Source organism: Gordonia sputi NBRC 100414, from assembly GCF_000248055.1.
In the GTDB taxonomy this organism is placed as follows: domain Bacteria; phylum Actinomycetota; class Actinomycetes; order Mycobacteriales; family Mycobacteriaceae; genus Gordonia; species Gordonia sputi.
The window spans coordinates 1-42513 of the sequence record NZ_BAFC01000139.1; the positions used below are offsets into that span (position 1 = coordinate 1).

Annotated in this window: 35 protein-coding genes and 2 pseudogenes; 20 read left to right on the plus strand and 17 right to left on the minus strand. The window is 65.1% G+C overall.

The genetic code is table 11. The annotated features are described in order from the left end of the window. Positions 1 to 125 precede the first annotated feature (125 nt). The 3 genes from GOSPT_RS22015 to GOSPT_RS22025 are packed head-to-tail and all read right to left on the minus strand — an operon-like array spanning position 126 to position 2838. On the minus strand, positions 126 to 1202 hold the full coding sequence (locus tag GOSPT_RS22015; RefSeq protein WP_005209283.1) for an oxygenase MpaB family protein: 1077 nt from the start codon (positions 1200 to 1202) through the stop codon (positions 126 to 128). Between the two features lie 53 nt (positions 1203 to 1255). After that, complete coding sequence (locus GOSPT_RS22020) at positions 1256 to 2128, minus strand: 5-oxoprolinase subunit C family protein (protein WP_005209284.1); 873 nt, start codon at positions 2126 to 2128, stop codon at positions 1256 to 1258. After that, entirely contained in the window at positions 2125 to 2838 is a 714-nt protein-coding gene (locus GOSPT_RS22025) for a 5-oxoprolinase subunit B family protein (protein ID WP_005209287.1), read from the minus strand. Before GOSPT_RS22025 ends, GOSPT_RS22020 begins: the two co-directional genes overlap by 4 nt. A 73-nt stretch (positions 2839 to 2911) precedes the next feature. Between GOSPT_RS22025 and GOSPT_RS22030 the strand changes: the two genes are divergently transcribed. The 4 genes from GOSPT_RS22030 (at position 2912) to GOSPT_RS22045 (ending at position 7100) form a co-directional block, all read left to right on the plus strand. Then, the gene (locus GOSPT_RS22030) at positions 2912 to 3856 is read left to right on the plus strand and encodes a carbohydrate kinase family protein (protein WP_005209289.1); all 945 of its coding nucleotides are present in this window, start codon (positions 2912 to 2914) and stop codon (positions 3854 to 3856) included. A 162-nt stretch (positions 3857 to 4018) separates the two neighbouring features. Further along, a complete protein-coding gene (locus GOSPT_RS22035) occupies positions 4019 to 5341 on the plus strand; it encodes a citrate synthase (protein ID WP_005209290.1) in 1323 nt (440 codons plus the stop codon). Between the two features lie 46 nt (positions 5342 to 5387). Then, the gene (locus tag GOSPT_RS22040; protein ID WP_005209292.1) at positions 5388 to 5756 is read left to right on the plus strand and encodes an FKBP-type peptidyl-prolyl cis-trans isomerase; all 369 of its coding nucleotides are present in this window, start codon (positions 5388 to 5390) and stop codon (positions 5754 to 5756) included. Between the two features lie 60 nt (positions 5757 to 5816). Beyond that, positions 5817 to 7100, plus strand: a complete 1284-nt coding sequence (locus GOSPT_RS22045) for a cryptochrome/photolyase family protein (protein WP_039857048.1) — start codon at positions 5817 to 5819, stop codon at positions 7098 to 7100. Here the strand turns inward: GOSPT_RS22045 and GOSPT_RS22050 are convergent. Continuing rightward, positions 7052 to 8134 carry an Lrp/AsnC family transcriptional regulator gene (locus GOSPT_RS22050; protein WP_039857049.1) on the minus strand — a complete coding sequence of 361 codons (1083 nt, stop codon included), beginning with the start codon at positions 8132 to 8134 and terminating at the stop codon, positions 7052 to 7054. The genes GOSPT_RS22045 and GOSPT_RS22050 overlap by 49 nt on opposite strands. Positions 8135 to 8262: 128 nt before the next feature. On the opposite strand from GOSPT_RS22050, the gene GOSPT_RS22055 reads away from it, so the two are divergent. Then, complete coding sequence (locus GOSPT_RS22055) at positions 8263 to 9723, plus strand: MFS transporter (protein ID WP_005209295.1); 1461 nt, start codon at positions 8263 to 8265, stop codon at positions 9721 to 9723. A gap of 410 nt (positions 9724 to 10133) precedes the next feature. Here GOSPT_RS22055 and GOSPT_RS22060 read toward each other — a convergent pair whose 3' ends face one another. The 5 genes from GOSPT_RS22060 to GOSPT_RS22080 are packed head-to-tail and all read right to left on the minus strand — an operon-like array spanning position 10134 to position 14456. Then, complete coding sequence (locus GOSPT_RS22060) at positions 10134 to 11363, minus strand: ABC transporter permease (RefSeq protein ID WP_005209296.1); 1230 nt, start codon at positions 11361 to 11363, stop codon at positions 10134 to 10136. Continuing rightward, positions 11360 to 12262, minus strand: a complete 903-nt coding sequence (locus GOSPT_RS22065; protein ID WP_005209297.1) for an ABC transporter ATP-binding protein — start codon at positions 12260 to 12262, stop codon at positions 11360 to 11362. Before GOSPT_RS22065 ends, GOSPT_RS22060 begins: the two co-directional genes overlap by 4 nt. After that, positions 12259 to 12906, minus strand: coding sequence for a hypothetical protein (locus tag GOSPT_RS22070; RefSeq protein ID WP_005209299.1), 648 nt, complete (start codon positions 12904 to 12906; stop codon positions 12259 to 12261). The genes GOSPT_RS22065 and GOSPT_RS22070 overlap by 4 nt, the downstream gene beginning before the upstream one ends. A gap of 3 nt (positions 12907 to 12909) precedes the next feature. Next, positions 12910 to 13254 carry a helix-turn-helix transcriptional regulator gene (locus GOSPT_RS22075; protein ID WP_005209301.1) on the minus strand — a complete coding sequence of 115 codons (345 nt, stop codon included), beginning with the start codon at positions 13252 to 13254 and terminating at the stop codon, positions 12910 to 12912. 32 nt (positions 13255 to 13286) lie between these two features. Beyond that, positions 13287 to 14456, minus strand: a complete 1170-nt coding sequence (locus tag GOSPT_RS22080) for an NAD(P)-binding domain-containing protein (protein ID WP_085941966.1) — start codon at positions 14454 to 14456, stop codon at positions 13287 to 13289. A gap of 92 nt (positions 14457 to 14548) precedes the next feature. On the opposite strand from GOSPT_RS22080, the gene GOSPT_RS22085 reads away from it, so the two are divergent. Then, on the plus strand, positions 14549 to 15280 hold the full coding sequence (locus GOSPT_RS22085) for an enoyl-CoA hydratase (RefSeq protein ID WP_039857043.1): 732 nt from the start codon (positions 14549 to 14551) through the stop codon (positions 15278 to 15280). Between the two features lie 164 nt (positions 15281 to 15444). Beyond that, positions 15445 to 17268 (plus strand): purine-cytosine permease family protein, encoded by a 1824-nt coding sequence (locus GOSPT_RS22090; protein ID WP_005209308.1) that lies wholly within the window; start codon positions 15445 to 15447, stop codon positions 17266 to 17268. 34 nt (positions 17269 to 17302) lie between these two features. Here the strand turns inward: GOSPT_RS22090 and GOSPT_RS22095 are convergent, their stop codons facing one another. Together GOSPT_RS22095 and GOSPT_RS22100 are read right to left on the minus strand one after the other, a co-directional pair. Continuing rightward, entirely contained in the window at positions 17303 to 18385 is a 1083-nt protein-coding gene (locus GOSPT_RS22095) for an XdhC family protein (RefSeq protein ID WP_005209309.1), read from the minus strand. Between the two features lie 50 nt (positions 18386 to 18435). After that, positions 18436 to 19047, minus strand: coding sequence for a TetR/AcrR family transcriptional regulator (locus GOSPT_RS22100; protein WP_039857044.1), 612 nt, complete (start codon positions 19045 to 19047; stop codon positions 18436 to 18438). Between the two features lie 207 nt (positions 19048 to 19254). On the opposite strand from GOSPT_RS22100, the gene GOSPT_RS22105 reads away from it, so the two are divergent. From GOSPT_RS22105 to GOSPT_RS22115, 3 genes are all read left to right on the plus strand, one after another. After that, positions 19255 to 20391: an MBL fold metallo-hydrolase gene (locus GOSPT_RS22105; RefSeq protein WP_005209313.1), complete on the plus strand. Its 1137-nt coding sequence runs from the start codon at positions 19255 to 19257 to the stop codon at positions 20389 to 20391. Further along, positions 20370 to 22940, plus strand: coding sequence for an HAD-IC family P-type ATPase (locus GOSPT_RS22110; RefSeq protein WP_210734387.1), 2571 nt, complete (start codon positions 20370 to 20372; stop codon positions 22938 to 22940). Before GOSPT_RS22105 ends, GOSPT_RS22110 begins: the two co-directional genes overlap by 22 nt. 118 nt (positions 22941 to 23058) lie before the next feature. Then, positions 23059 to 23307: an antitoxin gene (locus GOSPT_RS22115; RefSeq protein WP_005209317.1), complete on the plus strand. Its 249-nt coding sequence runs from the start codon at positions 23059 to 23061 to the stop codon at positions 23305 to 23307. A gap of 70 nt (positions 23308 to 23377) precedes the next feature. Here GOSPT_RS22115 and GOSPT_RS22120 read toward each other — a convergent pair whose 3' ends face one another. Further along, positions 23378 to 24019, minus strand: a complete 642-nt coding sequence (locus tag GOSPT_RS22120; protein WP_005209319.1) for a DNA-3-methyladenine glycosylase — start codon at positions 24017 to 24019, stop codon at positions 23378 to 23380. Here GOSPT_RS22120 and GOSPT_RS22125 point away from each other — a divergent pair. Continuing rightward, positions 23997 to 24434, plus strand: coding sequence for a type II toxin-antitoxin system Rv0910 family toxin (locus GOSPT_RS22125; RefSeq protein WP_005209321.1), 438 nt, complete (start codon positions 23997 to 23999; stop codon positions 24432 to 24434). The two genes, GOSPT_RS22120 and GOSPT_RS22125, sit on opposite strands and share 23 nt — an antisense overlap. A 732-nt stretch (positions 24435 to 25166) precedes the next feature. Next, on the plus strand, positions 25167 to 26849 hold the full coding sequence (locus tag GOSPT_RS22130; protein ID WP_373278585.1) for a VWA domain-containing protein: 1683 nt from the start codon (positions 25167 to 25169) through the stop codon (positions 26847 to 26849). Positions 26850 to 26855: 6 nt separating this feature from the next. Here GOSPT_RS22130 and GOSPT_RS22135 read toward each other — a convergent pair whose 3' ends face one another. Then, a complete protein-coding gene (locus GOSPT_RS22135) occupies positions 26856 to 27761 on the minus strand; it encodes a LysR substrate-binding domain-containing protein (protein ID WP_005209325.1) in 906 nt (301 codons plus the stop codon). Between the two features lie 92 nt (positions 27762 to 27853). On the opposite strand from GOSPT_RS22135, the gene GOSPT_RS22140 reads away from it, so the two are divergent. From GOSPT_RS22140 to GOSPT_RS22155, 4 genes are read left to right on the plus strand one after another with little or no spacing between them, the layout of a single operon-like run. Further along, positions 27854 to 29077, plus strand: coding sequence for an acetyl-CoA C-acetyltransferase (locus tag GOSPT_RS22140; protein WP_005209327.1), 1224 nt, complete (start codon positions 27854 to 27856; stop codon positions 29075 to 29077). Next, positions 29074 to 29850, plus strand: coding sequence for a 3-oxoadipate enol-lactonase (gene pcaD, locus GOSPT_RS22145; protein WP_005209328.1), 777 nt, complete (start codon positions 29074 to 29076; stop codon positions 29848 to 29850). Before GOSPT_RS22140 ends, pcaD begins: the two co-directional genes overlap by 4 nt. Next, a complete protein-coding gene (locus GOSPT_RS22150; protein WP_005209330.1) occupies positions 29847 to 30665 on the plus strand; it encodes a CoA transferase subunit A in 819 nt (272 codons plus the stop codon). Before pcaD ends, GOSPT_RS22150 begins: the two co-directional genes overlap by 4 nt. Further along, a complete protein-coding gene (locus GOSPT_RS22155) occupies positions 30662 to 31303 on the plus strand; it encodes a 3-oxoacid CoA-transferase subunit B (protein WP_005209332.1) in 642 nt (213 codons plus the stop codon). The genes GOSPT_RS22150 and GOSPT_RS22155 overlap by 4 nt, the downstream gene beginning before the upstream one ends. Before the next feature lie 263 nt (positions 31304 to 31566). Here the strand turns inward: GOSPT_RS22155 and GOSPT_RS22160 are convergent, their stop codons facing one another. Genes GOSPT_RS22160 through benA form a run of 4 tightly spaced genes read right to left on the minus strand, consistent with a single transcriptional unit; the run spans position 31567 to position 38860 of the window. Continuing rightward, on the minus strand, positions 31567 to 34080 hold the full coding sequence (locus tag GOSPT_RS22160) for a LuxR C-terminal-related transcriptional regulator (protein WP_005209334.1): 2514 nt from the start codon (positions 34078 to 34080) through the stop codon (positions 31567 to 31569). 50 nt (positions 34081 to 34130) lie between these two features. Continuing rightward, on the minus strand, positions 34131 to 36923 hold the full coding sequence (gene benC / locus GOSPT_RS22165; RefSeq protein ID WP_005209336.1) for a benzoate 1,2-dioxygenase electron transfer component BenC: 2793 nt from the start codon (positions 36921 to 36923) through the stop codon (positions 34131 to 34133). A 10-nt stretch (positions 36924 to 36933) separates the two neighbouring features. Then, positions 36934 to 37476: a benzoate 1,2-dioxygenase small subunit gene (gene benB / locus GOSPT_RS22170; protein WP_005209338.1), complete on the minus strand. Its 543-nt coding sequence runs from the start codon at positions 37474 to 37476 to the stop codon at positions 36934 to 36936. A gap of 1 nt (position 37477) precedes the next feature. After that, positions 37478 to 38860, minus strand: a complete 1383-nt coding sequence (gene benA, locus GOSPT_RS22175) for a benzoate 1,2-dioxygenase large subunit (protein ID WP_005209340.1) — start codon at positions 38858 to 38860, stop codon at positions 37478 to 37480. 264 nt (positions 38861 to 39124) lie between these two features. Between benA and GOSPT_RS22180 the strand changes: the two are divergent. From GOSPT_RS22180 to GOSPT_RS22195, 4 genes and pseudogenes are all read left to right on the plus strand, one after another. After that, positions 39125 to 39770: pseudogene (locus GOSPT_RS22180) on the plus strand (LysR family transcriptional regulator); the annotation flags it as partial. Then, positions 39769 to 40110 (plus strand): annotated as a pseudogene (locus tag GOSPT_RS22185) (dioxygenase family protein); the annotation flags it as partial. The pseudogenes GOSPT_RS22180 and GOSPT_RS22185, both read left to right, overlap by 2 nt. Positions 40111 to 40175: 65 nt before the next feature. Next, positions 40176 to 41771 (plus strand): AAA family ATPase, encoded by a 1596-nt coding sequence (locus GOSPT_RS22190; RefSeq protein ID WP_005209345.1) that lies wholly within the window; start codon positions 40176 to 40178, stop codon positions 41769 to 41771. A 31-nt stretch (positions 41772 to 41802) separates the two neighbouring features. Beyond that, entirely contained in the window at positions 41803 to 42354 is a 552-nt protein-coding gene (locus GOSPT_RS22195; RefSeq protein ID WP_005209347.1) for a hypothetical protein, read from the plus strand. Positions 42355 to 42513 lie beyond the last annotated feature (159 nt).

The window sequence follows — 42513 nt, forward strand, 5'->3', positions numbered from 1 at the left end:
CTCGATCAGCGGGGTTGGGGCTCCGACCAGCGGGCCGGGCCCGACTGCGAAACGGCAGCCCCCGCTGGTCGAGCGGGCGCGAGCGCAGCGAGCACCCGAGTCGAGACCACTGCGCGTCGCAAACGTTAGTCGGCGGGGGTGACCCTGCCCGGATAGGTTGCGGTGCGTGCCGCGTGGACGGGGCAATAGTGCATCGACTTGCCGCGTTCGGATTCTGGCGGCAGGTTGCGCGACGGCGTCTCGACGAGCGGTGCGTCGGCGGCAACGCGCCCGTTCACGCGGTCCCACGCATCGCGTGCGCGGGGGTGTCGCCACGGCCGCCGGGGCAGCAACCGATGGAACACGAGGTTGTAGGTCTTGCCGAGGAGACGGAACAGCCTCTCGTCCCGGTCGGTCCAGGGGAGTGCCATCATCTCGCGGATCGGTTCGTCGTAGAACCCCGTGGTGAGCCAGATGAAGTTGCGGGCGACCGCAGGGGCGATGACGCGACGCCAGAGCGCTGTCGGGAGGAACGAGAGGTACGGAGGTGGGGGAAGCGTCGAAATGTCGAGGACCGTGCGTACCGACTCGTGGTCGCGAAGCACGTTGCGGCACATGTGATCCCAGTATTCGAGGAAGTCTTCGTAGGTGTCGGGTACCGGGCGCATGCTCACGCCGTACATGGCGTACCAGTTCTTCGATTCTTCGAAGAGTTGCCGCTTCTGGTCTTCGCTCAACCACGGACCGAACCTCTCGCAGAGGCGCACGTTGCCGTACCAGAAGGTGGCGTGTGCCCAGTAGAAGACGTCGGGGTCGAGGGCGTGATAGCGCGAGCCGTCGGGCATGGTGCCCTTGATCTCGCGGTGATAGTCACGCACCTCTGTGCCGGTCTCGAAGCCCCAGTACTCGTCGAAGACGACTCCGCCGATCGGATACAGCGACCGCATGAGGCGTTGCCAGCGTTCGCCGAAGAAGTCGGAGTGATCCCAGACGGCTTGCCCGAGCTTGGGGTGCATGTTCTGAATCGACCCGGCCCACAGGCCCTGGATCATCCCGGTCCAGGTTCCCCACACCTGCCACGTCAGGGAGTCGGGGCCCAGCGGCGGGTACTCGACATGCGGGTACTCGGAACGGCGTGGGGTGTCGGTCGACGCAGCCTCGCGCTCGACGGCGTCGGACGTTTCGGTTGACGAGCTCGACGGGTTGGCTGTGACGTGCGTCATGAGACGAAACCCTAGGTGCGTCTCACGACGCTGTCAACGCCGGGCGGCGGTGATCAGCTCGGCCGAAAGCGGACGAGCGTGCCGGCGACGAGTTGCGCGGCGGCCGAGACCGACGTCGCCGACAGGACGCCGACGACCGGATATCCGCCTGTCACGGGGTGATCGGCGAGGAAGATCACCGGTTCGCCGGCAGGCGGAACCTGCACCGAGCCGTGGGCCACGCCCTCGGAGGGCATCTCGGGAAGGTTTGTGCGGTGTGTCAGGGTCGGCGCGGTGTCGTCGTCGCGACGTCGCAGGCGTACCCCGACCCGATTGCTCGCGGGCGTGACCTCCCATGTGCCCGCGAAGAGGTGGCCCGGCTCGGTGAGGCGATCAGCGCGTGGGCCGGGAAACGTGGTGAGTTCGACGACGCCGGCCCGTCGAGTGTCTGCCGGAGCATGCAGAGTTGCGGGCCACGTCTGGTGTGCGTCGCCGACGATCAGCTCGTCGCCCTGCGCCAGGGGAGCGGGTCCGGTTCCGGAGAGTGTGTCGGTCGACCGCGATCCGAGCGACGGCTCGACGTCGAATCCGCCTCGCGCGGCAACGTAGTTGCGGCATCCCCAGTGCGGCGTGCCGACCTCGACATTCGCCCCGGCGCGGGCCACGACGGCCGAATTGATCCCGACGGCAACACCGTTGACCGAGACCGAAGTGTCGGCTCCCGTGACGGCCACGAGTGTGTCTGTGTCACAACGGAACACGAGGCCACCGAGTGTGGTTTCGATCGTTGCGGCATCCTCGGAGTTGCCGACGAGGCGGTTGGCAAGTGTCATCGCGACTCGATCTGCGGCACCCGATCTCGGCACTCCGAGGTGTTGGTAGCCGGGCCGTCCGAGATCCTGGATCGTCGCCAACGGCCCGGTGGCGATCACCGCGACGCGAGTCACCGGTTCTCCGTGTCGTCGTCAGGTCGGGCGGCAAGGTCTCGGGGGACGCCGGCGTCGACGAATCGGACGCGGGTACCGGGTGCGAGCATGGCCGGCGGGTCGTCGTGTTCGTTCCAGAGGCTGATTCTGGTGCGCCCCAGCAGGTTCCAGCCTCCGGGGCTGTCACGTGGATACACCGCGCTGTATCCGGCGGCGATCGCCACCGACCCGGTCGGCACTCGGGTACGGGCGTGTGGCCGTCGGGGGAGGTTCAGCAGTCCGGCGAGGTCGGTGTCGGCGGCGTCGAAAGCGGGTACCAGATAGCCGAAACCCGGTGCGAAACCCATGAACTGGACGATCCACTCAGTGCCCCGATGCGCCGCGATCACCGCGTCGACACTCATGCCGAGTGCGCTGGCGACGTCGTCGAGGTCGTCGCCGTCGTAGTGAACCGGTATCTCCACGGGTTGCTGCGTCGACTCCGCAACGTCGATTCCGGCGGTCCCGAACCGCAGCGCGCGATGAATGCCGAGGACATCCGCACCGCCACCTGTCTTGCCCTGCACCAGAATTGACGACGCACTCGGCACCACGTCCTCGGTGGCCACGAGACGACCGTCGGCAATCGCGGCCCGCAATGCGGTCGCCGATGTGAGCACCGCGTGTGCCGGGTCGTCGGAGTCGGCGAAGTCGAGAAGCACCGCATCGGGGCCGGCGGGTAACTCCTGCATACCGATCGAATCTACCGTCGACGGCCTCGTCCGGATGGCACACTGGGCGCGTGACACGCATGGGAGCGGATCGGTGAGAGAGATCGTCGTCTGCGGTGAGGCGCTCGTCGACGTGGTGTCCACGACGGCTCCTGGCCCCGATCCGTCGCACCTGCCACCGTTGCAGCCGGCACTCGGCGGCGGACCGTTCAACGTCGCGATCACCCTCGGCAGGCTCGGTAGTGCCGTCTCGTTCTGCTCCGCGGTCTCCACTGACACCTACGGCGACGCCATCGTGGCTGCTCTGAGTGCCGGGGGTGTCGGCACCACGCTGGTCCAACGTCGCTCCGAACCCACGTCGCTCGCACTGGCCACGATCGGCTCCGACGGCGCAGCGCACTACTCCTTCTATGTGGAGGGCACCGCCGACCGCCTGGTCTCCGAGCCCGGCGACTTCGCCGCGACCGTCTCCGCGGCGTGCTTCGGAACGTTGTCCATGGTCCTCGAGCCGGGTGCGAGCGTCTACGAGCTGGTGATGCGTCGAGCTCACGACGCCGGGCGTCTCGTCGCGCTCGACCCGAACATCCGACCCTCCGTGATCGACGAACCCGACGTCTACCGCCGACGATTCCTGGACTGGGTACCCATGATCGACGTCCTCAAACTGTCCGACGAAGACGTCGACTGGCTCGGCGACGGAGCCGACGGCTCGTCGGTCGACGACTGGCTTCGCGAGGGCGCGGGGGCCGTCGTGATCACCCATGGAGCCGACGGAATCTCCGTTCGCACAAGCGAATTCACTGTGCTGGCGCAGGCTCCGGAGACCACCGTCGTCGACACGATCGGGGCGGGCGACAGTGTGCTCGGAGGGTTACTCCACTTCTTCGACGAGTCGGGTGATTTGTCCGCATCCGCAGTGCGGTCGCGCGACGCCGACTACTGGCTACGAGCCGCGGACTATGCGGCACGAGTCGCCGCGGTGACCGTTTCGCGTCCCGGAGCCGACCCTCCGTGGGCGAGCGAGCTCGATGCCCCGTGATCAAGGCGCAGGTCAGGCGGTATTCGGCTACGGTTGACCAACGTCAATGCACCCTCCGTGGGCGCGCATGTCGATAACCGACTACGTTTAGTAACGGAGAGTCCGACTCACAGTGCGTCACATGTACCTGTGGGTCTCATACCTGAGTAAAGGGGTTTTGGAGTGTCCGCTGAAACAGCTCCCGCCGACTCGGCATCGGATACCGCCTCGTCGACGTTCATCTACCCCGGTGGGCAGCTCGAGCTTCCCATTCTCAAGGCCACCGCGGGCAGTGATTCGGTTGCGCTGGGCAAGTTCCTCGCAGAAACGAATCTCACGACGTTCGACGGCGGCTTTGTCAACACCGCAGCCTGCAAATCCGCGATCACCTACATCGACGGAGAAGCAGGCATTCTGCGCTACCGGGGTATCCCGATCGACCAACTGGCAGAGAAGTCGACCTTCATCGAGGTCAGCTACCTGCTGATCTACGGCGAGTTGCCGACTCCGAGCCAGCTCGAAGAGTTCAACAACAAGATCCAGCGGCACACCCTGCTGCACGAGGATCTCAAGCGATTCTTCGACGGCTTCCCGCGCAACGCACACCCGATGCCGGTGCTGTCGAGCGCAGTCAACGCACTGAGTGCCTACTACCAGGACTCGCTCGATCCCAAGGACCCCGAGCAGGTCGAACTGTCGACGATCCGTCTGCTCGCCAAGCTGCCGACGATCGCGGCCTACGCCTACAAGAAGTCGGCGGGTCAGCCGTTCCTCTACCCCGACAACTCGCTGTCGCTGGTCGAGAACTTCCTGCGCATGACCTTCGGCTTCCCGGCCGAGCCTTACGTGGTCAACCCCGAGGTCGCCAAGGCCCTCGACATGCTGTTCATCCTGCACGCCGACCACGAGCAGAACTGCTCGACGTCGACCGTGCGTTTGGTCGGTTCATCGCAGGCCAACCTCTTCACGTCCATCTCGGGCGGCATCAACGCACTCTGGGGCCCGCTGCACGGTGGCGCCAACCAGGCCGTGCTCGAGATGCTCGAAGACATCAAGGCTTCCGGTGGCGACACCAAGGCGTTCATGACCAAGGTCAAGAACAAGGAAGACGGTGTGAAGCTCATGGGCTTCGGACACCGCGTCTACAAGAACTACGATCCGCGCGCAGCGATCGTGAAGAAGACCGCCGACACGATCCTCGAATCGCTCGGCGTCCAGGACGATCTGCTCGATATCGCCAAGGGACTCGAAGAAGTCGCCCTCAACGACGACTACTTCATCTCGCGCAAGCTCTACCCGAACGTCGACTTCTACACCGGCGTCATCTACCGGGCCATGGGCTTCCCGACCCGCATGTTCACGGTGCTCTTCGCACTCGGACGTCTGCCGGGTTGGATCGCGCACTGGCGTGAGATGAACACAGATCCCGCGACCAAGATCGGCCGACCGCGTCAGCTCTACACCGGTTACCCAGAGCGTGACTACGTCACGATGGGCGACCGCTGAGTTCGACGCTTCGACCTGACCACCAGCCGACTCAAAGGAGAGTCCCGTGACCAGTACCGAGAAGCCAGAAGTCGAGTTCCAAGAGGGTCCCGCTCCCAGTGAGCTGGTGATCGCAGACATCATCGTCGGCGACGGCGATGAGGCAAAGCCGAGCGACGTCGTCGACGTGCATTACGTCGGCGTCGACTTCGAGTCGGGTGAAGAGTTCGACTCGTCGTGGGACCGTGGTCAGTCGGCCAACTTCCCGCTCGATCGGCTGATCCCCGGCTGGCAGCAGGGAATCCCGGGCATGAAGGTCGGCGGTCGTCGTCGCCTCACCGTGCCACCCGCGCTGGCCTACGGGCCGGAGGGTGCGGGCCACCGGTTGTCCGGACGGACACTGGTCTTCGTCATCGACCTGCTGGGTGTGGGCTAGATCGCCTCGCAACGCAACAACGCCGGTGCATCGGATGTCGATGCACCGGCGTTGTGCTGGCTGCGGCGTGATCTGCGACTAGGGGATCTCCCGGCACTGGGCGAAGCGATCGGCGACGGCAATCGCGAGGTTCTCGTCTGCTTCGTGCTCGACCCACGTCTCGAATCCTCTTCAGGCGAGCGACGACTCGCCTTTCTCTACGACTCGCTACGCGAACTCGACGCCAAGCTCGACGGCAAACTCCTCGTCGTGCGTGGACGCCCCGACGAGGAGATCCCACGACTGGTCGACGCCGTCGGAGCGGGTTCGGTGCATGTGAGCGAGGACTTCTCGCCGTTCGGGCGACGTCGAGACGATGCCGTCGTCACTGCACTCGAAGAATCCGGCGCGACGTGGCAACCCGTCGGCTCGCCCTACCTTGTCTCGCCGGGGAGGGTGACGAAGTCCGACGGCACACCGTACAAGGTCTTCACGCCGTTCTTCCGAGCATGGCGCGACCACGGTTGGCGTGCGCCGGCAAAGACCGAAGCGCCGTCGAACATCCTGAATCCCAGCGACATTCACCCCTCCGGTCGTATCAGGATTCCGGCGGCACCCACGACGCTGGACCTGCCTGCCGGTGAAGACGCGGCACTCGAGCGGTGGCGCACCTTTGTCGACGACGACCTGTCGGGCTACGAGTCCGACAGGGACAGGCCAGATCTCGACGTGTCGAGCAGGATGTCGGCGTATCTGAAGTTCGGCAACATCCACCCGCGCACGATGGCCGCCGACCTCGGTAGGTCGCAGTCGGCGCAGGCATATTTGCGGGAGCTGGCATTCCGCGACTTCTACGCCGATGTGCTCTACAACTGGCCAAAGAGTCTGTGGCACAACTGGAATGACCAGTTCGACGACATCGCACTCGATACCGGAAAGTCCGCCGAGAAGCACTTCGACGCTTGGCGTGAGGGACGAACCGGCTTCCCGCTCGTCGACGCGGGGATGCGCCAACTGAGCGAGACGGGATTCATGCACAACCGGGTGCGCATGATCGCCGCGTCGTTTCTGGTGAAAGATCTGCACCTGCCGTGGTGGTGGGGTGCGAAGTGGTTCCTCGACCAACTCACCGACGGCGATATGGCGTCGAATCAGCACGGGTGGCAGTGGGCCGCGGGCACGGGAACCGATGCGGCACCGTACTTTCGGGTGTTCAACCCGGAGACGCAGGCCAAGAAGTTCGATCCCGACGGCGACTACATTCGACGCTGGATTCCCGAATTCGACACCGACGACTACCCGGAACCGATCGTCGATCACAAAGCCGAACGCGAAGAGGCACTTCGACGCTTTGGCGAGCTCTGAGACGCCGAAACCCTCGATGGCGCAAGGCGATCCCCGCTCACGAGCGAACCCGCGTTCTTGACGCGCGAGAGTAGCGGGAGCAATTCGTACGAGGTGATCCCGTCGAGGCGCCCGAGGACATCGGTGACAAACGAGTACAGCTCGTCGGTGTCGTGCACCATGACGCTGGCCGACAGGTTGGCCGGACCGGTGACGGCGACCGCGAACGGAACGTCGGGGTGTGACGCCAATGCCTCGCCCACCGAAGCCAGATGTCCGGGCTGAACCGTCAGCCAGATCGCGACGGCGTCCCGTCCCATCGCGGCAGCGGCAAGATCGACGTCGAAATAGGCGATACCCGACCAGACGAGTTGTTCGACGCGTCGGGTGACCTTGCCGGGCGTCGAACCCACTGCTCGCGCGAGGTCGGTGTACGACGTGCGGCCGTCGCGGGTCAGTATGTCGATAATCGCGCGATCGGTGCGATCGATGGTCGTCGACGACGCCCCGCCCGCGGGTCCGCGTGGAATCCTCGTCGCGGCAAGCGCATCCGCTTCCGATCGTGAGAGTGCATCGTGCCAGCCCTCCCAATCCGTTGGTGCACCACCGACATACGTGTGCAGCACAGCAGCGGGTCGCACATCGAGGACGGGTGCGGCCTTGGGAAGTGTGCGGGTTAGTAGTTCCGTTCCGCCGTACGGTTGCGCAGCGCGCAGGTTGAAGACGATCTCCCAGCCCGCTTCGTAGATCGACACCCACGAGACGTCGTCCCGTGCCGCGAGTGCTGCGGCGATGGCGTCGGCTCCTTCCGGGCGACACCGTACCCGCACGAGCCACGTCGAATTGCCCAGCGCGCGTGGATCGGTCGCCATGGTGACCCGCAACAGACCGTCGCGGCGTAGGCGCCGGTAGCGTCGGGCGATCGTCTGTTCGGCCACACCCAGGACATCGGCGATCTCGCGGAACGACGCCCGCGGCGACAGTTGGATCGCGCGAGCGATTCTCGTGTCGAGGCTGTCCAGAATGGAGGATTCCGGCGATGTCGTCGCTCCCATGTCCATGATTTTACGTAGTTGGGGTTTCCTGGCGACTGGCCGGCGATGCGAGATCACACTTGTGTCATGCGGCCTGACGTGCGCTGATGCACGGATTTCGGGCGAACTTCTCGAAAGGGACTCAACTCATGGAACGTAAATGGTGGACGCTTGTCGTCGTCTGCGCAGCGACTTTCATGTTGCTGCTCGACGTGACGATCGTCGTCGTCGCTCTCCCTGACATCAAGACGGCACTCGGCGCGAGTTTCAGTCAGTTGCAGTGGGTCACCGACGCGTATGCGCTCGCTCTGGCGTCCTTGCTGCTGACGTCGGGGTCGATCGCCGACAGGTTCGGTAGACGGCGGATCTTCTCGATCGGACTGGTGATCTTCACAGTCGGCTCGCTGCTCTGCGGCGTCGCCCAGGATCCGGTCATGCTGATCATCTCCCGCGCACTGCAGGGCATCGGTGGTGCGGCACTGTTCTCGACGTCGCTCGCGCTGCTGGCGTCGACCTTCCACGGTCGCGAGCGCGGCGTCGCGTTCGGTGCGTGGGGAGCGGTCACGGGTGTGTCGACGGCTCTCGGCCCCATCCTCGGCGGCGTGCTGACCACCGGCGTCAGTTGGCGGGCCATCTTCCTGGTCAACCTGCCCATCGGTATCGTCGCGCTGCTCATCACCTGGAAGATGGTCGACGAGTCGCGCTCGCCCCATGCACGTCGGATCGACTGGCCCGGTGTCATCGCGTTCACCGCGGGACTCGTCGCGCTGGTGTACGGCTTCACCGAAGCGGGGCAGCGTTCGTGGGGCGACGGCGTCGTGGTCGGCTCGTTCATCGCCGCCGTGGTGCTGTTGGTGGTATTCGTCGTCATCGAGTTGCGGGTCGACGAGCCGATGTTCGACCTCTCGCTGCTGCGTATCCCGACCTTCACCGGCGGACTGATCGCCGCATTCGCCATGAACGGCTCACTGTTCGCGATGCTGCTGTACGTGGTGCTCTACCTGCAGGACGGACTCGAGTACTCCGCACTGCAGACCGGTCTGCGTCTGCTCGTGATGTCCGGCTGCACGATGGTGAGCGCCACGATCGCCGGTCGACTGTCGGAGAAGGTGCCGGTGCGTTGGCTGATCGGGCCCGGCCTGATCATCGTCGGCGTCGGACTGTTCGTGATGGCCGGACTCGACCAGAACTCGTCGTGGACGCATCTGATCCCGGGACTGATCGTCGCCGGTATCGGCAGCGGACTGGTCAACCCACCGCTCGCCGCGACCGCCGTCGGCGTTGTCGATGTGCACCGCTCCGGTATGGCGTCGGGCATCAACACCACGTTCCGCCAGATCGGCATCGCCGTCGGCATCGCGGTCTACGGCACCGCCTTCAGCTCGAAGCTGAGCTCGTCGTTTCGCGAGAACCCCGCCGGCGGCAAGCACGCCGCCTACGCCGACGCCCTCAACACGTTGTTCTGGATCAGCGGCGCTGTCGCCGTTGTTGGCGGCCTTGCCGCGCTGGTGCTGATCCGCAGCCGCGACTTCGTGCCGCACGGCCCTGCCCCGACTACCGAGGGCGGCGACACGTCGAGCGAGGGCGCCGAGGTGTCGGCCCCGGCCTGAGGTCGCACGAGGTGGGGCGGCGTGCGCGGCCTCACCCGGCCGGCAGAAACCCGGGGAAGAGATCTTTCCCGGGTTTCGTGCCTTTGCTCGTGTTGTTTCTCGAGGAGAGGTCGGTTTCTCGGGGAAGAGTTTCTTCCCCTACTTTTTGCGCGGCCAGGGGGGCTGTGAGGCTCGGGGTGGACGACTCTGCGGCGTCCTTCCCCGACTTTCGGCGCGGCCGGGGCTCGGGTGCTGGTTCGCGGCCTCACCCGGCCGGCAGAAACCCGGGGAAGAGATCTTTCCCCGGGTTTCGTGCCTTTGCTCGTGTTGTTTCTCGAGGAGAGGTCGGTTTCTCGGGGAAGGGTTTCTTCCCCTACTTTCTGCGCGTCCCCGGCTCCGGACCCGATGCGTTCAGCCCGAGGCCCCGGCCCCTAGCGCGCCATCGAGAGCACTTCGGACCACTTGACGCGGCTGCCGGTGCGCAGGATCGAGCGCTGGTAGATGCGCGCGGCGAACCAGGTCGCGGCGGCGCAGGCCAGAATCATCAGGATCAGCGTGACCACGATCTGCATGGCGTTGGTGTCGCCGGTGGCGATCCGGATCGGCATCAGTACGGCCGAGAACGGCGGAATCCACGTCAACACTTCGATGAACGTCGACTGCAGCGACTGCACGCCGAAGATCCCCGCGTACATCACGGCCATCGACAGCACGGTGAGCGGCATGATCGTCGAACCAAGTTCTTCCTGGCGCGAAACCAGTGCTCCCGCAGCGGCATACAGCGTCGCGAAGAACAGGTATCCGAGTAGGAACCACACCAGCACCGCGAGGAACATCCAGATCGCGGTACCGGCGATCGTCAACATCCCGGTGGCGATCCCCGCGATCAGAGCGGTCAGGCCGAGTATCACCACCTGCCCGAGTGCGACAGCACCGATCCCCAGGATCTTGCCCCACATCAGGTGCAGCGGCTTGACCGTCGCCAACAGCAGCTCGACGATCCGCGACGTCTTCTCTTCCACAACACCCACGGCAATCATGTTGCCGCCCAACATGATCGCTGTGATGAGTAGAATCGCACCGACGAGCGCGATCACGATCCGCTGCGCCTTGTCAGGCTTGTCCGGGGTGGTTTGGACGGTGGTGATCGTCGGTGCAGGCAGCGCTGCCGCGTCGACACCGCGGGCAGCGAGACCCTGTGCCAACTCGTGCTGCTGGATCGAGCCGCGCAACACGCCCGACAGCGAGTCCGACAACCCCGTCTTGCTGACGATCGCATACGACTCACCGGAACCCCGCACCACCGCAGCATCGAGATCACCAGATTCGACGCTGCTGCGCGCCTGCGATAACGCATCCGGACCAGAAGCGATTGATACGACGGTGATCGGCGTGCCGCTGGCCTCGCCCACCTGGCCGATCGTCGTCGACAGCGAACTGTCGCCCGCGATGCCGACACGCTCCGGGTCGGTTCCGCCACCGGAGATCGCCTTCCAGACGATCAGCCCGCCGACGATTACGAGCATCAACACGACGGTGCTGATGATGAAGGATCGCGTCTTGGCACGCGTGGCGATTTCGCGCTGTGCCACAAGGCGAATCGACTGCAGCGCACTCGCGCCGGTGGACGTTGTGTTACCAGTGGAATTGTGGGAGGTCATGCCGTCACCACCTCTCGGAAGAGTTCGGTCAGGTCGGGTGTTGTCCGCGCGAAGCGGTGTACCGGCCCGTGTGTCAATGCGCGATTGAGTACTGCCTGGTCGTCGAGCGTCGTCGGGTCGACGCGCAGCCGCGCACCGCCCGGCTGGTATTCGGCTTCCAGCACTCCCGGGCAGTCGTCGGCCCAGCGGGTCGTCGACTCAGGACCGTCGACCTCGAGGATCACGCCAGCACGCGTCCGGAGATCGTCGACGGCGCCGAGCGCACGCATTCTGCCCTTGACGACGATGCCGACCCGATCACACAATCGCTGCACCAGATCGAGCTGATGCGACGAGAAGATCACCGGAATGCCTTCGGCCGCTTTCTCTTTCAGAACATCACTCATCACGTCGACGGCCACCGGGTCGAGGCCCGAGAACGGCTCGTCGAGGACGAGTACGTCCGGATCGTGGACCAGCGCCGCGGCGAGCTGTACGCGTTGCTGGTTGCCGAGCGAGAGGTCGGCGACGTTGTCGTCGTATCGTTCGTCGACGCCGAGTCGCTGGGTCCAGCGCCGTGCACTCTCGGTGGCCTGGTCGGCACTCATTCCGTGAAGACGCGCGAGGAACACCAGCTGCTCGCCGACCTTCATCTTGGGATAGAGCCCACGCTCCTCCGGCATGTACCCGATTCGACGCCGCGTGCTGAGATCGATCGGCGCTTCACCGAGTGTCACCCGACCCGAATCCGGTTCGAGCACACCGAGAATGATGCGCATCGTCGTCGACTTGCCTGCGCCATTACTGCCGACGAAGCCGAAGATCTCTCCGGGTGCGACGGTGAATGTCATGTCATCAAGGGCGACCACGTCGCCATATCGTTTGGACAGTCCGTCTACGGTGAGCGCTCCTGCGTTCATGACGGGTTCCTTCCCGTGTTGGCCTTCGAGTTGGTGATGTTCTTGGGATCAGTGACGGTCTCGGGACTGGCGTACGAGACTTCGAGATCCTCGGGGTCGGCGTCGCCCATCCACCACGCGGTCAGCATCGACGGGATGAACGCGGCGACGAGGACGAGAGCGATCAGCAGCATGCCGGTGCCGTAGACGTACTGGCCTTTCACCTCGTCGAACCCGCCGAGGACGACGAGGAGCACGTAGGGAATGAACATCAGCATGAACAGCGTGAAGTACGCAATCGATCGAGCCGAATTGCGCTGCGCCAGTTGAATTTCATCGAGTGCGGAGACCGGTGCATCCCCGATGGAACCGGTGACGATCCGCACCAGGCGTTGGCAGATGAGCGCACCGACGATGCCTGCCGCGAGGGGTATGACGAACCACTGTCGTGACACGAAGGCCACGAGCGCACCGACAACGACAAGCAGCACACACAGGCCTTGCGCGACCACGAGACGTCGGTAGACCTTTCTCCTGCGCCAACCGATCAGCCGATGCGCGTGACGCTCGTTGAACCGTCGATGTCGCTCGCCGCGCCACTCGTCGTAGCGCAGCCATACCGCGGGTTTGGCCTCGTCGGGGATTGCCGAGTTGGGATCGTGCATCGGTCACACCTCCGTGGACGTGTGTGGAGTGGACGTGGATGGAGTTGCAGTGGATGTATCTGCCGAACTTTCCTGCGCGCGACCCGCGGGCCTGCCATAGAGCTCGGCCGACATCGCCGAGAACTCGGTGCGACTGAACACCGCTTCTACGGGGAGGTCAAAGACGTCGCAGATGCGAAACGCGAGGTCGAGGCTCGGGTAGTTGTCGCCGCGCTCGAGCGCACCGACGGATTGGACGTTGATGCCGACGAGTGCTGCCAGGTCGGCACGCGACATCCGCCGCTCGGCGCGTAGAACTCCGATGCGGTTGTAGATGGGGAGCTTTTCTCCCCGCCGTACTGGACTCACACTACATAGTGTTGGGAAAACACAACAACTTGTCAAGGTTGGGCGTCGAGAATCTCCACAACGTTGCGCGCTGCCTCACGACCCGCGCGGTTGGCGCCGATCGTCGACGCCGATGGTCCGTAGCCGAGCAATTGGATGCGTGGGTCGTCTGCAACGGTGGTGGCGAGGCGTCCGGTCATGACGATTCCGCCTCCCGGTCCGCGCAGATGGAGAGGTGACAGATGATCGAGCGCACTTCGGAATCCGGTGTTCCAGAAGATGACGTCGACGTCGAGCTGTTCGCCCGCAGCCACCGGGCTGCCGCCATTCGCGCGATCGCCGTCGGCCCCGCCAGTACAGTCCCAGCACACGCCGGTCTCGGTGATGCGGGTGAACATCGGTCGCCAGTTGTCGAGGATTCCGTCTCGCTGCGCCGCTTCGATGGTCGGTGTCAGTGCGAGTCCGGTCACCGAGACCACCGACGTCGGCGGTAGTCCCGCGCGAACCCGACGTTCGACGCGCGCCACGGCTTGGCGACCGAGTTCGGGTGAGAAGGGATTCGAATCGAAGCGCGGTTCGGTGCGCGAGCACCAGAATGTCTGGACGCCGGGGGCGCGTCGAGCGATCTCGATCAGAAGCTGAACCGCCGAGATGCCCGCGCCGACGACCAGTACGCGCTGACCGGCGAACTCCTCGGGGCCGGTGTAGTCGTGCGTGTGCAGTTGCCTGCCGCGAAAGTCTGCAGCTCCGGGTATGTGGGGGATGAACGGCCTTTCCCACGTTCCGGTGGCATTGATGAGTGTGCGCGCGGCGATCTCTCGTCCGCGGAGTCGACCACCGAGCGTCACCCGGAACCCTTCGCCGTCACGTTCGACGGAACGTACGTCGACGGGTCGACGCACCCGTAGCCCGAACCTGTTCTCGTACTTCGCGAAATACTCGGGAACCACAGACGACGCAGGGAACTCGCCGCGGTCGATACCCACCGCTTCAGCAAGCCCGTATCCGGGTAGGTCGTGCACACGGTTGGTGCCCGACAGCGTCAGCGTCGGCCATCGGAACTGCCACGCACCGCCGGGGCGCGGGGAATGGTCGAGCAATTGGTAGCGGTCGCCGAGGCCGAAGCGTTGCAGAAAGTAGGCCGCCGACAGTCCCGCCTGGCCGCCACCGATGACGAGGACATCGCTGAACGCGTCGGGTTCCTGCGCGACGGACTCATGCACATCGGGGATTGCGGACTCGGAGGACAGCGACGGACTCGACACCTCTCCAGTGTGCCCGCCGGAAAACGGCAGGGCTGGGTAGTCTCTCCTGCATGATCCACTCGCATGCAGAAGGTTCGGTGACGACGATTGAGCTCGATCGCCAGGACAAGCGCAACGCACTCAACGAGGACATGGTCGACGGTCTCGCGAAGGCTTTCGCCGACGCCGTCGACGCGGGCAGCAGGGCAATCGTGGTCACCGGCCGCGGCAGTGTATTCAGCGCGGGTGCCGACCTGTCCGGCCCCGTCTACGACCCCGCGTTCCTCGAGAAGCTCATCGCCAAGCTGCGCGAGATCGAGTCGGTGCCCGTGCCCGTGATCGCTGCACTCAACGGTTCGGCACTCGGCGCGGGACTGCAATTGGCAATGGCGGCCGACCTTCGGGTGATGGCTCCCGACGCACTTGCGGGTATCCCGGCAGCGAAACTCGGTGTTGCCGTTGACGAGTGGACAATTCGACGCCTCGTCTCGCTTGTGGGCGCCGGTCAGGCACGCGGCATGTTGATCGGCTGCGATCCGTTGTCGGCCGACCGCGCGCACGCGCTCGGCTTCGCCAATCGCATCGGCGACCTCACCGACGCCCAGCACTGGGCGGCGACCATCGCCGATCTCGCACCCTTGACTCTGCAGCACTACAAGTTGGTACTCAACGGCGACGGCGCGCGCAACGACGCCCCCGCCGACCGTCAGGCCGCGATGCGTCGCGCGTGGGAAAGCGAAGACCTGCTCGAGGGGCGCGCCGCCCGCTCCGAGAAGAGAAAGCCGGAGTTCACGGGAAAGTAGATCGGACAACACTTTTCGTCGTCGACGGTGCGTCTGCGGGCGCATCGTCGAACGGTCGTGGCTGGGATGTCTAGTTTTCCTGTGTGAAACATTCCGAGTAACTCGCTGAAACATGGCCTCCGTACGTTTGGCCGGTCTGTAACTCGGATCACGCAGGAGGGCCGATGGCCACCGATAAGCATCACGAACCCATCGGCGAGGTCGCCGACGAGGTCGGCGAGATAGAGAACGCCGAACACAGCATCATCGCCACAGGTGCGCAGGCCGCGGCCATGCGTGAAACCCTGGAGGACTACACACTTCGTTTCGCCCCCCGCAGCTACCGCAAATGGGGTCCTGGCGTCGTCGCCATCTCGGCGCTCGGCGGTATCGCCTACCTCGCCGACTTCGCGATCGGCGCAAACATCGGCATCGCCAACGGAACCGGAAATGCCTTGTGGGGCATCCTGTTCTTCGCTGTTGTCATCGTGATCACCGGTTACCCGCTTGCCTTCTATGCCGCGCGGTACAACATCGATCTCGACCTCATCACGCGCGGAAGCGGTTTCGGCTACTACGGCTCGGTGCTGACGAACGTCATCTTCGCGTCGTTCACCTTTATCTTCTTCGCCCTCGAGGGCTCGATCATGGCGCAGGGCCTCAAACTCGGTCTGCACATACCGCTGTGGCTCGGCTATCTTCTCTCGTCGCTGTTGGTCATCCCGTTGGTCATCTACGGCATGAACACACTCGCCAAACTGCAGGTGTGGACCACACCGCTGTGGCTCGTCATGATGGTGTTGCCATTCATCTACCTGGTGATCAAGCATCCGTCGGCCATCGGTGACTTCTTCGCGTTCAGTGGTATCGACGGCGACGGCAACCCGGCAGGGAAGGGCGTCAGCTTCGCGGGAACCATGCTCGCAGCCGGTGTCTGTTTGTCCCTGATCGCACAGATCGCCGAGCAGGTCGACTACCTGCGCTTCATGCCGCCCCGCACCCCCGACAACAAGCGAAAGTGGTGGTCCGCAACGCTTATCGCCGGACCGGGGTGGGTGTTCTTCGGTGCCATCAAGCAGATCGTCGGTCTGTTCCTCGCCGTGTACCTGATCGGAATCAGTGTCGACAACGCCGGCATCGCGAACCAGCCCGTCCATCAGTTCGTCGAGATCTACCAGGACTTCCTGCCGCACTGGCTGGCTCTGACCCTCGCCGTGATCCTCGTGGTGATCAGCCAGGTGAAGATCAACGTCACCAATGCCTACTCGGGTTCGCTGGCCTGGACCAACGCATTCACGCGCGTCACCAAGACCTACCCCGGACGCCTGGTGTTCTTGTTCTTCAACGTGGCGATCGCGATCGTGCTGATGGAAGCCAACATGTTCAGCTTCCTCAACAACCTGCTGAACTTCTACGCGAACTGCGGTATCGCCTGGATCGCCGTCGTCGCGTCGGACATCGTGATCAACAAGTACATCCTGGGTATCTCGCCGAAGCAGCCGGAGTTCCGTCGCGGCATGATCCACAGCGTCAACCCGGTCGGATTCGGCTCACTCCTGATCTCGGCAGGTGCGTCAATCCTGGTGTACTTCCACGTCTTTGGTGATGCCATCCAGCCGTACTCGCCGCTGGTGGCACTTGTGCTCGCCATCGTCCTGCCGCCGATCTTCGCGATCGCCACCAAGGGCAAGTACTACCTGCGTCGCGTCGACGACGGCATCGACATCCCGATGTACGACGAGCACGGCAACCCCACCGACGAGAAGTTGTTGTGCTGCGTCACCAACATCGAGTTCGAGCGACCCGACATGATCGCTTCGGCGGTGCCCGGTCCGAACGGCGAGAAGCAGTACATCAGCTCGCTCGCGCTGTCGTGCGACAAGACCGGTGAGCACGTCCTGCCCGCCCAGGACGTGATGTCGATGACTTCCGACATCCCCGCTGCGACAACCGAAGAGGCGACGGCGACACCGAGCTCGTCCTCGGATGCGTCGAAGAAGGACGCATAGCGCCACGGGCAGAATTGACGACGTCGGGTTCGCTTCAGAGATGGAGCGGACCCGACGTCGTGTGTAGTGGGGCAGCCGATGCGGCGTGTCGATCCGCGATCAGCTGCGCGGCAATCGACACGGCGACCTCGGCGGGCGTGTGTCCCCCGAGGTGGAGTCCGACTGGCGATCGCAGGCGACTCAAATGCGCTGCCGTGACGCCGGATTCGACGAGGCGCTCGTTGCGATCGGCTACCGTCCGCCGGGAGCCGAGTGCTCCGACAAACCCAGCGGCGGAATCGGTCAGAGCCAGGCGAAGCGTCGGGACGTCGAACTTGGGGTCGTGCGTCATCACGCAGATCGAGGTGGTGGCATCGACTGCGCCGGAACGTATCTCGGACTCGAGGTAGCGATGCGGCCAGTCGACGATCACCTCATCGGCGTCGGGGAATCGAGCGCGTGTGGCGAAGACCGGGCGCGCGTCGACGACGGTCACCCGATAGCCGAGTGAGCGCCCGATGCTGCTCGTGGCACGCACGAAGTCGTTGGCGCCCACCAGGATCAGCCGTGCGTTAGGGGCAAAGGTCTGTACGAACGTGCGCGGTCGGTCGCCGCCCGACTCCGCGGGCTCGTCGCAGTCGTCGACGCCGATGATGCCGCTACGTCCCGACGTAAGGAGATCGGCGACGTCGCGGCCGAGCCGACGCCACGGTTCGCGTGTCGACGTCGTGATGTACCACTCGGGGGAGTCGCTCAGCGTGGTTGCCCAGGCGACTCGACGGTCCGCCGCGAGATGTCCGGCGAGGTCGTCCAACGCGCGTCGATGACCGGAGTCGATGCGCTCGACGAAGACCTCCAGAGATCCACCGCAGGTCAGGCCGACTTCGATGCCATCTGGATCGGCAATACCGAAATGCTCGACGACCGCACAAGCGTCGTCGAGCACGGTCATGCAGGTGTGGACGAGCGCTGATTCGACGCAGCCACCCGAGACCGACCCGATGACCTCGCCGTCGGCCGTGACAGCCATCGCAGCGCCGACACCGCGCGGGGTCGGGCCACTCGTGCCGATGATGCGAGCGATGGCGACCGGCCCACGGCTGAGACGATCGATCACCACCGGCAACACATCACGCATTGATCCAGTGTCGGTGCCGCGGCGCGGTTGCGCCACTCGGCGTCACCGTCTCAGCGTGGCGCCACGTGCGTCATGACGTCACGGACCAGAGACTCCGTGATGGCACCGAGCGCGCTGTCGTCGGCTGTCGAGAGGTAGACCAGGGTGATCGCGATGATGTTCGCGATGAACACCGGAGCAATACGCGCAACCGGTGTGAGCCATTTGATCTGCGCCTCGTCGCCCGCTGCCGCCAACCCTTGTGCGGCAAGGCCATAGAGGTGCTCGTACATCTGCTTGCCCGCAGGTTGCAGTTCGGGATGATTGTGCGCGTAGATGCCGAGTGAGATGGTCGCCTGGAGCCGCCCGGGGTCGGCTTTGAGCATCATGTAGAACGCGTCGAGTTGCTCGAACATCTTGGTACGCATCGCCTCGACGCCGACCGCCGACGATCCGCCCACCGGCAGCAGCGATTCGAGCATCAGCGAAACGTCCTCGGGCACAGCCTTTTCCATCACTGCCCAGAGCAGCGCGGTGCGACTTTCGAACGCGTAGTGGAAACTTGCCAGTGGCATCCCGGCATGCGCGCAGATGCGTCGCGTCGTTGCGCCTTCGACGCCGTGATCGGCGATCACACGATATGCGGATTCGACGAGCGCTGTGCGCCTGTCGTCGACGGACATCCGAGCCAACGGACCGCTCACTCCCCAGTTGAAACGGATAGGTGACGGAAGCCTATCAGGGTCGATATCGGTCAGTGAACAATTGTGCGCTGAAGTGGTCTTCACGCGCGTCCGATTGATCCGGGGCCGAAGGCGATAGTCTGGCGGAATGGTCGCAAGGAGTTCTCGCCGGACACCGAATTCCCTACGAGGCAGGGATCCCCGCTCATGATCAGTCGTCTCGCCGACGTCGGGGTACGGGTGGCCGATTCGGCGACCGGCGCATTGTCGGCAGCTGGACTGCCCGCGGCCCGCGCGCTGGGCGCCGACCGCGACGCGATCCGACCGTACGTCGAGTCGTCGGAGTATCTCGTCGACGGCGCCTTCGTCAATCCCGAACCGTCGTCATTCGGTGTGGCAGCCGATCTCCAGGTCGCCCTCGACATGGCTCGTGGCCCCGGCAAGCCGAGCCGACCGGTCCTCGTCACCGTGCCCCGATTCGACGACGAACCGGGCAAACTCACCGTCACCTGGCTCGGGCACGCGTCGGCACTCGTCGAACTCGACGGCACCCGCATCCTCACCGATCCGGTGTTCAGCGAACGGTGTTCCCCCTGGCAGCAGGTGGGACCGGCCCGTCTGCATCCGGCGCCCGTCACGGTTGCCGACCTCCCGCAGATCGACGTCGTATTGCTCAGTCACGATCACTACGACCACCTCGACATGGACACCGTTGTCGCCGTGGCCGACTCATCGCCAGACGCGGTGTTCGTCGCACCTGTCGGTGTCGCAGCGCACCTCGTGAGCTGGGGAATCCCCGGTGACCGCATCCGGCAGGCCGACGTCTGGCAGAGAGTCTCGGTCACCTGCGGAGCAACCACACTCGAGTTCTTCTGCGGGCCGGCTAGGCATTTCTCCGGGCGCGGACTCACCCGCAACCTCACCCAGTGGGCGAGCTGGGCCGTCGTGGGACCCGAGCACCGGTTCTTCTTCTCCGGAGACACGGGCTACAGCGAGCGGTTCGAAGAACTCGGCGCACGGCACGGACCGTTCGACCTGACGCTCATCGCCGTCGGCGCTTACGACGCGTCGTGGCCGGACGTACACGTCGACCCGGAGGAAGCCGTCGCGATCCATCGGATGGTGTCGGGCGAATCGGGCTCCGACTCCGTGTTCCTACCCATCCACTGGGGAACGTTCAGTCTCGCGCGACACTCGTGGGCCGATCCCATCACGCGCCTGCTGCCCGCGGCCGAGCGACACAACACGTCCGTCGTCGTGCCGCAGCCCGGCGGCACCATCGACATCACCGCGCGCGCCGGGACCGGACTGCGCATACCCACATGGTGGGAGACCTCGGCGTGAGCGAGCAGAGCACAGCGGCCCCCGAGCGGGGCCTCACCGCCGATGAGGTCGCCCAGCGCGTCGCCGACGGCAAGGTCAACGACATGCCCGACCGCTCGGGGCGCTCGGTCGGCGACATCATCAAGGCCAACGTCTTCACGCGGATCAACGCCATCCTCGGGGTGCTGTTCGCGATCGTCGTCTTCACCGGCTCACTCATCAACGGACTGTTCGGTCTGCTGATCATCGCCAACGGCGGCATCGGCATCATCCAGGAGGTCCGCGCCAAGAAGACCCTCGACAAACTCGCCATCGTCGGACAGGCCAAACCGCGGGTGCGACGCGACGGCGAGGTCACCGAGATCCCACCGAACGAGGTGGTGCTCGACGACATCATCGAGATCGGTGCGGGCGATCAGATCGTGGTCGACGGCGAGATCGTCGAGTCATATGTCCTCGACGTCGACGAGTCGCTGCTGACCGGTGAGGCCGATCCCATCGACAAATCCGTCGGCGACAAGGTGCTGTCCGGCAGCTTCGCGGTGTCCGGGGCAGGTGCCTACCGTGCGACGAAGGTGGGCGCCGACGCGTATGCCGCGAAGTTGGCGTCCGAGGCGTCGAAGTTCACGCTCGTGTCGTCGGAATTGCGGTCGGGCATCAATCAGATCCTGCGGGTCATCACCTGGCTGCTGATTCCCGCGGGGCTGCTGACCATCGTCAACCAGTTGTTCATCAGCAACAACGGTCTGCGTGCATCGCTGCTCGGTATGGTCGCCGCACTCGTGCCGATGGTTCCCGAAGGCCTCGTGTTGATGATGTCGATCGCGTTCGCGGTCGGGGTCATCCGTCTCGGACAGCGGCAGTGTCTTGTCAACGAACTGCCCGCGATCGAAGGACTGGCCCGCGTCAACATCGTGTGTGCCGACAAGACCGGAACACTCACCGAGAACGGCATGCGCGTCTCGGAGCTGCGGATCATCGGCGACGACGGGAAGGTCGAGGACAGCGGCGGGGGAGCAGCGTCGTCGGATCGTCGCACGGAGGCCGAGCAGGCACTCGCCGCGCTGGCCAAGAACGATCGCAGTCCCAACGCGAGCATGCAGGCCATCGGCGAGGTCTACGACGACGCGCCCGACTGGACGACATCAGCCGTCGAACCGTTCACCTCTGCCAAGAAGTGGAGCGGCATGTCGTTCGTCGACGCCGACGGCAACGACGCGGGCAACTGGGTCCTCGGAGCCCCCGACGTGCTGCTCGACGACGACTCCGAACCGGCGCGCGTCGCAAGCGATCTGGGTGCACAGGGCCTACGCATCCTGCTCCTGGCGCGACTCGACGTCGCCGTCGACACCGAACCCGACGCGGGAGCTGCGACGCCCGGGCGCCTGACTCCGGTCGCACTCGTCGTGCTCGAGCAGCGGGTACGTTCCGACGCTCGTCCCACGCTCGACTACTTCGAGCAGCAGGACGTTGCCGTCAAGATCATCTCCGGCGACAACGCCCGATCGGTGGGCGCGGTCGCGGAGTCGCTCGGCCTCGGCTCACCCGACACCTCCGTCGACGCGCGCGAGCTGCCGACCGAACCGAACCAGCTCGCGCACGCCGTCGAAGAAGGTGTGACGTTCGGGCGAGTGCGGCCCGACCAGAAGCGGGCGATGGTGCGCGCGTTGCAGTCCGACGGCAACAACGTCGCGATGACCGGCGACGGCGTCAACGACGTGCTCGCCCTCAAGGACGCAGACATCGGCGTCGCGATGGGATCGGGGAGTTCCGCCGCTCGATCGGTGGCCCAGATCGTGTTGTTGGACAACAAGTTCGCGACGCTGCCCTATGTCGTCGGTGAGGGTCGTCGGGTCATCGGCAACATCGAGCGTGTCTCCAACCTGTTCCTCACCAAGACCGTCTACGCGGTGCTGTTGGCGCTGTTCGTGGGTATCGCGGGACTCGGCGCGAAGCTGTTCGGCACGCCGTCGATCAGCTACCCGTTCCAGCCGATCCACGTGACGATTGCGGCGTGGTTCACCATCGGGATTCCGGCGTTCATCCTGTCGCTCGCACCCAACAACGAGCGGGCCCGTCCCGGATTCGTGCGGCGCGTGCTGACTCAGGCGGTGCCGAACGGAATCATCGTCGGACTCTGCGCATTCGTCACCTATCTGATCGTCAATCCGGGCGGGTCGGGTAACTCGCTCGGCGGTGATTCGGTGGAACTGTCGCCGCACCAGACACAGGCTGCGACAGCAACGCTGATCACGTTGATCGCCATCGCGGTGTACGTCCTGGCCGTTGTCGCGCGGCCGTACACGTGGTGGAAGGTGCTGTTGATCGCGGTGTCCGCCGGCGCATACGTGCTGATCTTCTCGTGGCCGTTCACCCAGCACATGTTCAAACTCGACTCGTCGAACTGGCAGATGAACTCGGTTGCATTTATTTCAGCGGCCGTCGGCATCGTGGCCGTCGAGATCATGTCGCGGATCGGGCCGCGCATCATCGCTCGTCACGAGCGTGAACGTGACGACGCCGAGCAGACGGCCTTGCGAGCGGCGAAGACGCAGTCGGCTCAGTCCTGATTTCTGGTCCATTGGTCCGTGGTTCCGGCCCTCCGATGGACATAGACTCAACTGCACGCGACGCGGCTCCCGCGGCGTCGACGTAGACCCAATCATCGAGTGCGACCAGGAGCAGACCATGGATCTCAAAGGACTCGTCGACAAGGCGAAGGAAGCACTCCGGGGCAACCCGAGTCTGATCGACAAGGGTGGCGACGCCATCGACAAGGCGACCGGCGGCAAGTACGCCGACCAGGTCGACAAGGCTCAGGACGCCGCACGCAAGGCTGTTGGCGCGGAAGACGCGCCCGCCGAGCAGAAGCCGGCCGAACAGAAGCCTGCTGAGCAAAAGCCCGCCGGGGATCAGCAGCCTCCGGCCAACGGCTGAGCGAGTTGGAACCGAGTTGCGGTTGCTGTGGGCTGCGGAATCCGCGCCTCGCGGCAACCGCAACTGTTGTCTAGTCGGCCCGCGGGTGGCGACGGTACGCCGACACCGTCGGATCGTCGGTGATCCAGTAGCGCCACGCGACGTCGGCGTTGCGTCGAACCCCAACGCGCGGCCCAGAGCTGATCGGTACAGAACTGATCGGTACAGGGTTGTGCGGTACAGGGTTGGCGGTCTGGCCGTCGACCTCATCCGGCGTGACGAATCGGACCCCGCGCGAGCGTGGTGCGTCGAGGTCGACGCCGAGATCGTCCATCGTGATCCCGAGCGCTTTGGCCAGATTCCCGGGTCCGCGAGCCAGTCGCGCCGGGGCGATGTGTTCCCCGCGCCTGCGAAGCGCAACGTCGAGGCCGTCGACCACCTCGCCCGCACGCAGCAGCACCGCCGACGCCTCGCCGTCGGGTCCGGTGACGACGTTGGCGCAGAAGTGACCGTGGATGCGGTACACATACAGCCTCGACGGCGGTCCGTACATGATCTCCGAACGGGGCGTCCGCGTGTACGCGTGCGAGGCCGGATCGAGCGGGCCGGCGTACGCCTCGACCTCGGTGATCCGAATGGTCACACCGTGCCCGCGCAGAAATCGGCCCAGCATCGAACGTGCGGCGGTGGTAACGCTAGGCTGACGAACCATGGCTAAGACGAGCAGCTCCATCGAGGTCGATCTTTCCCCGGAAGATACCTGGTCAGCAGCGTCGGATCTGAGTCGGTACTCGGAGTGGCTGCTTCTGCACGACGGTTGGCGTTCACCGATACCCGGTCCCGGCGAACTCGCAAAGGGTACGAAGGTCGCGTCCGTCGTCAAGGTCAAAGGCACGCGCATCCGGTTCGACTGGGTCGTCGAGACGTACGACCCGACCAGCCAGGTTCGTCTCAAGGGCAACGGCAAGGGTGGGATCAAGGCGAAACTGGATCTCGCCATATCGCCCACGGAGACCGGCTCGTCAGTAGTCTTCACTGTTGATCTGGGTGGTCTACCGCTGATCGGGCCCGCAGGGAAGGCAGCCGCGATGGCTGTCTCGGGCGACCTGACCAAGTCGCTGGACACCTTCCGCGAGGTCTTTGCGTAGAGCTCTCGAAGTCGACCGCAGACATACTTCTCGGCGCGCGCAGCGCCGATGACACCAGGGGGACGCACGACGATGGGGCGGCACTATTCCGACTCCGATTCCGACGGTCAGGGATTCGAGAGCCAGGAGTCCGACGGTCGGGGTTCCGACAGTCAGGGGTTCGGCGGTCAGGGATTCGGCGGCGACCGGGATGATCGGCGTCGCGAACCAGGCGCACCCGATCGTGGCACCGGCGGTTTCCCGGACAATCCGACCCGCGCCGGTGCGCGACCAACGCCGCCGCGACAGACACCGCCTCCGCGCCAATCGCCGGCTCCGCGCCAATCGCCGGCTCCGCGACAGACACCGCCTCCGCAGGGGCCCCGACAACAAGTTCCGGGCCGCCAGGCTCCTCGTCCCCAAGTTCCTGGATCCCAAGCTTCTGCATCCCAGCCTCCTGGATCCCAGGCCCCTCGGCCTCAGACGTCGCGACTGCAGGGCCAGACTCCACAGGGCCAGACTTCACAAGGCAAGACGCCCCCGCCCGCGCCTCAGCGCCGACAGGCCGCGTCCCCGACAACCCAGCCCGCCTCGGGTCGCCAAGCGGCGCAGCCCGACTCGGGTCGCCAAGCGGCGCAGCCCGACTCGGGTCGCCAAGCGGCGCAGCCTGACTCGGGTCGCCAAGCGGCGCAGCCCGCTTCGGGTCGCCAAGCGGCGCAGCCTGACTCGGGTCGCCAAGCGGCGGCGGCCGGCCTGGCGGCGTCGAGCGGTCAAGCCACGCCGCGTGGCAGCCGATCAACGCGCAAGGGTGGCTCGGGCGACGGGTTCGGATTCGAGCATCGTGAGGCGCGCAGCGGTCGTCGAGGGCTATGGCTGTGGAGTGCGGCCGCGCTGCTTCTCGTCGTCGCGATCGTCGGTGGCATAGCGATCTGGAAGTCCGGAATCGTCGGAGGCTGTGGCGACCGCACATCGGTCAGCATCGCGGCCGACCCGGCAATCCGAGATGCGGTCGCCGACGCCACGTCGAAGATGTCGTCGGATTCCTGCTACGACTACACCGTCACCGCGGTGGCGGGCGCCGACGTCCCCGGCCTCCTGACCAGCGGTGACAAGGCGCCAGACCTGTGGGTACCCGACTCGACGCAGCAGGCGAGGCGGGTGACGACGCAGGTCCGTCGCCAACTCGACACCGTCTCACCGTCGATCGCCGCCACACCCGTCGTCGTGGCGGGTACGCAGGTCGGAAAGCTGTCGAATTGGGTCGACGTGATGAAGCTCGACGGCCTGCGAGCGGGCAACCCGATCGACACCAGCACCGGAGACGCGCCGATCGTCGGAGCACTCGCCGAGGTCGACGCGGGCAAGCTCACCAACGACGACCTTCTCGAAGCGATGACCGTGCTTGCGGTCCAACAGAACAACGCCCGCCTGGTCAACGACAACGAGGGCACCCGGCTCAATCTGGCCAATACGTCGACGACGCCGGTGGTCACCACTGAGCAGCAACTCACCCTGTTCACCCGAACGCATCCCGGTTCGAAGCTCAAGTCGTCGATCCCCCAGGACGGCACCGTGATGCTCGACTATCCGCTCATCAACACCGCACCGGAGTCGCGGGCGGAGACGGCGACGGCAGCCGGTAAAGAACTCGCCACCGCGCTCACCACTGGCGACGGCGCGTCGTCGATCACCGACGCAGGATTCCGAAAGCCCGGTGACACAAAGGGTTTGACGGTGCTGAAGCTCAGCGACCCATCGCAGGTCGACAAGGCCCTGCGTCAATGGCAGGTTCTCGGCGTGCCGATTCGCACTCTCGTCGTCGAGGACACCTCGGGGTCGATGGCCGAGAGGGACGGCGGCGAGACGCGTGCGCAGTTGACCATCGATGCGTCGCTGACCGGCTTGAAGTTGTTCCCGAACAACACCGAGATCGGTCTGTGGTCATTCGGCGTCGACAAGGGCGGCGCGGGGCAGGACTGGAAGGAACTGTCGCCGATTCGTCGACTCGACGCTCAGGCATCGAGCGGTGGCACGCACCGCGACGAATTGAGTGCAGCGGTGAAGGCAGGCTTGGCGCCGTCGGAGCTCGGTGGTGGTACCGGGCTCTATGACACGACGCTGGCAGCCTTCAAGAACGTCCAGGACAGCTACGACCCCAACTACTCCAACAGTGTCATCATCCTCACAGATGGGCAGAACGAGGACCCGAACAGCATCAGCCTCAAACAGTTGCTGTCGCAGCTGAAACAGCTCGAAGATCCCGCGCGGCCAGTGCTCGTGCTCACCATCGGAATCTCCGACGACGCCGACACCGACGCACTGAAGCAGATTGCCGAGGCGACCGGCGGCTCGTCGTACGTGGCCAAAACCGCCGGCGACATCCAGACGGTGTTCGTCGATGCGATCCGCGGCCGGGTGCAGGCGGCCGGCCGCTGACGCTGGTCAGTTCGGCAACACCGAGTGATCGTGGGCGACGTCGTGGAGGACGTGCAGCGCTCGTTCGACGATCGGGGCGTCGGCGGTGACCAGTCGGGCCGCGGCAAGATCGACGGGGTCGGCGTCAGGCGTCATCGGTAGATAGCGGACGCCTGCGATTCCCAGCGCGGCGGTCGGCTCGGGAACGACGGCGACCCCGAGGCCCGCTGCGACAAGCGTGACGAGCGTCGAGGTCTCCTGTACCTCGTGTCGGATCTGCGGGACGAACCCCGCGGCGGCACACAGTGTGGCCAGTTGGGTGTGCATCACCGAACGTCCTTGTCCCGCATGGGAGATGAAGTCGTCGTCGTGTAGATCGGCGAGGGCCACGTGCTGCTGGTGTGCCCGTGCGTGACTGTCGGGAAGCGCCACCAGCAACCGGTCTCGCCGTACCGGGGTGACGGTGACCTCGGGCGCGGTGATCGGTGGCCGCAGCAGGGCGAGATCGATGTCGCCCGCCAGCAGTGCCGCGATCTGTGCGGGCGCGAGCATCTCGCCGCGCACACTGACGTCGACGTCGGGGAGCTCTTCGCGGAGCGCCCGGACGAAGCGGGGGAGTAGCGAATAGGTCGCCGATCCGACGCACCCGATGGCGAGGCGACCCTGTGTGCCCTCGGCGATCCGTCGGGCGTGCGTTCCCGCATGGTCGACGGCGTCGAGGATGGCGACGGTGCGTTCGAGATATGCCTGCCCGGCAGGCGTGAGTTCGACGGTGCGGGTGGTGCGGATGAGGAGCGGGAAGCCCAGTTCGTTCTCGAGCTGACGGATTTGTTGCGACAGCGGCGGTTGCGCGATGTGTAGTCGCTCGGCGGCACGCCCGAAGTGCAGTTCCTCCGCGACCGCACGGAAGTAGCGAAGGTGGCGCAGCTCCATCGAGGCTCCCCTCAGTATTGATATCTCTGGCATCCTATTCGATCCCAAATGGATACTTCTCAATATCGCTGGCAGTTCCTAGGGTTGAACCCATGAACGCCCCCACAGATGTCGTGATCTGCTCCCCGCTGCGCACCCCGGTCGGACGCATGGGAGGTGTCTTCGCGCCGCTGTCGGTCGCCGACCTCGCGACAGGGCTACTGCGCGAACTCACGACGCGGACCGGTCTGGGTGAGGGCGACATCGACGATGTGATCCTCGGGCAGGGCTACTCCAACGGTGAGGCGCCCGCGCTAGGCAGGATCGCCGCGCTCGACGCAGGGTTGGGAGTCGGGGTGCCGGGCATGCAGGTCGACCGACGCTGCGGCTCGGGACTGCAGGCGATACTCAACGGTGCCGCGCAGGTCGCGACCGGAGGAGCGAACCTGGTGATCGCCGGTGGTGCGGAATCGATGTCGAACGTCGAGCACTACGCACTCGGACTACGCACCGGCGTCCGCGCAGGCGGCGTCGAACTGATGGACCGGCTCGAACGCGGGCGTCTGACGGCGGGCGGCGAGTCGCATCCGGTACCCGGCGGAATGATCGAGACCGCGGAGAACCTACGTCGTGAGTACCGGATCGGACGCGACGAGCAGGACGAGTTGGCAGTCCGATCGCATCATCGGGCCGTCGCCGCCCAACGGGAGGGACGATTCGACGACGAACTCGTCGCCGTCACCGTGCCAGGTCGACGCGGCAAACCGGATACCGTCGTCGATCGCGATGAACATCCCCGCGCAGACGCAAGCGTGGAATCGCTTGCAGGACTTCGTCCGGTACGCCAGCGCATCGACTCTGAGTCCACGGTCACCGCAGGCAACGCATCGGGTCAGAACGACGGCGCAGCGATGTGCATCGTCACGACACGGTCAGAAGCGGAACGTCGAGGTCTCGATCCGATGCTCACCCTGCGATCCTGGGCGGTCAGCGGATGTGCCCCGGAGACAATGGGTCTCGGACCCGTCGGCGCCACCGCAGCAGCGCTCGACCGTGCCGACCTCACCCTCGACGACATCGACCTCATCGAACTGAATGAGGCATTCGCCGCCCAGGTGCTCGCGGTGCTCGCTGAGTGGAAGGTCGACGCCGAGGATGATCGCCTGAACCCCAACGGATCCGGCATCTCGCTCGGACATCCCATCGGTGCAACGGGAGGTCGTATCCTTGCGACCGCCGCGTACGAGGCGCGTCGTCGTGATGCTCGGTACGTTCTCGAGACCATGTGCATCGGTGGCGGGCAGGGGATCGCGGCGATCTTCGAGGCAACCCGATGAGCGCGGTCGAGGTCAGTGCGCACGTCACGGGCCGCACCGATGCGCCAGTTGTCGTGCTGTCGAATTCGCTTGGCTCCACTCATCGAATGTGGGACGCGCAACTCCCGGCGCTCGAGCAACGGTTCCAGGTGGTGCGCTATGACACTCGCGGACATGGTGATTCGCCCGTGCCTGTGGGTCCGTACACGATCGACGACCTCGCCGACGACCTCGTCGGTGTGCTCGATCGATTCGACATTGCCTCGGCCCACGTCGTCGGACTCTCCCTCGGCGGACTGACCGCGATGCGGGTGGCGATTCGCAATCCCGAGCGGGTCGACGCTCTTGCACTCCTGTGCACCGCAGCATGTTTCGCGCCTCCGCAACCCTGGCTCGATCGTGCGGCGACGGTGCGTGCCGACGGTACGGGGGCGATCGCCGATGCGATTCTCACACGCTGGTTCACCGCGGAATACCTTGCCGATGAACGTAATACGGACACGGTCGCGTGGTATCGCGCGATGATCGCCGGCACCCCGGCGGAGGGTTACGCAGCCTGCTGCGAGGCGCTCGCCACCGCGGATTTGCGCGCCGAACTCGGGGCCATCAAGGCGTCGACGCTCGCAATCGCAGGCGCCGATGATCCCGCGACGCCGCCCGATCGTCTCGCCGAGATTGTCGACGCGGTGCCCGACGGTCGGCTGGAAGTCGTCGGACACGCGGCGCACCTCGCCAATGCGCAACAGCCACAAGAGATCACACCTCTCCTCCTCGAACATCTGGAGCACTCATGACCAACGTCAATTCGCCTGCACGGCACAGCAAAGTGGCCGAGTCGGCAGTCAGCGCCGTCGCCGACATCCCCGACGGCGCGAGCCTCGCAGTCGGAGGCTTCGGACTCTCCGGCATTCCCAAGTTCCTCATCGACGCCCTGCTCGCGCAGGGAGCGAGCGGGCTGACCATCGTCTCCAACAACTGCGGGGTCGACGGCGCGGGATTGGGCCTGCTGCTCGAAGCGCGGCGCATCTACAAGGTGATCGCGTCGTACATCGGCGAGAACAAGGAGTTCGGCCGCCAGTTCCTCGCGGGCGAGGTGACCGTCGAACTCACACCGCAGGGCACGCTCGCCGAGCGAATGCGGGCCGGCGGCAGCGGAATCGGCGCCTTCTACACGCCGACCGGGGTGGGCACTCCCGTCGAGGAGGGCGGTCTGCCGTGGCGATACAACTCCGACGGCTCGGTCGCACTCGCGTCGGCTCCGAAGGAGGTGCGGACATTCCACGGGCGGCAGATGGTGCTCGAGGAATCGATCGTCACCGACTACGCACTGATCCGCGCGGCCGTCGTCGACACTGCGGGCAACTGCTGTTTCCACGCTGCCGCAAGGAATTTCAATCCGCCTGCCGCGATGGCCGGGCGCATCACGATCGTCGAGGCAGAGCGCGTCGTCGAAGTCGGTGAACTCGACCCCGACGAGGTGCACCTGCCCGGAATCTTTGTGCAGCGCGTCGTCGAATTGACGCCGCAGCAGGCGGAGGACAAGGGAATCGAACATCGGACAACCCGGCCGCATCCCGTGGCAGTCGGCGCAGCAGAGGTGGCATCATGACCTGGACTCGTAACGAAATGGCCGCGCGCGCAGCACAAGAGCTGCGACCCGGCGACTACGTCAACCTCGGCATCGGACTTCCGACGCTGATTCCCGACCAGATGCCCGACGACTCGGGGATCACCCTGCACGCAGAGAACGGCATCCTCGGCGTCGGCCCGTTTCCCTACGACGAGGACGTCGATCCGGATCTGATCAACGCGGGCAAACAGACCGTGTCGACGCTGCCCGGCGCGTCGTTCTTCGATTCGGCCACCAGCTTCGCGATGATCCGCGGCGGCCACGTCGACGTCGCTGTACTCGGCGGCATGCAGGTCGCGATGAACGGCGACCTTGCCAACTGGATGGTCCCCGGCGCAATGGTCAAGGGCATCGGCGGCGCGATGGACCTCGTCAACGGCGCGGGTCAGGTCATCGTGCTCATGGAGCACGTCACCAAGAAGGGCGACCCGAAACTCGTCGCCGCATGCTCACTTCCGCTGACCGGGCGCTCCGTGGTGAGCCGGGTCATCACCGATCTGGGCGTATTCGACGTTGCGGCAGAGGGATTCGACGTCGTCGAGCTCGCGCCCGGCGTCGAATTCTCCGACGTCGAAGCGAAGACCGGCGCGCCGCTGCGGGCGTCGACGTCGGCGTAGATTCTTCGGGAGGTCGAGGTCCGGGGTCTGGGGCTGCGTGCTCTTCCGCGGGTTTTGGGTGTTTCCGCGTGTTGTTTCGCGGGGAAGGCTATGGAGCTAGGGGAAAGTTTCCTTCCCCTACTTTCTGCGCGCGGGGTGCGGGCGCGACCCCAAACTCTTCCGCGGGTTTCGGGCGTTTCCGCGTGTTGTTTCGCGGGGAGGCGTCGGGATCTGGGGGAAGGGTTCTTTCCCCTACTTTCTGCACGCCGCGCCCGGCGCCGCGCCTACCGCCTCAGCGCGGCAAGCTCGGCGCGGGATCGGATGCCGAGTTTCGCGTAGGTGCGGGTGAGGTGATACTGCACGGTCTTTGGTGAGATGTAGAGCTCGGCAGCGACTTCCCGATTCGACAACCCGCGCGCGACCAGTGCTGCCACCGACTCCTCCTGCGGAGTGAGTACGACGTCGCTGCTGTCGGTGCGGGAGGTGTGGAGCCCGCCGGCCTTCAACTCGCGGTCGCACCGCTCGACGTATGTGACGGCGCCGAGCGACGCGAAGATCTCGCGAGCGGTTCCCATCACGGTGTCGGCTTCCCGTCGCTTGCCGGAGCGGCGCAGGGTCTGGCCGTATGCGAAGTTGATTCGCGCGGAGTCGTAACGCAGGGGAAGACCTTCGACAAGCCGAAGTGCCTCCTCGAAAGCGGCTCGCGCTCCGTGGATGTCGCCGATGGCGCCGAGGTAGCGGCCCCGTGCATAGCCCAAGCGGGCTTGTGCCGGATGGTGACCACGCTGCGCCGCGAGTGTCTCGTGTGGAGTGAGCAAATCGTCTGCGGCGTCGTGACGACCGCTGAGCACCAACGCATTTGCAAGCACGTCGACCCACGGCCACCAGCCGGGCTCGACGAGTGCAGGCGTGTGGGCTGCCAACTGTCGCAACGGCTCGAGTGCGCGGATCACACCGGCGTAGTCGGCCTTGGCTTCGGCGAGATGCGCCCTGGTCAGCATCTGAGGAACGCGGATGATCTCGTAGTCGCCCGCGAGCGCTGTCGCCTCGTTGAGGTCGGCGTCCGCTGACTGCCAGTCTCCGCGAAGCGAATGAATCTGTGCGGCAGTCCACGTGAGCAATCCGGTGACCAGATGTATGCCGCTCGTCCTGGAAAGACGCCTACCTTCCTCGACGACGCGCAGCGCGGAATCCCAATCCCCGGTGGAAAAGTGCACGCGCGCAAGCCAACCGTGAGACCACAGTGAGATCCGGGTGGATCCGCCGAGCGCTGCCATCGACACTGCGCTTTCCAGGAGGCTTCGTGCGGTGACGACGTCGCCGAGCCCTAACCTCAGCCAACCATGGCCCATCGTGACCCGCTGTGCCTGCGCTCCGAAACGCACATGCGCGGAGAGCGACTCGTAGGAGGCGAGCGCCAGGTCAGGTCGTCCCGACCAGGCAAGCCCCAGCCCGCGGATGCTCGCGGCCTCAATCCCCGCGGGCGATGTGTCGCCTGCCATCGAGATCGCTCTGTCCGACCATTCGACGAGTTCTGTTCCGCGGCAACGTACCAGGTCGTGGAGAACCCACCGTTGTGCGATCACCGCCGCGACCTCTGGCTCGCGCTCGAGGTTGACGATGCTCCATGCACGCTCGAGCCGGACTTGTGCCTCGGTGGAGCGGCCACGCAGGATGGCCAGATATGCGAGAGTGGCGTCACGAAGCGGCGTCTCGCGAAGAATCTCCACCGACGGGACGAGGGAACCCGCTGCGATGCAGTCGCCCGCGGCGAGCAGTGCGTCGACCGACAGCGTGATCCGTTCGTCACGCAGGATCGGGTCAGAGGTCAATCGTCCTGCGTGGCGGAAGAGTTCGGCCGCCTGCGCCCATGCGCCGTCGGCTCCGAGGGATTCGGCCATCGCGGCGACGTCATCTGCCAGTGCGGCGTCTGCGGCGGGCGTCGCGGCGATTCGATGACCAAGCTGCTGTGCAGCATCGGACGTCAATTCCGCAGCGCGACGGTGCATGTCGGCGACGCCGCGCAGCCCCATCAGTTCGATCACCGCGGCACGGGTCATGGGATTTGCGGGTCGAGGGCGTCTGGTGGAGGGCGTGAGTGCGAAGGGTGCGACGAGGAGTCCACTGTTGAGTGCGTTGTCGATCGCCGAGAGCGGATCGGCGCAGTCGGCCAACTCCAATGCGGTACCCATCGGTTCCGAATCGTCGAGGATGCAGACGGCCTCGATGAGACGCCTCGTGTCATCGTGCTGTTCTGCGAGAATCCGTGCGACATCGTCGCGGACATTTCGAGGTGCGGGGAGGGCGACGTCGGCCTGAGTCCATGCGGCACTGGCTAACTCGTCGAACAGTGCAAGTATCGCTCGTGGGTTTCCCGCTGTATGTGCGAGGAGACTGTCGACCACTGTCGGATGGATGGCAAGCCCACGTGCCGACGCGAGGATGTCGACAGCCGCACGATCGATTCCGTTGAGCTGCAACGTATCGGCGAGGAGCGCGTCGATTGGGGGAGTTCGGTTGGTCGCAGCGAGCGCGACAAATCCGTCGGTGTCGCCGCTCATCGCAGTCGCCAACTCGTCGCCGCTGAGCAGGTCAGCGTCGTCGACGATCCGTAGAGACAGCCCTTGCTCCGCAGCGCGCCTGAGCGTTTCGCGCAGGACCGTGCTGTTTCCCGTTCCCGCGGCACCGAGCACGACCACGCGGCGTCGACCGTCAACCGAGTCGGCCGACGCCGCGGCACGGTCGAGGATGGCGGCGATCTCCCGATCACGGCCGACACACCTGGCCTCGATGATCACCGGTTCATCCTATTCGCGACGCTGCGGCCGCCATGGCGGAACGTCGATGTCTACCCCTGGTCACCGCCCGCAACGGGGAGTACGGAACCGGTGATGTACGACGCCTCGTCGGACGCGAGGAAGCAGATCGCGGCGACCTGTTCGTCGAGCGTGCCGTACCGCTTCATCAGCGACGACTCCTCGGTCTGTTCGATATGGGCGTCGAACCACCGCTGCTCGACGTCGTTGCGGGGTTGCGGTGTACCGCGCGATATCCGTCGTGGTGGCGCCTGTGTTCCGCCGGGAGCTGTTGCGGCGACACGGATTCCGTACTCGGCGTACTCCATCGCCAGTGATGCCGTGATCGCATTGACGCCGCCCTTGGCAGCGGAGTAGGGGATGCGGTGTATCCCTCGGGTGGCAGCGGACGACACGTTCACGATGACTCCCTGTCCGGCCTCGACCATCGGCGGCAGCGCGGCCCGGCAGGCGAACAGCGTCGTCATCAGTGAGCGGTCGATCTCGGCGCGGATTTCGGCGTCGTCGAACTCCGTGAACGGTTTGAAATTGATGGCACCGCCGACGTTGTTGATCAACACGTCGACGCGTCCGAAAGTGCCGATCGCGCAGCTGATCGCGGCACGTGCGCCGTCGTAGGTCTCCATGTCGGCGACGGCACCAACCGCGCGCACCCCGTCGTCTTCCAGGGACGACGCGACGTCGTGGACGACCTCGGCACGGTCGGCGCACACCAGCGCGCCTCCCTCGGCCCCGATGCGTCGTGCGGTGTGCTCGCCGATGCCCTGAGCGGCGCCGGTCACGACGACGACCTTGCCTGCGAATCGGCCGGGACTGACGAAACGGGGTCGACGGCGCGTCAGTTCGTCAGCCATGGCGCGACGCATCGTCTGCTTTGATCGATCGGCGTGCGCGGAGATCAGACTGCGTGCACGGTTGCGGTCACCGGAAGTGAACGCCTCGACGATGTCGAGATGGTCCTGTGCGCACAGCGGGTGGCACCACGTGGCGTTGCGTAAGACCTCACCCATTCGACCTTTCACACCGAGGGCCGAGTAGGCGGCGAGCAGGTGATCGTTTCCCGTGAGGCCGAACAGGTAGTCGTGGAACGCGGCGTTGGTCTCGGTGTATTCGGCTGCGTCGACGAACTTTTCGCCGTCGACGAAGGGCACTGTGGCTTCGGCAAGCAGTCGGTATCCGGCCAACTGTCCATTCGTCATGCGACCGAACGTGAGCTCGAGAGCTCCCAATTCCAGTGCGGCGCGGGCCTCGAACAGCGCGTCCGACTCGTGGATACCCGGATGTTCCTCCCCGATTTCGTAGCCCTGCTCGGTCACGGTCGGCGGTGTTGTCGGGATGTCGACGGGCGTGGGCGACGGCGTCTCTTTCGGGTTCGCGTCAGCTTCGGACAGGCGTGCGAAGACGGATTGTCCTGCGATCGAACGGGTGTCGTCGCAGACGAGTAGCGCACCGGTGTCCGCGTCGAGGGCGACGGGCGCAGCAGATGTCTGGGCATCGGACCACACCTGCTGTCCGGCGATGCGCCCGATCGCGCCGGCGTCGTCGACCGCGGCCGGCCGCGTCGACAGTGCTCCCAGATCGCTGCGTGCGAGAACTTCCTGACTCGCGATGCTGCGAGCGTCTACGGCCTCGAGCACCTCGTGCTCTCGGCTCGACGACTCGTCCGGCGTGGAGAGCTCTACGCCGGAGGAAGAGCCCGGAGCGTCAGGGATGGTCTTGGCAGGCACGGCGAGCGCGAACTTCTCGTAGTAGAAGCCGACCGGCTCAATGCCGGCATCGGCGACGTGGCTGCGTACCGATTCGACCATCGGGGGCGGACCGCAGAGATAGATGGCCACGTCACCGTCGTACAGATGTTCCGGGCGAATGAGGCTCATCACGTAACCCTTGTGCGTCGCAGCAGTATTCGGGTCGGACACGCAGTGATCCCAGGTGAACCCCGACAGCTCGCGCGCGAAGTACTCGATGTCGTCGAGCGCGACGAGGTCGGCGTCGGTCGACACACCATAGATGAGGTGCACCTTGCGGGGGCTGTTGTCGTCGAGCATCTTTCGAAGCATGGACAGAATCGGCGCCACACCTGTTCCGCCCGCGAGAAGCAACACGGGCCATGCCGACTCGCGCAAGAAGAACGACCCGTGCGGGCCGGTGAAGCTGATCTCGTCGCCGCGTGCGGCACGCTCGGTGAGGTAATCCGACATGGCTCCGCCGGGGGTGAGCTTGATCAGGAAGACCAGCCGTTCCTCGTGCGGGCCGTTGGCGAACGAATAGGAACGACGCACCACCGTGTCCGTGCCGTCCGGAGCCTGCTCTCCCGGTACCGCGATATTCACGTACTGGCCGGGGAGAAACACAAGATCCGCGCGGTTGGGGATCTCGACGGTCATACGCATCGTCGACGTCGAGAGGCGCTCGAGATCGACGATGCTCCCGGCGAATTCGCCCGCGGCGGTCTTGGCGATATCGGAGGTGGCGGCGATCTGGAGTACCAGGTCTGACTGCGGTTTCATGCAGCACGGCAATGCGAAACCGTCTGCGCACTCCGATTCCGACAGTGCGTCGTCGATGTAGGTGCCGCCGTCGTAGTCACCCGACTCGCAGAATGCCTTGCACGTTCCGCACGCGCCGTCTCGACAATCGAGCGGGATGTTGATGCGTTGTCGATACGACGCGTCGGCAACTGTCTGGTCTTCCCGGCAGGTGATGAACCGCGTGACCCCGTCCTCGAATGTCAACGCCACCTGGTGTGTTGGACCTGTCGCGGCTGATCCACTGGCTTGCATATCGGTAGTTCTTGCGGTTTCCGTATCGGTAGTGAGTGTCATGCGCGTCGCCTCAGAAGTGGTAGATGTCCACCACGTGGTGGATGTAGTCGTTCTTGAGCACAACCGTCTTTCGGCGGATGAGCGGCGACTCGGCGGAGAAGTCGATCGTGTAGAACGAGGTGCCGTAGTACGGGTCGACGGTGTTGTAACGGAAATACATTGTGTGCCAATTGAATCGGACATCGACCAGGTCGCCACGCCTCTCGATGACCTCGACGTTGCTGATGTTGTGCGACGTTCTGGGTTCGGGAATCGACGTGGCCGAGGATCGTTCGGTTCGAATACGGAACACCCGGTCTTCGAGTCCGCCCTTGTTGGGGTAGTAGATGAGTGAGATGTCGCGCTGCGGATTCTCGACGAGGTGGTCGTCGTCTGTCCAGGCGGGCATCCAGTACTCCACGTCGTCGGCATAACAGCCGAGCCACTTCTCGAACTCGCGATCGTCGAGGTAGCGTGCCTCGCGATAGAGGAACTGCTCGATCATGTTCTGCGTGATGAGGGTTTCGGTGGTCGTGACAGCTGGGTCGACGATCGGCGACTGCGAGGTGGTCATCTCACTTCCCTTCCGGGTTGATGGCGGCACGCATGGTGTCGAGCCAGTAGCCGTGCTGGACCGGGTAGAGGCCCTCGTCCTCGTTTTTCATTCCGGCAGAGACGATCTCGGTCATGCCGAGACTCTCGGCGACGGGGTCGGGTCCGGAGAGCCAGTGCTGCGCACCACGACTCATGTCATTCCACGGCGCGGCGGTGGCGCGGAAGGTCAACTGGCACGAGCGGAACTCTTCGAGGTCGTCGGGAGTGGCCATGCCCGATGCATTGAAGAAGTCTTCGTACTGCCGGATGCGATGCGCGCGTGCGGTGTCACTCTCACCCTTGGGTGCGATGCAGTAGATGGTGACTTCGGTCTTGTCCGGGGCGATAGGGCGGAAGTGTCGGATCTGGGTCGAGAACTGGTCCATGAGATAGACGTTCGGGTACAGGCACAGATTGCGCGATCCCTTGACCATGAATTCGCCCTTCGCGTCGCCGAATTCGCGCTTGAGTTCGTCCATCTTGTCCCACAGCGGACGGTCCTGCGGGTTGGCCGCCCAGGTCCACAGGCACAGGTGTCCGTGCGGGAATGACCAGTAGCCACCGCCCGACTTCCCCCAGCCGCCCGCGTCGAGCGCCTTGGTGTCGTTCGCCGATTCGCCGGTGTTGCGACGCGACGTCGTCGCTGCGTAGTTCCAGTGCGTCGCGGTCACGTGGTAACCGTCTGCGCCGTTCTCGGCCTGCACCTTCCAGTTTCCGTCGTAGGTGTAGGTCGACGATCCCCGCAGCACTTCGAGTCCCTGCGGCGACTGGTCGACGAGCATGTCGATGACCGTCCTCGTGTCGCCGAGATGTTCGGACAACGGGAGGACGTCATCATTGAGGCTCGCGAACAGGAATCCGCGGTAGCTCTCGAACCGGGCAACCTTCGTGAGATTGTGTGAGCCCTCGACGTCGAAGGTGTCCGGATAGCCTGCGCCGTCGGGATCCTTCACCTTGAGCAGTGTGCCGTCGTTGCGGAACGTCCAGCCGTGGAAGGGGCAGGTCAACGTCATTCGATTGTCGGTCTTACGGCGACAGATCATGGCACCGCGATGCGCGCATGCATTGATCAGGCAGGGGAGTTCGCTGTCTTTGCTGCGGGTGATGACGACGGGTTGCCTGCCGATGTAGGTCGTGAAGTAGTCGCCCGGATTCGCCACCTGACTCTCGTGGGCCAGATAGATCCAGTTGCCCTCGAAGATGTGGCGCATCTCCAGCTCGAAGATCTCCTCGTCGGTGAAGATCCTGCGGTTGGCCCGGTATACGCCGGCATCGCGGTCGTCGATGACGGCATCGGCGAGAATGCTTCGCACATGATCGGTCGTGGCTGTCGTCGCTGGTGCGGCGTTGCCGGCGAGTGTCATCTGGGTACCTCCTGGTGTGGGCTGTCTCCCGACTGTGGCATTACGTGTGGACAGTCACACTAGGGCTTTTGCCAGTCCTGACTCAGCGTCAAATTGATCAACGCTCTCGATCAATCACACGAATATGAGTCCTTGTCTTGTATGGATCAGGCTTCTACCGTGGATCTCGAAAGTGGCGGCAGTCACATGACGCCAGGGGAGTGACTCAGCTGTCGCCCCTTGCGAACGGTTGGCACGAACAGTTGGCACGAGAGGAGTGGTGACATGGAGCTACGACACCTGCGGTACTTCGTGGCCGTCGCCGACACGTGTCACTTCGGGCAGGCCGCCGCCACGTTGCACGTCGCGCAGCCAGCGCTGTCGTACGCGATCAGGCAACTCGAAGCCGAACTCGACGTCACGTTGATGACCAGAACGACTCGCCAGGTCTCACTCACTCCGGCAGGGCTCTACCTGCAGGCGGAGGCCAGGCGCATCCTCGGCGACGTCGACGGATGCGTCGACGAGGTACGACGTATCGCCGCGGGGCGCAGCGGAGTGGTGCGACTCGGGCTGACCGGCATCGGGGCCTTCTCGCATCTGCCGAGGATCGCCCGCGCCGTCAAGCAACAGCTCCCCGACGTCGAGCTCGCGATCTCCGCTGACATGCTGACTCCGACACAACGCGACGCTCTCGTCGCTGGCGAGATCGACCTCGGACTGCTGCGACCGCCGGTGGCCGGTGACGGCATCGAGGTACACACCGTCGACGTCGAGCCGTTGGTCCTCGCCGTGTCCAGCGATCACCGGTTTTGCATCCGAACCTGTTGTGGCGCTGCAGGATCTGCGCACCGAACCATTCGTGATGTACGGCAGTCGTGACTCCGCCGTCAACGACGCCGTGTTGCGGTCTTGCAGGAGTGCGGGTTGGCCTGCCGGAGTGGAATCTCCGCGGCACCTGGATCGCCGATGACGAGGGGCACTTCGAGATTCACAGCCTGCAGCCGGCGCCGTACCAGATCCCCACGGACGGTGCGTGCGGCCAACTCATCGAGGCCGCGGGATGGCATGCCTGGCGACCCGCGCACCTGCACTTCAAGGTGAGCGCGCCGGGCTACGAGTTGATCACCACGCAGCTCTACTTCCCGGGTGATCCGCACAACGACGACGACATCGCCTCGGCCGTCAAGCCTGAACTGATGCTCGACCCGCAGCCGGTCGAGGGAGGCGTCGCCGTGACGTACGACTTCGTCCTCGATCCCGAGGCCTGAGTTCAGCTTTCAGATCGGGCGTCCGCAGTGTCGGACGCCCGATCGACGACCAGGGAAGGTCGATCATGTTGGTAGCACCGACAACACTTGTCGCCGGCACAACGTCGGACGACCTGGCGCGGGTCCGCGGTCAGGCGTCGTCGTGGCGTTCTCCCGAGATCGCCATCGCCGACCGGGATCTCACCGACGCGGCGCTGAGCGACCTGATCACGACAGCGGATTCCCTTGGCGAGGAATCCTTCTCGCGTGCTGTCGGTGCGATCGTGTCATCGCGGGCAGGCCACTTCGCGCCGATCCCACACCTCGACGCCGCTGTCGAGATCTTCCGGACCTTCCTGCGGCACGAGATGATCGACGGCTGGCTCTACGTCCGCGAGTCCGACGGTTACCTCCATCCGTATCTCGTCATGGACATCACGCTCGAGCACGGTGACCGAACGCATGGTCCGCGAATCAAATTCACGATGGAAGCAGACAATGCCACCGTGAAGCGGCCCTCACGCAAGCCGCGGGTCCTGTACTTCGAAGACACCGATGTCGTCGGCAAGACACCCGCGGATGTGCTGTTGGCAGGCGGTGCCTACAAGGAGAGCGCCGACCTCAAGGCCGAGTACCAGGCGCGTCGTGACCGCTACCAGCACATCATCGACACCGGTTTCGGACAGCAGTACACGTTCAGCGGCAAAGTGATCCGTACCGACGACTATCGCTCACCCAACTCGCGGAACAATCGCAAGGTGGTGCACGACGTCGCACCCGACGAGATCGCACCGCTACGGATGGTCGCCGCTTCGGTGCTCTACGACAACAACCGTTACGGCGGAGACGATTTCGGTCCCGTGCCGGTCACCACGGCCGTGCGAGTGTTCGATCTCGGCGCGCAGGACTTCCTCGACGTCAACACGGCCGACCTCGCCGAGTACGTCTACGAGACGCACCTGCAGGACAAACTCGTTCTGCCCGACGACCAACGCGAGCTGCTGAACATTCTCACAACAGATATTTCGGTGTTCACCGGCGACATCATCGGCGGGAAGTCGGCGGGTAACGTCATCCTCGCCAAAGGGCGGCCAGGCGTCGGCAAGACACTCACCGCCGAGGTCTATGCGGAGGTCACCGGACGTCCGCTGTACTCGATCCACTCCGGATCACTGGGCATCACAGCCGAATTGGTGCGCAAGAACCTCGAAGTGATCTTCGATCGAGCCAAGCGGTGGGACGCGGTTCTCCTGCTCGACGAGGCCGACGTGTTCGTCATGGAACGCGGACTCGACCTCGCGCAGAATGCCATCGTCGCCGAATTCCTGCGCACCCTGGAGTATTTCGACGGCTTGCTGTTCCTCACCACCAACCGCATCGACGGTGTCGACGAGGCGATCCTCGCCCGCTGTGCGGCGATCATCTCCTACGCGCCGCCCGGACCCAAGGACGCCCGACAGGTCTGGCAGATCCTGGCCGCGGGTAACGACGTCATCCTGGGAGAGGACCTGCTCGACGACCTCGTGGGCGGGTTCCCCGACATCACGCCGCGCGACATCAAGATGCTCCTGCGGCTCGCGCTGCGTATGGCGCGGCATCGTGACGTCGAACTCGACGCGTCGGTGTTCGCGAGCAGCGCGGTGTTCCGAGGGCTGACATACGTGCCGCGTTCGCAGAGATGACCGGTCGATGCCGGCTGCGTAGCCTGGGAGCATGGAGCTCAGGTACGACGTCGAGATCGTGACGTTCGTCGTCTCACCTGCGCACGCCTACTTCGGACGACCGAAGGACGGTCCGGCCGCAGACGTGCCGACCGAGACTCCGTCGAGCGTTGAGATCATCGCCGACAAGGGGATTCGTGGCGACAGGTTCTTCGGCGTGCGCGCTCACACCGAAGCTGCCGTGACGTTCTTGGCGCTCGAGGCGTGGGAGGCGGCGGCTGGCGACGTCGACCCGGTTGTCGCGCGACGCAACGTGGTGGTGCGGGGCCTCGAACTCGACCCGCTGCGCGGGCGGGAGTTCAGCGTCGACACCGGCGATGGTCCGGTGCGATTTCGCGGCGGACGTCCGGCGCACCCGTGCGCGTGGATGGACACGATGGCCGGCGAGGGTGCCCGCAAGGCGCTGATCGGTCGCGGCGGCCTGCGGGCCCAGCCGCTGACCTCGGGGACGCTGCGCCTGGGCCGGGCGTCGATCGTCACCGACATCGAACTCGACGCCGCCCGCGCCGCCGCGCAGGTCAAGCGCGCGCAGCCGCTGGGGTGAACCCTCCGCTGGTCGAGCGGCGAGCCTTCTGCTGGTCGAGCGGGCGCGAGCGCTGCGAGCACCCGAGTCGAGACCACTTCTCCCGCTGGTGATCTCGACAGGCTCGATCAGCGTTGACGGCTCGCTCCGCGGTTGACGGCTCGGTCGGCGGGCGGCCCA

Coding starts and splice junctions, on each gene's coding strand:
- GOSPT_RS22060 (WP_005209296.1), bottom strand. CDS start 11,363: ATGACCTCCCACAATTCCACTGGTAACACAACGTCCACCGGCGCGAGT.
- GOSPT_RS22095 (WP_005209309.1), bottom strand. CDS start 18,385: ATGCGTGATGTGTTGCCGGTGGTGATCGATCGTCTCAGCCGTGGGCCG.
- GOSPT_RS22125 (WP_005209321.1), top strand. CDS start 23,997: ATGGCTAAGACGAGCAGCTCCATCGAGGTCGATCTTTCCCCGGAAGAT.
- GOSPT_RS22105 (WP_005209313.1), top strand. CDS start 19,255: ATGATCAGTCGTCTCGCCGACGTCGGGGTACGGGTGGCCGATTCGGCG.
- GOSPT_RS22070 (WP_005209299.1), bottom strand. CDS start 12,906: ATGCACGATCCCAACTCGGCAATCCCCGACGAGGCCAAACCCGCGGTA.
- GOSPT_RS22195 (WP_005209347.1), top strand. CDS start 41,803: ATGGAGCTCAGGTACGACGTCGAGATCGTGACGTTCGTCGTCTCACCT.
- GOSPT_RS22100 (WP_039857044.1), bottom strand. CDS start 19,047: ATGTCCGTCGACGACAGGCGCACAGCGCTCGTCGAATCCGCATATCGT.
- GOSPT_RS22150 (WP_005209330.1), top strand. CDS start 29,847: ATGACCAACGTCAATTCGCCTGCACGGCACAGCAAAGTGGCCGAGTCG.
- GOSPT_RS22055 (WP_005209295.1), top strand. CDS start 8,263: ATGGAACGTAAATGGTGGACGCTTGTCGTCGTCTGCGCAGCGACTTTC.
- GOSPT_RS22050 (WP_039857049.1), bottom strand. CDS start 8,134: ATGGGAGCGACGACATCGCCGGAATCCTCCATTCTGGACAGCCTCGAC.
- benA (WP_005209340.1), bottom strand. CDS start 38,860: ATGACACTCGCCGGCAACGCCGCACCAGCGACGACAGCCACGACCGAT.
- benB (WP_005209338.1), bottom strand. CDS start 37,476: ATGACCACCTCGCAGTCGCCGATCGTCGACCCAGCTGTCACGACCACC.
- pcaD (WP_005209328.1), top strand. CDS start 29,074: ATGAGCGCGGTCGAGGTCAGTGCGCACGTCACGGGCCGCACCGATGCG.
- GOSPT_RS22110 (WP_210734387.1), top strand. CDS start 20,370: ATGGTGGGAGACCTCGGCGTGAGCGAGCAGAGCACAGCGGCCCCCGAG.
- GOSPT_RS22085 (WP_039857043.1), top strand. CDS start 14,549: ATGATCCACTCGCATGCAGAAGGTTCGGTGACGACGATTGAGCTCGAT.
- GOSPT_RS22190 (WP_005209345.1), top strand. CDS start 40,176: ATGTTGGTAGCACCGACAACACTTGTCGCCGGCACAACGTCGGACGAC.
- GOSPT_RS22155 (WP_005209332.1), top strand. CDS start 30,662: ATGACCTGGACTCGTAACGAAATGGCCGCGCGCGCAGCACAAGAGCTG.
- GOSPT_RS22135 (WP_005209325.1), bottom strand. CDS start 27,761: ATGGAGCTGCGCCACCTTCGCTACTTCCGTGCGGTCGCGGAGGAACTG.
- benC (WP_005209336.1), bottom strand. CDS start 36,923: ATGACACTCACTACCGATACGGAAACCGCAAGAACTACCGATATGCAA.
- GOSPT_RS22065 (WP_005209297.1), bottom strand. CDS start 12,262: ATGAACGCAGGAGCGCTCACCGTAGACGGACTGTCCAAACGATATGGC.
- GOSPT_RS22015 (WP_005209283.1), bottom strand. CDS start 1,202: ATGACGCACGTCACAGCCAACCCGTCGAGCTCGTCAACCGAAACGTCC.
- GOSPT_RS22115 (WP_005209317.1), top strand. CDS start 23,059: ATGGATCTCAAAGGACTCGTCGACAAGGCGAAGGAAGCACTCCGGGGC.
- GOSPT_RS22090 (WP_005209308.1), top strand. CDS start 15,445: ATGGCCACCGATAAGCATCACGAACCCATCGGCGAGGTCGCCGACGAG.
- GOSPT_RS22140 (WP_005209327.1), top strand. CDS start 27,854: ATGAACGCCCCCACAGATGTCGTGATCTGCTCCCCGCTGCGCACCCCG.
- GOSPT_RS22120 (WP_005209319.1), bottom strand. CDS start 24,019: ATGGAGCTGCTCGTCTTAGCCATGGTTCGTCAGCCTAGCGTTACCACC.
- GOSPT_RS22025 (WP_005209287.1), bottom strand. CDS start 2,838: ATGCAGGAGTTACCCGCCGGCCCCGATGCGGTGCTTCTCGACTTCGCC.